The organism is Micromonospora sp. NPDC049275, assembly GCF_043197115.1.
Classification (GTDB): Bacteria; Actinomycetota; Actinomycetes; order Mycobacteriales; family Micromonosporaceae; genus Micromonospora.
The window spans coordinates 1-51,442 of record NZ_JBICSN010000025.1 but is presented as its reverse complement, the minus strand read 5'-3'; the positions used below and the strand labels follow the sequence as shown (position 1 = coordinate 51,442).

Genomic DNA, 51,442 nt, shown 5'->3' with positions numbered 1-51,442 from the left:
TCGTGTTCATGGGGGTAGCTCCTTCGGGGGTAGGAACACCCGCATCACCAGGGGGGCGGTGACGGGGGTGTGAGCACCTCGTCCGGCGCTGCACAAGAAGGGGGAAAGTCTGGGGGGCGGCGGCCTGCGAGCGGGGGGCTCGTGGCGCCGGGACCGTGTGTAACGACCGTCGAGCCGGGGTGATTCCCGGGGCCGGCCTGCCGCGGGATACCGGATCTAGCCGGTACGCTCGGCGGGCCTGCGATCGTTCGGGGATCTGCAACGACCCGGCCGGGCTGGCCATTCCCACCCTCACGACGGGGGCGGGGGTGGCCGTGGTCCTGCGATCGTCAGGGTGTGTAACGACCCCCGGCCCGCCACGATTCCAGCCCACGGATGCCGCCGGTCACACCCCAGGACGCCGACAACCGGACATCCCACTCATCCGGCAGGGAGCACACCGGTCACCGCGCCCAACTGGCCCGCCGGGACGCGGGCCGGACAGTGGGCTCGGACGGTGATCCATTCGGGTTCGGTGATGTCGGGGTATCCGACGTGGGTTGATACCGCGACATCGGCGAAGTCGAGTGGATCAAGGGAGGGGCTGGTGTCACCCCTCCAGGCGAGAGCGGACCTTTCCGGCACAGGCCCCCACCACGGCCTGCGCGTCGAGTCCCAGACTCTCGATGGCCACCAGCGCGGTGAACACCACGTCGGCCAACTCGGCTGCCACGTCCTCGCGGGTGTGGGTGACACCCTTGCGCGGATTCTGCCCGAGTAGACCGATCCAGGCGGCCGACGCCTCCCCCGCCTCCTCGGTGAGTTTGAGGATGCGGCAGGTCAGTTCCGTCTGCCCGGTGCCGTTCGCCGCGTCCAGCCAGCTCCGCGCAGCCCGGGCCGCCGCCCAGATCGAGTCGTCCACGGCGACCAGTCAACCCGACGGTCCCGACCGACCACACACCCGGCCCGCACAATCGAGGGGCGCACCGCGTCGCCGGGCATCCCCCAGGTCACACGGCCGCCCACGGACGACTCGGGGCTGGTCTGATCGGCCGGACAGGCGACTCTGACCGGTCCGTCAGCTCAGGCATTGACTCCTGTCGACGGCAGTCCTAGGTTCAGGACGCTACCGGCCGGTAGGCAACCGTCCCGCCTGGTCGCCCCGCAGGCGACATCCGTCCGATGGGGAGCATCGATGCTGTCCGTACCCATTCGCACCCTGCGCCGTCTGGTCGCCACCACCGCGACACTGACCCTGACCGTCGGGCTGCTCGGCGCCGCGCCCAGCACCGCCGCCACATCCACCGCCGCCGCATCCACCGCCGCCGCGGCCAGCAGCGCCGGCCACGACCCCTCCGACGACCAGCCGCTGCCCGGCTACACCTTCCAGAATCCGCCGCTGGCGCCGCTGGTGGTGGCCGGCAAACCCACGACGGTACGCCAGGGCGTGCACCGGCACGCCGCGTACATCATCGAAGTTCCCGCCCGATGGAACGGTGACCTCGTCGTGTGGGCGCACGGCTACCGTGGCCAGGGCACGGTGCTCTCGCCGGAGCCGCCGGCCTTCGAGCTACGCCAGCGACTGCTGACGCAGGGGTACGCGTGGGCGTCGTCGTCGTACGACCGCAACGGCTTCGACATCCGCTCCGGGGTGCTGAGCACGAAGGACCTCGCCGACCACTTCGGGCGGATGGTGCGCAGACCCCACCGCACCTACCTGGCCGGGGTGTCGATGGGCGGATACGTCATCGGGCGCTCGCTGGAGCAGTACCCCGGCTACTACGACGGAGCGCTGCCCATGTGCGGCGTGCTCGGTGACCAGACGCTGCTGGACTTCTATCTCGACTACAACCTGGTCGCGCAGGCCCTCGCGGGAGTGCGGGCCTACCCGACGCCTGCCGACTACCTGAGCAACGCCGTGCCGCGCATCCAGGTGGCGCTCGGTCTGGCGGGGCTCACGCCCACCGGTCCGGACACCACGACCGACCGGGGCAAGCAGCTGCGGGCCATCACCGTGAACCGGTCGGGCGGGCCACGGCCCGGCGCCGAGGCGGCCTTCGCGGTCTGGAAGGACTTCCTCTTCTCCATCGCGGTGACCGACGGCGGCGACTCCCCCGCCCAGCGGCCCAGCCAGATCTCCACAAACCTGCTGACCCGCTACACCCCGAACAGCCCGATCACCGTCAACTCGTCCGTGCAGCGGGTGGCCCCGGAGAACATCGTGCAGCGGCTCCTGCCGACGCTGACCGAGGTGCCGAAGATCGCCGGGCGGCCGAGCGCGCCCGTGGTCAGCCTGCACGACCTGGGCGACATGTTCGTTCCGTTCAGCATGGAGCAGGCGTACGCCACAGACGTGGCACGCAACGGTCGCAGCCGGCTGGTGGTGCAGCGGGCCATCCGGGCCGCGCAGCACTGCGAGTTCAGCCCGGCCGAGGCCGGCGCCGCCTGGGACGACCTGGTGACCTGGGTACGCACCGGCAGGCGACCGGCCGGCGACACGGTGACCGATCCGGCGGTGGTGGCCCGACCCGAGTACGGCTGCCGGTTCAGCGACCGGGCCGCGTACGCCGCCGGGGTGGGCACCCGCCGCCTGTACGCGGCCTGCTGACCTGCCGGAACCAGAAAAGCCGGCCGGCTCCCGTAGAAGGGGGCCGGCCGGCGTGTGTGTGCGTGTGGTGTCACCAGAGCTGCTGGACGACGTCCGCCGCCTGCTCCTCCCACTGCGCGTACGCGTAGGGGAAGGCGGAGACCTGCACGGTCTGCGCGGCGGCGGTCAGTGGCAGGTCCTGCCAGCCGCCCACGTTCTTGAGGGCGCTGAAGAACGCCGTGGCGGCGTACTCCGGGTCGGTGACCTGCTCGGGCGTGCCCCAACCGGACGACGGACGCTGCTGGAACAGGCCCTGCGAGTCGTGGTCGTTGTACGCGCCGAGGTGGCCGAGGTTGTAGAGCTTCGACTCCTGCAACGACGTGGCGACGCCGATCACCGCGCCACGGTCGCCGACGCCTGTCTTCTTGGCCGCGTCCACGATCTTGCGGGCGTTGTCGAGCTGCGCGTCGTCGAGCGGGATGCGCGACTGGGCGCCCTCGATGCCGTGCGGGATCAGCTCGTCGCGGCTCGGCTTGCCGGCCGGCGGCTTGCCGGTGGCGGAGCCGGTGGTCAGCCCGGACTCGACGGGCTGCTCCTCGTGGTGAACCGCGGTGGCGGCCTTGCCCGTGGTGGCCTTGCCGGTGGCGAGGTCGATGGCGGCGACGGCACCCTGGTGCGGGCCGGAGGTGACCGGCGCGGCGGCCGCGGTCGGCGCGAGGGCCAGACCGCCGAGGGCAGCCACACCCACCACGCTCAACGCGGTCTTGCGGTACGAGTCCTTAGCGATGGCGGGGAGCCATCGAGTGAAGTCGGGCTTCACGATGGTTCCTTTCGATCGTGCGGAGCGCTCCGGGGTGAACACTCCTCGGGAGATGACCGCGGAAAGGGGTTTGGGCTCCGGCGGTACGGGGGACACAACCGGGTTGACGTGTCGGTCATTCCGGAAATGCCGGGCGGCCGCGAAGTGCGGTCCCGGTCACCTCCGGGAAACGGGACACACAGGCCTTTCGGCGACGAGGCGGACTGTCAGTGAGAAGGCTCGCCGAACCGGACCAGAACGTGCCAGAGCTGCTTGAGGTGCTGCAGGGTGTCCGCGATCGGACCCCGATCCGCCCACCGCTCCGGTTCGGTCACCACCGACACCGCGCCCCGACCGATCAGCGCCGCGTCCACCGGGGCGCCCGGCCGGGCGAACTCGCGGTGCAGCCGAGCGGCCAGCACCGGGATCGCGGGGCCCCGGAACTCGGCGTCGACACGGTCGACGGCCAGCGCGAAGCCGGGGTGCCAGCGCAGCGGAAACCCGTGACGCTGGGCGATCGATTCCAGCGTCGCCCCGGTCGGGGTGCCGGCGAACGACGGGTCCACCACCAGTTCCTCGACGTCGTGCGCGAGGTCGAGGGGGCCGTGGATCTGGGCCTCCACGTAGTCGTCGAGTGCGCGCCCGACCGTGGCCCGCGCGCTCGACGCCTCCAGCAACGTCCGCGCCAGGGTGGCGACGTCCGTCCCGGACCGGCCCAGGCACTCGCCCGTGCCGGCGACGCCGGCCAGCAGTCCGGCGAGGACCGCCTCGAACGCATCGGTCGTGCCCACCACGGTGGGGTCCAGGTGGCTGTCGCCGAGGCAGTAGGTCGCCCGGGCCAGCACCTCCGGGCGTAGCCGCAGGTGACAGGAGCCGAAGCGGGGACAGGCGCCGTCCGCGTGGTCGAGCAGGTTCAGTCCGCCGTACGTGGGCCGATCCGTCGGTGCCACCCCGGGCCGCTGGTACGCGCCGCCGAACATCCGGTGTTCCCACCGGTCGCGGTCGCCACCCGGGTACGCGGTCAGGCCACCGTTGGAGATCCCCGTGACGAACTGACTGCGGTACACCCCGTCCTCGGCCAGCGCGGACGCGACGGCCCGCCCGTCGGTGCACAGGCGATCGGGGTGGAAGTTGACGGTGAGCCGGCCACTGTCGGCTGCCGCGGCGAGCAGTAGTTCCGGCCGGTGGCCGACGTCGGCGGCGACGAGTTCCCGTTCGATGGCGGCGAGCGCCGCGCGACGCTCGGCCACGGCCGACGACCGCACGTACGCGAGGGCAGCCACCTGCGCCGAGGTGGGGGCGGCGGCGCGGAGCCCACCCCGCTCAGACGTCGCCGTCATGTCCGGGGTCCTCGGCTGCCGGCGTACCCAACTCCTCGAAGACGGTGATCTGCAGGTCCGCCGGGGCGTCCAGGCGGGAGTTCAGCGACTGCCACGGTGTACGCGTCGGCGGCGCGATCTCGCTCGCCCCGGCGGCGACCAGCCGGGCCGTGGTCGCCCGCGCGTCGCCCACCTCGAAGGCCACCCGGAGTCGCGGCGCGACCTGCCGGCCCACCTCGACCTCGTCGATCATGCGCTTCTGCGCGGGGTTGGCGATCTCCAGGGTGGCCCGGCCGGCATCCAGGATCACCACCCGGGCATCCCCGTCACCGGTGAACGCCGCCTCCTCGGGCAGGCCCAGGGCGTCCCGGTAGAACGCCACCGCTGCCTCGTGGTCCGCTGCCTCCACGACGAGGCGCAGCTGACGGACGACGGGGACGGGGTGCTCGGCGACCATGCGCCGGATCCTAGCAACGCCCTAGGCTGACACATTGTCCCGAAGGGAGCGACGATGGTCGAGACGTACGGCGACGACGCGTACCTGCTGCGCCCGGTCGGTCGGGTCGCCTCGCCGCTGACCGACGCGGCGAGCGCACCCCGGCAGGGCGACGAGGGCGCGCCGACCGCGTGGCTGATCTTCGACCCGCGGGTCGAGCGGGCCCTGAGCGACCTGTCGGCCGGCGCGGAGCTGCTGGTGCTGACCTGGTTGGACCGCGCCCGGCGCGACGTGCTGGCCGTGCACCCGCGCGGAGACGAGACCCGCCCCCGCACGGGCGTGTTCAGCACCCGCTCCCCGCACCGGCCCAACCCGATCGGCCTGCACCGGGTGCGGGTGCTGGCGGTGGACGGACTGCGGGTCGAGGTGGCCGACCTGGAGGCCCTGGACGGCACACCCGTCCTGGACGTCAAACCGGTGCTGGGCGCCGCCGACGAACGCTGACGTCAGTGCCCGCGTGCCAGCCACTCCGGTAGGCGGGGGGCCTCCGCGCCGATCGTGGTGTCGTCGCCGTGCCCGGTGTGCACGACCGTGTCCGGGGGCAGGGTCAGCAGCCGGGTCCGGATCGACTGCACGATGGTGTCGAAGTCGCTGTACGAGCGCCCGGTCGCGCCCGGCCCACCCTGGAACAGGGTGTCGCCGGTGAACACCGCCGAAAGGTCCGGGGCGTGGAAGCTGCACGCGCCGGGACTGTGCCCGGGGGTGTGCAGCACCCGCAGCGCGGTGCCGGCCACCTCGATGCTCTGCCCGTCCCACAACTCGCCGTGTGGCGGCAGGTGGGGGTGGACCAGGTCCCACAGCACCCGGTCGGCGGCGTGCAGCAGCACCGGAGCGCCGGTGGCCTCGGCCAGTTCGGGGGCCACCCGTACGTGGTCGTCGTGGGCGTGGGTGGCCAGGATGGCCCGGACCCGACGGTCGCCCACCAGCGCGAGGATCGCGGCCACGTCGTGTGGGGCGTCGAGGATGACGCACTCCTCGTCGTCGCCGATCACCCAGACGTTGTTGTCGACCTCGAACGTCTGCCCGTCCAGGGAGAACGTGCCGGAGGTGACCGCGTGGTCGACCCGGGCGGTCATCAGAACACCACCACCGAGCGGAGCACGTCGCCGTGGTGCATCCGGTCGAAGGCGTTCTCGACCTGGTCGAGGGCGATCTCCTCGGTGACGAAGGCGTCCAGGTCGAGACGACCCTGCAGGTACAGCTCGGTGAGCATCGGGAAGTCCCGGCTGGGCAGGCAGTCGCCGTACCAGCTGGACTTGAGGGCCCCGCCACGCCCGAAGACGTCCAGCAGCGGCAACTCGATCTGCATCTGCGGCGTCGGCACGCCGACAAGCACCACGGTGCCGGCGAGGTCCCGGGCGTAGAACGCCTGCTTCCAGGTCTCCGGTCGACCCACCGCGTCGATCACCACGTCGGCGCCGAAGCCGCCGGTGGCGGCACGGATCGCCTCGACCGGATCGGTCTCGGAGGCGTTCACGGTGTGGGTGGCGCCGAACTTCCGGGCCCAGTCCAGCTTGCGGCTGTCGGTGTCCACCGCGACGATCGTGGTGGCGCCGGCGAGGGCCGCGCCGACGACCGCCGCGTCCCCGACACCGCCGCAGCCGATCACCGCGACCGAGTCGCCGCGGGTCACGTTGCCGGTGTTCATCGCCGCGCCCAGCCCGGCCATCACGCCGCAGCCGAGCAGGCCCACGGCCGCCGGCCGGGCGGCCGGGTTCACCTTCGTGCACTGGCCGGCGTGCACGAGCGTCTTCTCGGCGAACGCGCCGATGCCCAGCGCCGGGGCGAGTTCCGTGCCGTCGGTGAGGGTCATCCGCTGCGCGGCGTTGTGGGTGTTGAAGCAGTACCAGGGCCGACCACGGCGGCAGGCCCGGCAGACCCCACAGACCGCCCGCCAGTTGAGCACCACGAAGTCGCCCGGGGCGACGTCGGTGACGCCGTCGCCCACCTGCTCGACGACCCCCGCCGCCTCGTGCCCGAGCAGGAACGGGTAGTCGTCGTTGATGCCACCCTCGCGGTAGTGCAGGTCGGTGTGGCAGACCCCGCAGGACTGGATCCGGACGATCGCCTCACCGGGGCCGGGATCGGGCACCACGATGGTGGTGACCTCGACCGGCGCGCCCTTGCTGCGGGAGATGACTCCCCGGACTTCCTGGCTCACTTCGCCTCCTGCTGGTGGTGTGCGGCGGGGACCGGACGCCGGGCAGGCGGGTGAACCGGGCTCGGCGGTGGGCCCCCGGCGAACCTACCGCGATCATCACGGCCGGCCCAGTCGGCCGGGCGGCGGGTTATCGGCTGTCACGCGGGGTACGCGGGCCACAATTCGGACCACGGCCACCAGGAGTGATCATGAAATTCGCGCACCTGCCGCTGCGGGTCAGCATCGGCGCGTACTTCCTCAACTCGGGTCTGGGCAAGCGGAACCTGGAGGGCGAGGCCGCGCAGGCCATGCACGGGATGGCGGTGGCGGCCATGCCGCAGCTCGCTCAGTTCGAGCCGCCCCGGTTCGCCAAGCTGCTGTCGTACTCGGAGATCGCCCTGGGGGCCGCGCTGCTCGCGCCGTTCGTCCCGGCGCCCCTGGTGGGGCTCGGCCTGACCGCGTTCGGCGCGGGCCTCGTGCAGCTGTACCTGAAGACGCCGGGGATGCGCGAGCCGGGCAGCATCCGCCCGACCCAGCAGGGCGCCGGGCTGGCCAAGGACGTCTGGTTGGTGGGCGCCGGCCTGACCCTGGTGCTGGAGGGGTTGACTCACGGCCGTCGGCGCGGCTGAGATAGCTGCGGTGAGCCACACTCGTTCGGTACGGCCGTTCTACCGGCCGATGAGGCCCCGCCGCCGCGACGAGCCGCACCGCGCGGCCACCCCGCTGGAGCTCTTCTTCGACCTGTGTTTCGTGGTCGCCGTGGCGCAGGCGGCGACCAGCCTGCACCACGACGTCGCCGAGGGTCACCTCGCCCACGCGCTGCCCAGCTACCTGATGGTGTTCTTCGCGATCTGGTGGTCGTGGATGAACTTCACCTGGTTCGCCTCGGCGTACGACACCGACGACGACGTCTACCGGATCACCACGCTGGTGCAGATCACCGGGGCGCTGATCCTGGCGGCCGGGGTGCCACGCGCCTTCACCGACGGTGACTTCACTGTCATCACCTACGGGTACGTGGTGATGCGGCTGGCCGCCGTCGCGCAGTGGATCCGGGCGGCCGCCGGTGATCCGGCGCACCGCGCGGCGGCACGCCGCTACGCGATAGGCGTGACAGTGGTGCAGCTCGGCTGGCTGCTGCGGCTGGCGCTGCCCGACGGCTGGGGCGTCGCGGCGTTCGTGCTGCTGGCGCTCGCCGATCTGCTGGTGCCGGCGGTGGCCGAGCGTCCCGGGATGACGCCGTGGCACCCCGGGCACATCGGCGAGCGGTACGGACTGTTCACGCTTATCGTGCTCGGCGAGGCGGTGCTGGCGATCTCGGTGGCGATCCAGACCGGGCTCGACGCGGGCGACCATGGTCTCTGGGCACTCGCGGCGGCCGGCGCGGTCATCGTGTTCGCGCTCTGGTGGCTCTACTTCGACCGTCCGGTCGAGGCGCCGGACCGGTTGCCGTACTCGCTCATCTGGGGCTACGGCCACTACCTGATCTTCGGGGCGATCGCCGCGCTCGGGGCCGGCCTGCCCGTGGCGGTGGACCACGAGCGGCACCTGGCGCACGTCTCCGCGACGACAGCCGCCTACGCGGTGGCCGTGCCGATCGCCGTCTACCTGCTGACGGTCTGGGTGCTGCTCGTCCGCCGCCAGCAGCACGGCGCGGTGGTCGTCGCCTACCCGGTCGTCGCCGGGTTGGCGCTGCTCGTACCGCTGGGTCCGGCCCCGGTGCAGGTGCTCGCGCTGCTGCTTGTCGCGCTCGTCACGCTGACTGTGCTGCTGCGCGAACGCGACGGCGGGGCGTCCGCGACGCCTGCGGCCTGACCCCGATCCGGATCAGGCATCGACCACCCGGCCAGCCGACGCGCGGTACGGCCCGGAATTCGGCAGAATCGCGGCATGCCTCGCCGCCGATGGTTGCTGGCCGACCAACTCGGGCCACATTTCCTCGACGACCCCGATCAGCCGGTCCTGCTGGTGGAGATCCGGGAGCTGTTTCGCCGTCGGCCGCTGCACCGGCAGAAGGCGCATCTGATCCTCTCCGCCCTGCGCCACCGCGCCGCCGAGTTGGGCGACCGGGCGCTGCTGCTGCGTACCGACACGTTCCGCGAGGCCCTCGCGCAGGTCGCCGAGCCGGTGGAGGTGTGCCACCCGCACTCCCGGGCCGCGCTGGGCTTCGCCCGCTCGGTGCCCGGGTTGACAGTGCTGCCGCCGCGCGGCTTCATCACCAACCAGGCCGACTTCGTCGCCTGGGCGGACCGCATCCGTCGCGGGCCGTTGCGGATGGCCGACTTCTACCGGCAGGCCCGTCGCTGGCACGACGTGCTGAGCGGGCCGGCCCGGGGAACCGGTGGGGCCCCGACGCCACGTCGTCCCCGGGCGGAGGCCCCGGCCGCGTCGGCGACGCCACCGCCTCCGCCGCCGATCGTCGAGGACGACATCGACGCGCAGGTCCGCCACGACCTGGACCGGTGGGAGGCCGACGGGGTCCGGTTCGTCGGCCGCGACGGCCCCCGGCAGTACCCTGCCACGCACGCCGAGGCGCAGGCCCGGCTGGCGCACTTCCTGACGTACCGGCTGCCCGGGTACGGCCGCTACGCCGACGTGATGAGCGCCGACGACCCGCTGTTCGCGCACTCGACGCTGTCGTCGTCGTTCAACCTGGGGTTGCTGCACCCCGAGCCGGCAGTACGCGCCGCCGAGCAGGCGTGGCGGTCCGGCGCCGCGCCCCGTACGGCGGTGGAGCCGTTCATCCGGGGGCTGCTCGGCTGGCGGGAGTTCCTCTGGCAGTTGTACTGGTACCACGAGCCCGAGTTCCGGGGCGCGAACTGGCTGGCCGCTACCGAGCCGATGCCGCAGTGGTTCGCCGAGTTGGACGCCGACGCGGTGGAGGCGCGCTGCCTGGCCGACGTGCTCGCCGCCGTCCGGGACCGGGCGTGGACGCACCACAGCCCCCGGCTGCTGGTGCTGGGCAACTACGCGTTGCAGCGTGGCTGGCGTCCCACCGAGGTCGCGGACTGGTTCCGGCGCTGCTTCGTCGACGGCACCGACTGGGTGATGAACGCGACGGTCATCGGCATGAGCCAGTACGCCGATCTGGCCAGGGTGGACACCCGCCCGTACGCGGTGGACGGCACGGACATCGACGAGATCAGCGACTACTGCGGCGGCTGCCGCTACACCCCGGAACGGGCGCTCGGCGAGCTGGCCTGCCCGTACACCGGGGGTTTCGAGAGCTTCCTGCACCGCAGCCGGGAGCGGCTGGTGGCCGACCCGCGGCTCGCCGCGGAGTTGGCCCGCCGCGACGAGCCGGAGCGTCGCGACGCGGTGGTGGCGCAGGAGGAGAAGCGGGGCAGTACCGCACCCTGATCAGGCGGTGTCGGCAGCCGGTGCCGGGGGCTGCGCGGCGGGCCGGGCGACGCCGGCGTTGAGGCCGACGACCAGCAGCCGGTTGTACGAGGCCGGCAGGAGCCGGGCCAGCAGGTCGGGCAGCTTCGCCGACCAGCCGATCAGCACCCGGCCCCGCCGCCGCTCGACGCCTTTCAGGATCACCTCGGCGGCCCGCTCCGGCGCGATGGTGAGCAGCTTCTCGAACTGGGCCCGACCGGCGGTGTACTCCTCGATCGACACGCCGCTGCCGACCCGGGCGTTCTCGGTGATCCGGGTGCGGATCCCGCCGGGGTGCACCGACGTCACGCCGATGCCGTCGTCGACGAGTTCGTGGCGCAGCGCCTCGGTGAGGCCGCGGACGGCGAACTTGCTCGCGGCGTACGCGGTCTGCCCGGCGGGCGCGATCAGCCCGAACAGGCTGGAGATGTTGACCAGGTGCGCGCCCGGCTCGGCCTTGAGGGTGGGCAGCAGCGCGTGGGTCAGCTGCGCCACGGCCCGGAAGTTGATGTCGATCACCCAGCTGAACTCGTCGAACGTGACCTGGTCGAACCGGCCGCCGAGGCCGACGCCTGCGTTGTTGACGAGCAACCGGACGCGCGGATGCCGCTGGCGGATCTCCACCGCGACGCGGGCGGTGGCCGGCGCGTCGGCGAGGTCCACGAGGTACGTGTGCAACTGTCGATCGGGGTGGTCGGCGCGGATCGTGGCGGCGACTGCGGCCAGCCGCTCGGCGTCACGGTCCAGCAGGACCAGATCGCTGCCCCGGCGGGCGAGCGCGTGGGCCAGCGCCGCGCCGATGCCACTGGCCGCTCCGGTGACCACGGCTGTCGCGCCGGCGAAGTCGAACCTCTGCATGATCGGTGCTCCTCTGCTGGCGGTTACCGACGCTCGGACTCGACGGGACGTCTGGTGCTGCCGGGCGCGGTCACCTCGCCACCGCGCGAGAACCGCACCCCCTCGTCGGTGAGCCGGCCGTGCCGCATCAGCAGCACGTCACGGGCGTAGTTCTGGTGCAGCCGCCACGGTGCCCGCGCGCCCTGCCTGGGCAGCGCGTCGACCCCGCGCAACACGTAGGACGAACGCAGGTCGATGAGCGGCTCCCGCCGCGCGTCGGGCGGCGGGAGGGGGGTCACGACCTGCTGGCCGGTGCGGTCCAGGTGACGTAGCAGCCGGCAGACGTAGCCGGCGACCAGGTCGGCCTTGAGGGTCCACGACGCGTTCGTGTAGCCGATGGTCAGCGCGAAGTTCGGCACACCGGAGAGCATCATGCCCCGGTAGGCCACGGTGTCGGACAGGTCGACGTCGACGCCGTCCACGCGCAGCGTCAGGCCACCGAGGGCGAGCAGGTTCAGCCCGGTCGCGGTGACCACGATGTCGGCGGGCAGCTCGTCGCCGGAGGTCAGCCGGACGCCGTGCGCGGTGAACGTGTCGATGGTGTCGGTCACCACCGAGGCCCGGCCCTCCCGCACGGCGGCGAACAGGTCGCCGTCGGGCGCCACGCAGAGCCGCTGGTCCCACGGGTCGTAGCGGGGCGAGAAGTGCCTGTCCACGTCGTACCCGACCGGCAGCCGACGCTTCGCGCCCCGCCGCAGCAGCCGCCTGACCAGGCCGGGCACGCGTCGGCTGAGCTGGAAGTTGACAGTGGAGAGCAGCACGTTCTTGCACCGCACCACCCGATACGCGGCCTTCGCCGGCAGCCAGCGCCGCAGCGCGCCGGCCAGCCGGTCGCGCGAGGGCAGGGCGATGACGTACGTGGGTGAGCGTTGCAGCATCGTCACGTGCGCGGCTCGCTGCGCCATGGCCGGCACCAGTGTCACGGCTGTGGCGCCGCTGCCGATGACCACCACCCGCCTGCCGGTGTGGTCGAGGTCGTCGGGCCAGTGCTGCGGGTGCACCAGCCGCCCGGCGTACGCGTCCACGCCGGGCAGCGCCGGCGTGTAGCCCTCGTCGTAGCGGTAGTAGCCGGTGCAGGCGAACAGGAACGAGCAGGTCAACACCACGGTCGCGGCGGTGTCGGTGCGCTGGGCGTGCACCGTCCAGCGGGCGGTGCCGCTGTCCCACTCGGCGCGTACCACCCGGTGGGAGAAGCGGATGTGCCGCTGCACGTCGTACTCGCTGGCGGTTTCCCGGACGTAGGCGCGGATGGCCGCGCCGTCGGCGATGGCCGTGGCGTCGGTCCACGGCTTGAAGGAGTAGCCGAGGGTGAACATGTCCGAGTCCGACCGGATGCCCGGGTAGCGGAACAGGTCCCAGGTGCCGCCGACGGCGTCGCGGGCCTCCAGCACCGCGTACGTCTTGTCGGGGCAGTCGCGGCGCAGGTGGCAGGCGGCGCCGATGCCGGACAGGCCGGCGCCGATGATGAGCACGTCGACGTGGTCGGAGGGCATGGCGAACCTCGGTTCCGGGGCGGTGGACGGACACTAACACCGCCCCGGACACCCGGCAGCTAGCGCGCGGCGACCTGGTCGGGCACCCGGGTGGACTCCATGATCCAGTTGGTCTCCCAGGTGCGTTCGCCGTCGACCGAGAACGCCTGCTCCCACCGAGCCGTGGTCGCGGTGATGCCCGACCAGATGAACCGGCACCGCACCGGACGCCCCTCGTGCTGGTCGTCGGCGTAGAAGCGCCCCACCCCGTCGACGAAACGGCCCACCATCGGCGGCTGCTCCAATTCGCCGCGCCCGCTGTTCATCCAGTAGATCGACCACAGCTCGCGCGCCGGGTCGAAGATCCTGATCGTGGCGCCGGTGAAACCCTTGGTCGGAAAGGTGATCTCGTCGAAGTTGCCGCCCCCGCCGAAGAAGCTGTGCGCGACCGACACCCCGGGAAACTCCTCCCACTCGTCGCAGCCGGTCAGCCGCTCGCGCAGCCGCCGGTTGACCACGTTCCAGGTGCCCACGTAGAAGTCGAAGTCACCCATCAGCGGCCCACCGGCCCTTCCGCTCGCGTGTCACACAGATAACCGGTCAGGTCGGGAGCCTCCGGCGCCAGCATGTGCCGGACCCAGGCGGCCCGCTCGTGCTCCAGCACCGCCAGCTCCCAGACGCAGCCGACGGCGGGCCGACGTACCTCGACGAAGTGGGTCGGGTCGTCGTCCGGGCAGTCCAGCGCCGGCTGCCCGGCCGCGGCGACACGAACCTCCACCGCGTTGTCCCACACCCAGGTGTACGCCAGCAGGTAGGCGCCGGTGTCCGCGCCCCGGTGCAGCACCACCCACCCGGCGGCCGGGGTGCCGTCGTCGACGATGTCGACCAACAGTAGGGGCACCTGGTCGTACGCGGCCTTCTCCACCTCCGGTTCGATAGGCCGCTCCGGCTGGTCGATGTGGTAACGCTTGAGCTGCCAACCATCCACCGTGACCGGTCCCGGCGTTCGTAGATCCTTGTCGTGAAATGCCATGCCGGGACGGTAGAACCGCTCCCCTGACAGCTAGTGTCAGTGAAGTGCGGGCCAGCCGACTTCTCTCCGTCCTGCTGCTGCTCCAGTCGCACGGCCGGCTGACCGCCGCGCAGCTCGCCGAGCGGCTGTCGGTCTCCCCGCGCACCATCTACCGGGACGTGGAGTCGCTGCACGCCGCCGGCATCCCGCTCTACGGGGAGGCCGGGCACGCCGGCGGCTACCAACTCGTCGACGGCTGGCGGACCCGGCTGACCGGCCTGACCGCCGACGAGGCCGACCGGCTCTTCCTCGCCGGACTGCCCGGCCCGGCCGGGGAGCTGGGCGACGGCGACGTGGTGGCCGCGCTGCAACGCAAGCTGCACGCCGCGCTCCCCGAGCCGCTGCGCGACCGGGCGACCCAACTGTCGCAGCGCTTCCACCTGGACACACCCGGTTGGTACGCCGACGGCGACGCCTCCCCCGAGCTGGCCCGCACCGCCGAGGCCGTCTGGCGGCAGCAGCGCGTCGAGGTGCGCTACCGCGGCTGGCGCGGCGAGGTGACCCGGGTGCTGGAGCCGTACGGCCTCGTGCTCAAGGGCGGCCGGTGGTACGTGGTGGCCACCCGACCGGGCCGGGTCGAGCCGGCGACGTACCGCGTCAATCAGATCCTCGCGCTGACCCCGCTGGCGCAGGAGTTCGACCGGCCGGCCGACTTCGACCTGCCGGCCTGGTGGCGGGAGCACGTGGTGCGGTTCCGGGCCCGGCTGCACCGCGACGAGGCCACCGTACGGCTGTCTCCCGCCGGCCGGGAGCGACTACGGGAGATCGGCGCCGACCCGGTGGTGTCCGCGGTGGACGCCAGCGCCGGGCCGCCCGACGCGCGCGGCTGGGTGACCGCGGTCCTGCCGATCGAGTCGCTCACCCACGCCCACGGCGAGCTGCTGCGCCTCGGCGCCGACGTGGAGGTCCTGACCCCTGTCGCGCTGCGCGATCGCCTGGCCGCCACCGCCGCCGGACTGGCAGCCCTCTACGCCCCCACCGGCCAGTAGCCCCCTTCTTCCACAGTGGAAGACCGGCGGGACATCGACTGTCGGCAGGGTGTGCCACCCTGTGACGGGCACCAGCGGCCACCGGAGGTGAGGGCCACGTTAGGACTACGCGCACTGGTCGCCGTCCCCGGCACCGGGCCGGTGACCCTCGACGTCCCGTCCGGCGCGACGCTCGCCCTGGTCGCGCCGCCCCGGGTCGGCACGGCCGTGGCGCGGGTCCTCGCTGGGCTCGCCGCACCCGTCACCGGGCGGATCATGGTCGGCGACCGGGACGTCACGGCGCTCCCGCCGCCGCGCCGGCAGATCGGCTACGTACCCGCCGGCGGCGCGCTGCTGCCGCAGCTCACCGTGCGCCGCAACATCGAGTACGGCCAGCGCAAACGCGAACGGGTGCACGAGGTGGCCGACGACTGGACGGCGACTGTGGTGGACCGGCTGGAGCTCGCGCCGACACTGGATCTGCTGCCACACCTGCTCTCCGACGCCCAGCGGTTCCGGGTGGCGCTGGCCCGCGCCGCGGTCTGCCTGCCCGAGGTGCTCGTCGTCGACCTGCCCGTCGACCCGTCCGGCGGCAGTCGCCTCGGTGACCTGCTGCCCCGACTCGCGCCGCCGGACGCGCCGGGGGTGGCCGTGCTCGTCTGCACCGCCGACCCGGCCACGCTCGCCGAGATCCCCCGCCACCACGAGCTGGTCACCGAGCCCGACGAGGCGCTGCGGTGACGCCGTCCGGCCGGCTCACCCGGCGTACGCTCCTGCGGGCCGCCGCGGCCGGCGCGGCGGCGACCGCCGCCGGGTGTGCCGGCGGCGGCCGCTCGGTGCAGGTCGCGGTGGTGTGGAGCGGCAGCGAGCTGGACCGCTTCCGGGAGGTCGTGGCCACCTATCCCGACCCGGTGCGCGTGGTCAGCGCCGGCAACGACATCGACGCGTTCCTCCGCGCCCGGCACCTCGCGGGCACCTCGCCGGACGTGGCGATCCTGTCGCGCCCCGGCCTGGTGACGGAGTACGCCGCTCGGGGTTGGCTGCGCCCGGTGCGCCCCTCGACCGAGTACGCGGTGCCCATCGGGCTCAGCGACCTGCTGCTGACCGGCGGGCAGCGCTACGGCGTCTGGGTGAAGGCCGCGCACAAGTCCCTGGTCTGGCACCTGCCCTCGATGCTGCCCGAGCAGCCGACCAGCTGGGACGAGCTGGTCTCGTTGACCCGCCGCCTCGGCGCGCTCGCCCGGCGCGACGGCGGCCCGGCGCCGCTGGCGATCGGCGCGGCCGACGGGTGGGTGCTCACCGACTGGTTCGAGAACGTGCTGGCCGACCTCGCGCCGAGCGCCTACGACGCCCTCGCCGGGCCGGACGCCGACTGGCAGGGCCGGCCGGTGCGCGACACCCTGGACCGGCTCGCCGAGCTGTGGAGCATCGACGGGGCCTTCCCCGGCGGCGGCAGGCGTGCCCTGCTCACCCAGTACGAGGAGTCGGTGATCCAGGTGGTGCGTTCCCGACGGGCGGTGATGATCTTCGAGGCCGACTTCACCGCGGAGGTGGTCGGCCGGTTCCGGCGCGGCCCGGAGGAGCCCGTCACCTTCCGGTTCCCGAGCGCCGGCACGGGAGGCGGCGCCCTGATCGTGGGCGGGGACGTGGCGGTGGTGTTCGCCGACGCCCGGGGCGGGGTGGAGCTGGTCGAGTGGCTGACCCGGGCCGACTCGTTCCGGCCGTGGCTGCGCGCCGGCGGCTACCTGTCGCCGAACACCACAATCGCGCTCACCGACTACGCCGACCCGGTCCGTCGCCAACTGGCCCGCGAGATGCGCGGCCCGGACACCCTGCACTTCGACCTCTCCGACCAACTGCCCGGGGCGTTCACCGGCTCCGACGGGGTGGGCATCTGGCGGATCATGCAGGACTTCTTCTCCGACGTCACCGACGGTGTCTCCGCCGGTGCGGCGGTTCGCCGGGCCACCGGGCAACTCGCGGCGGCGGCCCGCGACGCGGGCGGCGGCCGATGAGCCAGGTCAAGGTGCTCGGCGAGCTGGCGGTGCTCGACGACGTGGGCCCGCCCCGGCGCGGACGGGCCTATCCGGCGGCCGGGGCGACGTCCGCGCTGCTGCTGCCGGCGGCGCTGCTGCTCGGCGCGCTGGTGCTGTGGCCGGTGCTGCGTACGCTGCACGCCAGCGTCACCACCGACGGTCGCTGGGTCGGCGCGCAGCACTTCCGCGCCGCGCTCGCCGCGCCCGGCACCGGCGCGGTGGTCGGCCGCACGGTGCTGTGGGCGATCCTGGTGCCGGCGGTGGTGACGGCGCTGGGCTACCTGTTCGCCGTGGCGTCCCGCCGCTCCGGCGAGGGTGGGCTGGTCCGCCTGATCCTGCTGGTGCCGGTGGCGTTGCCGCTTGTCGTCACCGGGGTGACCTTCCGCCTCATGTACGACCCCGACCCGACCCGGGGCCTGGCCACCCTGCTCGCGGCACGGCTGACCGGCCGCTCGGCCGACGACGCGCCGCAACTGCTCGGGCCGGGCCTGGTCACGGTGGCGCTGATGTCGGCGTTCGTCTGGGCGTGGGTGGGTCTGGCGGTGCTTGTCTTCCGGGCCGCGCTGGACCGGCTGCCGCCGAGCCTGGCCGACGCGGTCCGCGCCTACGGCGGCGGTCGACGGCACGTCCTGTGGGACGCGCAGTGGCGGCCACTGCTGCTGCGCACCGTCGCGGTGGTCTTCGCGCTGGTGGCGCTCGGCACCAGCCGGACCTTCGACCTGATCCTCGTCATGACGCCCGGGTCGGTCCGCGACGACGCGGCGGTGCTGGCGCTGCGGGTCTGGCAGACCTCGGGCGGCACCACCACCGGCCAGGGGGCCGCGCTCGGCGTCGTCTGGCTGGTCGCGGTGGTCGCCGGAATGCTGGTGGCGGCGTTCTTCGTCCGTCAGGCGTGGCCGCCGCCCCGCGTCGAGGCGACACCCGGGCCCGCACCGACGACGCCGCCGCCGCGACGGCTGTTCCGACTGCTCGCCGCGGGCGGCGCGGTGGTCTGGCTGATCCCGCTCGTCGTGCTCGTGGCGACCTCCGCGCACGGGCAGGTGGACGCCGCCGCGCGCGGCTGGTGGTCTGCCCCGCCCGGGACGGGCTCCTACGCGGCGCTGCTCCGCGGTGACGAGCTGTGGCGGGCGCTGGGCTTCACGCTGCTGTTGGCGACACTCGTCACCGCCACGGTGCTGGTGATCGCGCTGCTGGCCGCGTACCCGCTGGCGTGGCTGACCGGGCCGGCCGCGCAGGCGACCGGGCTGCTGCTGATGGCCGCCACCGTCGTGCCGGTGCAGGTGATCGCCGGGCCGGTCAACGAGGTGCTCGGCGTCGTGCTCTCCTCCGGCACCTCCCGCGGGCTTGCCATCGTGCACGTGGCGTTGGGGGTGCCGTTCGCGGTGCTGGTGCTGCGCAACGCGTTCGCCGACCTGCCCGCCAAGCAGGTGCGCGGCGCCCGACTGGGTGGTCGGCGCTGGTGGGGCACCCTGCACCGGCTGGCCCGGCACAACCTGCCGGCAGTGATCGCCGTCTCGGTGCTGGAGTTCGTCCAGGTCTGGAACGACCTGGCGGTGGGTCTGCTGTTCAGCGGGCCGGAAGCCACCCCGGTCGGGCTGTTCCTGGCCGGCCAGAGCCGCGGCTTCGTGTCCAACAGCGGGTTTCTGGCCGCCGGGTCGGTGCTCGCCTCGGTGCTTCCGGTGGTGCTGATGGTGCTGGCGCGGCGGCAGCTCGTCGCCGGGCTGGTCTCCGGGGGCGTCCGGTGACCGGCCCCACCGGTAACGGCCGGGTGCCGCGCTGGCCGGTGCTCGTGACGATCGGCACGCTGCTCAGCGGGGTGTTCGGCAACCTGGCCAGCAACCTGCTCTCGGAGTTCGCGGCGAGCGTGCTCGGCCCGGCCAGCATCGTGGTGGCGGTCCTCGGCGGCCTCGGTTTCGTGGTGTTCGAGCTACGCCGACGTCGTGCCATCCGGGAGACCGGCCCGGAGCCCACCGACGTCGTCACCACACCGCAGACCGACGTGCCCACCCTTCCGTACACGGCCGGGTTCGCCGGCCGCGAGGAGCACGTCCAGGCGGTGCTCGACCTGCTCGCGAGCGAGCACGCGGTGGCGGTGCTGGGCCGGCGGGCGGTCGGCACGTCCGCCTGCGCCGTCCAGGCGGCGAACCTGCTCCGCGACGACTTCCCGGACGGGCAATACCATTTCGACCTGCGCCGCGGCGGTCATCCCCGCTCCCCGCGGCAGGTGCTCACCGCGCTGGCGGGCGTCCTGGGCACCACGCCACCGACGTCGGGCCGCCCGGACGCCCTCGCGGCCGCCGCCGCCGCGCTGCGCCGCAAGCTCGACGGTCGCAAGATCCTGCTGGTGCTGGACAACGTCGACCGGCCCGAGCAGGTCCGCGCGCTGCTGCCGCCGACCGCCCGCACCTGCCGACTGCTGCTGGCCGGCGGCCCCGCGCTCAGCGGTCTGGGCGGGGTCGTGGAGCACTGGCTCGCCGAGCCCGGCCCGGACGAGGCCGTCGAGCTGTTCGCGGCGGCCGGTGGGGCCGCGCCCGCCTCCCGGATCCGCCGCGCCGACCCGCGCACCGACCCGGCGGTACGCGAGATCGTCGACCTGTGCGGGCGGCAACCCCGCACCGTCCGGGCGCTCGGTTACCGCACCGCCCAGCACGGCTGGCGGCACTCCGACGTGCTGGACGCGCTGCGCCGCGCGGCGCGTACCCCGCCGCACCAGCGGGTCGCCGTCTCGCCGGCGGCCCAGCTCGTCACCGAACGTGACACCGCGTACCGGGCGTTGACCCGCGAGGCCCGCCGGCTGTACCGCCTGATGTCGCTGGCCCCCGCCCCGGTGGACCGGCCGACAATCGCCGCGCTGGCCCGCCGCCACCCCGAGCGGGTGACCGCGCTCCTCGACCAGTTGGCCGCCGCCGCGTTCGTGATCGGGGCGCCCGGCGACAGGTACGAGGTCCGCCCGCTGCTCGCCGCGAACGCCCGGCTGCACCTGCGCGACGCCGAACCGGCCCGCTCCCGGGTCGCCGCGCAGGCCCGGCTGACCCGGCACCTGGCCCGCCGGGCCGAACGACACGCGGCCAACCTGGCCGTGCTCGGCTCCCCGCCGGACCGGGAGTGGTCGCTGCCGCTCGACGACGACCCGTACGGCTGGTTCGACCTGCACCAGGAGCTGCTGCTGGCGGTGGTCCGGGTGCCGGCCGGGGCGGCCGAGACGCTGCCCCGGCGAGTCCGCCGGTGGTGGTTCCGGTTGGCCGTGGCGCTGTGCGGGTGGCTCGCGCACGTCGAGCGGCTCGACGAGTGGGAGCAGGTCTGCCGTACGGTCCTGGCCACCCCGACTGCCGACGACCGGCCGGAGATCGCCGGATGGGCGCACAACGAGCTGGGCGTGCTACGGCGACGCCGGCACGACCCGCAGGGCGCGGCGGCGGCGCTCACCCTCGCGGTGGCCGAACGAGGCCGGCGGGGCACCGCCCAGGCGCGGATGAATCTCGGGCTGGCGCTGCTCGACCTCGGGCAGCTCGACGACGCGGTGGAGCACCTGGAGCTGTCCCGCCGGCACCGCTCGTCCGCCGACCGGTCCGGTCACGCGCTCACCGACCTGGGCCTGGGCGCGGCGCAGCTCGCCCGAGGAGAGCTGGACACCGCGCACCACCACCTGGTGCGGGCGGCGAACACGTTCCGGTCGGTGGGTGACGCGCGCGGCTACGCGGCGGCGCTGACCAACCTGGTGCTGGTGCACGCCACGCTCGGCGAGCACCTGGACGCGGCGCAGGCGTGGCGGGCCGCGCTGCGCGAGTACGAGTCGGTGAACGACCCGGCCAGCCGCGCCGCGGCGCTGCTCAACGCCGGCGCGACGCTGCTGACCAGCACGCCGGGGCAGGCGCGGGCGGCGTACGAGCTGCTGGCCGAGAGCCGGCGGCTGCGGGCGGAGACCCCGCCCACGGCGGGGCTGGGCCGCACCCTGCTGTACCTGGGCGACGCCGCCGCCGCGCTGGGCGACGGGGCCGAGGCGCGGCGGCTCTGGGCGGACGCGGCGACGGTGGCCGAGGAGGTCGACGACGACCGGGCGCTGGCCGCCGCGGACGAGCGCCTGGAGCGCGACGCCGACCCTCCGCCGGCCGGCACCTGAGCTGTGGGTCCCGCCGGGCGGCGTGATGTCCATCGCTCACGTTGGCCGGTGGCGCGGGTCTGGGAGAGTGTGTGACCGTGGACGCTCTCTCGGTGCGGGGACTCAGCCGCAACTTCGGCAACCTGGTCGTGCTCGACGACGTGAGCTTCACGTTGGCGGCCGGCCGGATCGCGGTGGTACTGGGCCCCAACGGCAGCGGCAAGACCACCCTGCTGCGGTGCGTGGTCGGCGCGGACCGTCCGGACGCCGGTGAGGTGCTGGTGCAGGGCCGCCGGGCCGACGAGACCGATCCGCAGGTGCGGGCGCTGGTCGCGGCCGCCCTGGACGACATCGACTTCTTCCCCGACCTGTCGGTTGTCGAGCACCTGGAGCTGGTCGCGTACGCCCACGGGGGCGACGCCGAGCCGGTCGAGGAGGTGCTCGCCGAGTTGGGCCTGGAGCCGGCCCGTGACCAGCTGCCGGTGACCCTGTCCAGTGGGCAGCGCCGCCGGCTGGCGCTGGCGTCGTGCTTCGTGCGCCCACGACGGGTGCTGATCCTGGACGAGCCCGAGCAGCGGTTGGACGTCCGCGGCCGGCAGTGGCTGGCCGACCGGCTGCGCCGGGAACGGGACGCCGGCACCGCCGTGCTGCTGGCCTCGCACGACCCGGAGCTGATCGACGCGGTGGTCGACGAGCGGATCGAGATCGGTCGGTGAGCGCCCCGCCGGCCACGATCGCCGAGGTGCCCGCCGGGCTGCCCAGCGCCCGCCAGGTACGCACACACCTGCGCCGGGCCCGCCGCCGCCACCACGAGCACTCCCTCGGCGACGTGCTGGGCGACGCGTACGTCGTCGTGCTCTTCGTGGGCATGTACGGCTGGTTCGCGGTCAGCGCCAGCCGCGACGTGCTGGTCTCCCCCACCGTCGGCCGGGCCGATGAGGGGGTGCGCTGGTGGCTGGCGGTGGCCGCGCTGCTGGCCGGCGCGGGGCTCGCCTGGCGAGGTCTGCGCGCGCTCGGTCCGCTGCTGGTGACCCCGGCCACCCAGAGCTGGGTGACAAGCGCCCCGGTCGACAGGCGGGCCTGGCTGGCGCCGCGTCTCGGCGTCCTGCTGGCCGGCGCGGCGGCCGGCACCGCGCTGCTCGCGGTGGCCGTGGCCGTGCTGGGCGGCGTCACCGACCTGGGCGCCGTGGGCTGGGCTGCCGCGGCCGGCGCCGGGTGGGGCGCCGCCGCGCTCGCCCTGAGCGTCGTCGCCCAGAGCAGCCGGGCCGGTCGCCGCTGGCCGACGGTGGTCGGGGCGGCGCCGATGGTGGCGGCCGCCGTCGTCGCGACGGTGGTGGTGATCGCCGGTCGCCTCGGCGACGCGCTGCCCCGGCCGGCGGCGTTGCCGACCGGCGCGCTGGTCGCCGTCGGGGTGCCCCTCGCGGTCCTCGGCACGGCCCTCGCGGTGAGGGCGCTGCCCCGGGTGGACCGGGCCACGCTGACGACAGGCGCGCAGTTCGCCAACGCCGCCGCGACGGCAACGATCCTGCTCGACCCGAGCATGCTCACCAGCCTGGTGGAGAGCCGGCGGTGGCGGCGCATCGGCCGGGTCCGCAGCCGCCGCTTCCTGCCCGGGCCCGCGTGGTGGGCGCTGCTGCAGGCCGACGTACGCCGGCTGCGCCGCCACCCCAGCGCCCTGCTGATCTGGGCGGGGCTGATCGGCGTCCAGTACGCCGCCGCGCTCGCCCTGCCGGGGCTCGCCGGCGCCACGCAGGTGGTGTTCGCGTACGTCGCCACCGACCGGCTCACCGGTGGCCTGCGCGCGGTCAGCCGGTCACCGGGGCTGCGCCGGGCCCTCGGCGGCAGCGACGCGGCGCTGAGAGGAATCCACGTGGCGGTGCCGGCGGTCGGCGCGGTCCTGTGGTGGCTGCTGACCCTGCCGAGCCTGCCGACCCTCGACGCCGGGCCGGCCTGGCTGGTGCCGACGCTGGCGGTCGGGGTGGTGGCCGCCGCCTGGCGGGCGGGCACCCGTCCGCCGATCAACTACGGCGGCGCGACTGTCAACACGCCGTTCGGAATGATTCCTGTCGACCTGCTGCGCCAGGGCTCACGCGGGCCGGCGCTGCTGGCCGTGCTGGTGCTCGTCCAGCTCTTCCTGGGCTGACTCCGCTTCCCCGGCGGTGTGGCTCGCCCCGGAAGTCCGCCGCCGGCCCTGTCGACCTGCCCCAGCTGTGGGGCATCGGAGCGCGGAGGGCGCGACCGTCATCCTTGCAGCACCGCCGTACGGACGGCGTCGGCGAACCGGCGGTTGCGGACCATCTGCCCGAGGGGCACCCCACTCTGCTGTTCCGCGTCGATGATGCGGCCGAGGGTGGGCAGGAGTTTGAGGACAGCCTGCTCCGAGGCACCGGGATCCCACACCAGATCGAGCAGCCGCCGGCACTGTTCACTGCCACGGCGGGGATTGCTGGTGAGGCGTTCGGCTCCGAGAACCTGCCACCGCATCGCCGCCATGAGGTGATAGCGCGCGGGCCGCAGCGTCGCTCGAATCCGCCTGGTTCGCAGCAGCCATTCGAGGCGGTAATGGGCGGCAGCCGCCACATAGTACGCGTCCGGGAGGTGGTCCTCCTGAAACAGCGCATCGCGGTGGCGCTGGGTCAGATCGCGATAGTGACCGGCGGCCGCCGGCTCTCCGAGGAACATCGCGGCGTAGGCACGGGTGAGCTGGGCACGGTTGACCACTCGCGTCTTCTCCACCTCGTTCCGGGTGGCGTACTGCTTGGATCGGCGCTCATACCACAGTCGGCGCGGCGCCGGTTGCGCCGAGAACCAGTCCTCCAACCGTCGGTGAAAGTCCTCCCGGGTGGAAAGCTCCTCCTCGCTCACCGCGGTCTGCCGGTTGGTGGCGGCGATGATGCCAGCGATGACCTTCTCGTCCTCGCTGTGCACGATCCGTACGCTGACCTGCACGTCGTCGGTGAGTCGATCCCGCTCGTCGAACAACACGTGACAGGTCTGGCACCCGTTGACGACCTGGAAGTCTCGGATGTGCACCTCGTCGCCGACCACGTTGAGCCCTCGGGTGACGATGGTGACGCCGTTGTTCAGCACGGCGAAGCGACGGTGCTGCAGCGGATCTCGGATGGCGTCACGGATCTGGCCGTTGACCCCGTTGTAGCCCTGGAAGTCCCGCACGTTCTCGTGAAACAGGGCCTTGCGAATGTTGCCGGCCGGATCGGTGAGCACCCGGGACACCAGTTCTCGAGCGGGCAGCAGGCCGAACAGTGACTGGACGACACCGGGCATGGTCGGTGGGGAGAGCTTCTTGAGCATCTCGAAGGTGGCCGGTACCGCCTGCGTGGCGCGCTGGTACAACTCACGCAACTCGTCGCGCGTCACGCAGCGCACGTCGACCATGTCGAAGCGGCCGGAGCGCATGAGCCCCCGCTCGGCCGATGCCGCCTTCTTACGCAGCATGTCCGCCACCTGGCCACCCGTGGTGACGTACCGGACGTGCAGCTTGGGCCGACCACCGGAGAACTTTGCGATGTTCGCATAGACCGCCCGGAGGCACCCGCGAAGGTTCTCCACGTCCTGGGACGCCGGATACGGCAGGTCAGCCTTGTCGACGACGTGCGCGAGGTTGTCGGCCAGGTCAGCGATGACCTTCGACTCGAACTTGGGACTGGTCTTCGCCTGCACGACGATGATCCGTACGTCCAACTGGCGTGCCTGCTCGGTCGCCGCCCGGACGTCGGCCTCGTCGTGCAGGAGCTCGCCGTTGACCAGGATGCCGAAAACATCGATGCCGAGGTCGTTGCCGCCACCCATCCGGAAGACATCCGGGCTGAAGTCGCTCTCGTAGAACGAGCTGAGCACGCAGAAGCCCGCGAAGGCTTCGAACGCCTCGTCCTGTGGCAGCCCGACGAGGTCGCGGTCGGTCTGAAACTTGCGAACCAGGCTGTCGATGACGATGTCCATGCTGTTCCCCCTGCCGGTCTGTCAACTCCGGGCCCGGATCAGTACTTCTTCCACGGTGAGCGCGCTCGTCGGGTGGTGGCTGAGGCACATCGGTGTTGCCAGCTTCTGGAAGCCGAGGCCTTCGCCCACCGCATAGAACTGGCCGGCAGTCAGTCGAGAGATGTCCAGGACGGCACTCGCCTTGGCCTGCGCCACCTCCTTCGCCGCCGCGATCTGGATCGGACTGTTGAGGAAGCCGAAGAACTGGGTTGCGGCATTGCCGACGATCCGGTTGTGGATGCCCTTGGGCGCCTGCGTCGCGAAGATCAGACCGAGGCCGTACTTGCGGGCCTGGCTGGCCAGGGCGAGGGTGCTCTCCGTGCAGGCCGTCAGCGCGCCCGACGGCGCGAGGGTCTGCGCCTCGTCCATGACGAAGAGCCCGCCGAGCGGGCGATCACCGGCGGGATGTTGTTTGATCCACGCAAACAACGCCATCTGCAATTGGTTCACGAAGCCCTGTCGTTGCTCATTGCTGGCGAGCCCAACGAGGCTGATCACCGATATCCGAGCTCGCTTACCGGCCGAAGGCGTCAGGAGGACGCCCGGGTCCAGGGGCACGCCGGTGCCGCCGAACAGCGGATCAAGAATCATCGCCGCCTTGAGGGTCTCGGCCATGTCATGCGCCAGTTCACCCGCCCGGGTCAGCGTGGTGGCGCTGTCAGGCAACTCCGCGAGCAACTCGACGAAATCACGCAGACCGGTGCCTCCGCTGTGGGCGAAGTACGCCAGCGCCTCGCGCAGCACCGCCCGGCCACGGTCCATCTTCGCCGTCTTGCCGCCCATGCGTGCCCGGGGTGCGAGCCCTGCCACGGCGGTGTCCAACGCGAGGGCGAGTTCGTCGGGTTCGTCGAGCACGGCGGCGAAGTCCGGAAGGGGCTGAAGACTGAGCGGCCGGCCGGCTTCCCGGCGGGGCGTCCACACCACCACGTCCGTGCCGTGCAGGTAAGCTGCGGCCCGCTCGGCATCGCCCGGCTGCCATGACGGTGGCGCCTCCGGCCACGGATCACCGAGCCGCGCCAGGTCGTTGTTGGGGTCGAGCACGATCGTGGAAACCCCCTGCAGGGCACACTCCTCGATCAGCCGCCGGATCAGCACGGTCTTGCCCGATCCCGAGCCGGCGAAGATGACTGTGTGTTTGCGTAACGACTCCAGCGGCACCCGAATCGCCGCGCCTGTCTCGACCACCGTCCCCAGCAGGAGGCCAGCGCCACCGGTTGTCTCATCGAGCCGCGCCTCGCGGGTCGTGTCGTCGGGCGCCGTCCAGCGAGCGTCGCCGGGTTCGATCCACTCCTTCGTAGGCGATTCCGGCCGATCCGGCGGTCCACCGGGTCGCCCAGGGCCGGGAGACTGCGCCTCCGCGGTGTCCGGCGGCAGGCCGAAGACCTGCCGGAACAGCGTGGTGTTGCCAGCGGGGCGACGCAGGCGAAGCCAGTCGCCGAGCGCCGGATCCTTTTCGTCGAGCAACACCGCGAGCCCGGCGAAGGTGCGCAGGTCGTCGGTGGACACCTCGGTGATCAGCCCGCCCGCAACCTCGAACTCGTCCAGCAGACGTCGGGTCACCGGCCCCTTGGGCCAGCGAGTGTTGCGAAGCAGAACCGCACGCCGCTTGTCGATGCGGGGATCCAGCCCGACGAGCTGTCGAAGCCGCTCGATCCGCGCCTGCACAGCCCGATGGTGCGTGTGCGACAGCGCCCGGAACGACCAGTGCGCCTCATCCTCGGTCGTCTCATCCAGGCTTTCCCGGAGCCAGGCATGCATCGACGGATTGCCCTCCTCGCCGAGCACGACCTTGTACCGCCCGTTCAGATCTCCCTGCTCGATTGCCCATGCCCGCAGGCCGGCCCCCAGCAGGCGGGGCATCTCGACGTCCTCGGAGGCGGGATCCATGGCGTGGTCGACGTCGAGCGATCCGCGCAACTCGGCGAACCGCCGCTGCACCGACTCCACGTCCTGCGGCTGAGCCGCCGGCTGCGGCTCCCGTGGTGCGACCCGTTGGTCCAGTTCGTGCAGCGGCTCGACACTGCCGGTCGTGAGGCAGGCGCGAAGGTGCTCATCCACCCGTTCCAGCAGGGATCGCGGGGTGTAGTCAGGCGCGGCGACGAACGCCGACGGCAACACCGGCCAGGTCGCGTACGGCGGCGCAAACCCGACCGACTCGAAGAAGGGCCCGAAGCGCGCGGCAACCAGCTCCGCACCCACCTCGGGTGACGGCAGCCGACTCAGCCGCGTCTCCCGACGGAACCGGTCGCGCACCGAGTCAACGGTGTGGTTGCTGATCAGCTGCCAGGAGGTGGGCAGGCATGCCACAACGGTCACGGTGCGCCGCAGCGCTTCCCGCAACTGCATCAGCCCGTGCCCGAGTTCCTCGGCCAGGGCGACAGACTCGGAAGGCACGGCATCCGGCTGGCCGTGATTGACGACGGAGGTACGGGCCTGCGCGATGACGGTGTCGATCTGATCGACCGCGAACATACTGGCACCGGTGCTGGCCAGCAGACGCGAGATCTCTTCCGCGACCTCCTGTGCCGTCTTCGCTCGGCTCGGCAGGCCCCACCGGGCCTGCTCACCACGGTCCTCATCGGGCAACGACGTAAGGAACGCCTCACCGATGTCCTGAGCCGCATCGTCCTTGGTGGCCAGGAGCACCAGGGCCCGCAGGGTGTGCCGGCACTCACGCCCCAGATCGGGGTCCACTCCCCGGAGCGCAGTCACGAAGGCGTCGAGCGATTCCGTTGTCAGTGGATGTCGTCCAAGAATTCGGTCACGCAACTCCCTTCCCACGGCGGCGCGCTCACACAGCCGATCGAGAAGCACCGCAAGTTGAGGATGCCGGTACGAACCGGAGCGCCGCAGACCGCGCAGGAGCGTGTGCACGACGTTCGGCCAGAAGGCTCTTGCGTCGGAGATCCCGAGGAGAAAGAAATAGCCGCCACTGCGTTGCACCTGCTCACGCGCCCAGCGCAGCAGATGGGTCTTGCCGGCGCCGTGCTGGCCTTCCAGGATCAGTCCGAGCGGGCTTCGCCCCTTGCTCGCGACCGCTTCCCGGTACACGCGCAGAAGAGCGGCACCGGCCTCACCGTTGAGTGCGTCGATGTGGATGTCCAGCGGGGACCAGACGTCCTCCTGGGTGGGTGCCCAGTCGAGCCGCCGCAATTCCAGCAGCGCCTGACGCTGGATCTGGTCGATCATGAGTGGTCGATCGTGATCAGATGCTTGTCTTCACCACCGATGGTGACCGCGGCGTCCCGGACCGCCTGCGTCAGCGCCTTCCGGTTGGGGTCCGGCTCAAGGTGGATCTCCCGCCGCCGGTCCATTGCCCGAAGCACACGATCGAGGTCGTCGCGAGCTACGTCCTCCAGACTCCCCCGGAGGCGTGCCAGGCTCACCAGCCTGCCCGGCGCGTCGGCGAGACGCTGGTACGCGTCGCGCACCCGATCCTCGACACCGTCCGGCTCGCTGCCCGCCCGCTCCCCTTCCGATGGGGCGGCGCCCTCCGGCGGCGTCGGTACGTCGTCGGAGGACTCGGTCTCCGCGCCGGGAATGCCCAGAGGGCCGACGTACAGGTCGGCCAACTGCAGGTTGCGGGTCGCCAGCAGTCGGTCCAGGTGCATCAGCGTCCCGTAATGCAGCAGCCATGCCGACGAGACCCGCTCGGGGGCGGCTGCGCCGACCTCGCGGCGAGCCCGCTTCCAGCCATCCTCGGTCAACTCGTGAAAGATCGCTCCGCGCAGGCCCTTGCGCCAGACGATGTACCCGGCGGATTCAAGTTCCTGCCGGATGTTCTTGTCGATCCGCATCCGGAATTGCTCGTACAACTCCGAATTGGATGCCTCCGAGACATGGGTCATCAACGCCACGAGCGCCTGTCTGGCCGACGTACCGAGGGGTTTGTTCGACATGGGGCAGTTCTCCGGGTGTGCGAGGGGAACGGACGACGGCATGCCTGAGGGACCGGCCATGGATGGGAACCACGCCGCCCGAGAAGAGCATCATTGCGGCACGATCGTGGCGAGCGCGAGCCCACCAAGGCGCCAAGCGGGCGTGAACCGCTGTCATATTCCAGACTTTCGACCGAGACTGAAAAGCATTGATTCTGCCGCCTCGTCCGGAATAGATCAGCGAACAGCCGGCCTGCCCGGCACAGCGCGGCGGCACTCGTGATGACATCGAGCCTGACCAGACGTACCGACACACGTCCTGCGAGCCCGCCGCAACTTCCCGGGCCGGTGCGACGACGACCGATGGCGACCTCGGTCAGGCGGTGTCGCCGGGGGTGAGGTGGCGGTAGCCGGGGATGGTCTCGGCGAACCAACCGGCGACGCTGGCCAGGCCGCGCTCGTTGAGCTGCGCGTCGTGGATGGGGTACGCGGCGGCGGCGCCCACCGCGCGGGCGAATCCGATCGCCTCCTTCAGGCGCAGCCACGACCCCTGGGCGGGAACGAGCAGGGTGTGCACCGGCTCGTCCGGCACGTGCACCGAGTCGCCCGGGTGGTAGAGCTCGTCGCCGATCAGGTAGCCGAGGTTGGGGCAGTCCGGCTGGCCCTCGTGGATGGCGGCGTGCCGGCCACCGTGCGCGCTGACGGTGATACCGGCGGCGGTGAAGCGCTGCCCCGCGCGCACAGGCGTCACCGGCAGCGGGGCGAGGTCGGGTAGCCGGGCGCCCTCCGGGGCGTACACCGGGACGCCCAGCCCGGCCAGGCGCAGCACGTCCACGTGGTCGGTGTGTTCGTGGGTGACCAGGACGGCGTCCGCGCCGACCAGGGCCCGCGGCTCGCTCCAGGTGCCCGGGTCGACCACCAGCACCCCACCGTCGTGCTCGACGCGGACGCAGGAGTGGGTGAATCGGGTGATCCGCATCCGGCGACGGTACGCCGCGCCGGGTCGGGGTACTGCGCACCGCATGCCCCAGCGATACGACACCTACCCGAGGATCGCCGTGGTCACCGGCGCGGACTCCGGGATCGGCAAGGCCAGCGCGGTCGCCCTGGCCGAGGCCGGCTTCGACATCGGCATCACCTGGTACGGCGACCCCGACGGCGCCGAGCGGACCGCGACCGAGGTCCGCGCCACCGGGCGGCGCTGCGAGATCGCGGAGGCGGATTTCACCGGCCTGCCGGACGCGGCGGCGGTGATCGACGAGTTGGCCGACCGGCTCGGCGGGATCGGGGTGCTCGTCAACAACGCCGGCACCGGCGCCTCGACGCCGTTCGTCGACACCGGCTGGGACCAGTGGCGCGAGGTGCTGGCCGTGGACCTCGACGCGCCCTTCCTGTGCGCGCAGCGGGCCGCCCGACGGATGCGGGCCGCCGGCGCCGGCGGACGGATCATCAACATCACCAGCGTCCACGAGCACGCGCCCAGGGTGGGTTCCGCCGCGTACTGCGCCGCTAAGGGTGGCCTGGGCCTGTTGACCCGGGTGATGGCCCAGGAGTTGGCCGCCGACGGGATCACCGTCAACGCCGTCGCTCCGGGCGAGATCGCCACACCGATGACGGGTCAGGAGGACGTCGACCCGTTCACCCAGGAGCGGCCCGGCGTGCCGGTGGGGCGGCCCGGCGACGCCCGCGAGGTGGCGGCAGTGGTCGCGCTGCTGGCCTCTCCTGCCGCCAGCTACGTCACCGGGGTGTCCTGGCCCGTGGACGGCGGCATGCTGCTGATGGGCCCGCAGGCCTCCGCGTTGACGAGCGACGACTGGCGACGGGTCTGAGAAATCGTCAGCCCAGTCGCCCGCTGGACGTGCGGACGATGTACGCGAACTGCACGGCGAACGCCACCACGGCGACCAGCGCTCCGACCAGGATCGCGAGGCCACGCCCGAGACCGACGGTTCCCGTCACCAGGGCGACGCCGACCCCGAGCAGCAGCGCGTTCACCGCTCCCACCAGTGCGGCGGTGGTGAGCAGGAACTCCCAGCGGCCCGGCTGGGTGCCGACAAGCGTCCAGGCCGTCCGCATGCTGCCCTCGTCGACCACGGCGTCGGCGAAGAAGTCGTGCTCACTGGCGAACCGGTGTTGGTAGTACGCGCGGATGCGTTGGATCCGCCGCAGGTCCAGGGAGTTCTCGACGGTGGTCTCCACCAGCCGCAGGAAGGTCAACACGCCGATGATCACCAGGGTCGGCAGCACCGCGCCCAGGTAGGGCCGGACCACGGCGTCGTTGCCGGACACGAAGCCGAGCCCGATCAGGGAGGCCGACAGCACCGACAGGAAGATCGTGGCGCGGCCCGTCGCCTCGGCGATCGTGCCGGAGCGCGACGTCTGCAACGCGTAGTGCTCGGTGGTCAGGGCGGCGAGCAGGGCCTTCTCGCGTTCGTCGTCGTCCATCCACCGCCACCCTCCGCAGTCGCACGGCCCCTTTACCGTCACCTTAGAAGCGGTGGGGACGGTCCGGTCGGCGAACGCGTCGGTCGCGAACGGGACAGCGAGCGGCAAAGCCGGCACGTATCCTCCGCATCCTGGTGATCACAGGCCTGACGGAAGGGGACACCGGATGCCCGAGTGGGCGGGTCGGGGCGACCGTGGCGGCCGACAACGACGTGCCTTCGGCGTCGGTGGGGCGCTGCTCGGGATCGCCCTCGTGATGCTGTTGGCCGCCTGGCGCAGCAGCGGCTTCCTCAGCGACCTGCTGCTCAACATCGGCTCCAGCGTGGTGCTCGCCGCCATCTCGTACGTCATCTTCGACCCGCTGTTCGAGGAGGCCCGCAGGGCGCGGGTGCAGGAGCACCTGAGCTTCGACCAGCACGCGTTCGTGACCCGGCTGCACCGCTCAGGACGCCGGGTGCGGATCCTCGACACCTGGACGATCCTGCTGGAGGACACGCAACGCGAGGAGGCGCTACGGGGGATGCGGGCGGCGCTCGCCAACGGGGCGCAGGTGCAGTTGCTCCTGCTGGACCCGGACTGCACGGCCGCGCAGCAGCGCTCGGAGGAGTTGGAGCGGCAGCGGGTGGACGTGCCGCGCCAGATCCGCACCAACCTGCGGCACCTGGCGCTGTTCCAGGACAGCCTCGACGCCCGACTGCGGCACCGGTTGCAGGTCCGGCTCTACGACGCGTCCCCGTCGATCCAGCTCTACCAGTGGGACAGCCGGGCGCTGATCTCGTTCTTCCCGATCGGCAAGCTGTCGTTCAACGTGCCCCAGCTCGAGGTGGACATGGACAGCCCGTGGGGCGGATTCGTGCACGCCCGTTTCGAGGAGCTGTGGGAGCACGAGCAGGCCACCGTGAACCTGGAGCGGTACTGGTCGGTCGCCGTCATGCTGCGCCACGACGACTCCGACGTGATCGAGATGCAGGTGCCCTACGTGAGCGTGGAGGGGCAGCACTACGTCGACTGCGGCGGGTTCAAGGCGACGGGGCCGCTTACCGTACGGGCCGTGCTGCCACCGCGCGCGCCGGGCGGTGCCCCCGGGGTGTTCGCCCTGGCGGAGCCGGTCGACGGGGACCGCACGCCGGTAGCGACAGTCCGCAGGCACTTCGACCAGAAATACGGCGGCGGCGACGGGCTGCGGGAGATCCGTCGGCTGGTGCCGCCACCGGAGGAATGACGTACCCCCTCCGGGAGGCGACGCGCACGGACGGTGAGCCCCGGCCCGGTGGGTCGGGACGCGGCGCGGGACAATGGGGTCGTCGCCTCGATCGCCAGGAGGACCGTTCCCCGTGTCGACCCATCCCCCGCCGCCGGCGCGGTCGGCGCAGTTGCGCGCCGACTGCGGGCGCTGTTTCGGGTTGTGCTGCGTGGTTCCCGCCTTCGCGGCGTCGGCCGACTTCGCCATCGACAAGCCGGCCGGGCGGGCCTGCCCGAACCTGCGCCCGGACCACCGCTGCGGCATCCACACCGAGCTACGGGAGCGGGGGTTCGCCGGCTGCACGGTCTTCGACTGCTTCGGGGCCGGCCAGCAGGTCGCCCAGGTCACCTTCGGTGGGCGGGACTGGCGGGACGCCCCGGAGACGCTGCCCGCGATGGCCGAGGCGTTCACGGTGCTGCGCCCGCTGCACGAACTGCTCTGGTATCTCACCGAGGCGCTGTCGCTGCGCCCACCGGCCGCGCTGCGCGCCGAGCTGGATCGCGCCCGTGCCGAGATCGCCGCGCTCGCCGAGGGCGATCCGACGCGGCTGCGCGCCGTGGACGTGGACGCGCACCGGGCCCGCGTCAACCCGCTGCTGTCGCGCGCCAGCGACGCGGCCCGATCCCCGGGCGGGATCGATCGGCGCGGAGCACAGCTCCTCGGGGCGGACCTACGCCGGACGGACCTGCGCCGGGCCAACCTGCGCGGCGCGCTGCTCGTCGGGGCCGACCTGCGCGGCGTCGACCTGACACTGGCCGACGTCACGGGCGCCGACCTGCGCGGGGCCGACCTGCGCGGCGCGGACCTGGGCGCCACCCTGTTCCTGCACCAGGCGCAGGTGGACGCCGCCCGGGGTGACGTCCGCACCGGCCTGCCGGCGACGCTGACCCGGCCGGCGCACTGGACGGCACTGACGCTCACACCGGTGCGCCGCCCCGCGCGCGCCGCCGCCCCGACCCGCCGGGGCCGCCGCCGCTGACGGCGGCACGACAAGCCGGTGTACGCGGCACACTCCCGCCGGCACCGCAGGTGCCCCGCCGGCCGGAGGGCCCTGCTCCTGCCGAGCGGAACGGGGACGCCGGCCGGCGGACCCTGCGCCTGTCGAGCGGCCCGCCGGAGACGGCCCCCCGCAGCGAACGGGTGCCTGACTGCCGACGGGCGAGGTTTCGTGGGTGACGACGCCGGGTAGCCACGGCCGACGCGGACCGGCATCGACGGGGGGCACGGCGTGGGCTACCGAAATCGCCAAGGTGAGCAGCCGGGCGACCCGCAGCAGAGCGAGGACGAGGCCGGTCAGGTGCCGCTGGTGCAGGTCGAGGCGGACACCGAGGTCCCGCCGCCGGCCGACACCGACGAACGGCCGGAGATCGTGACCGAGGGCGACAACTCGGGAGTCGCCGGGGGCTCGTCGGGCAGCAGCGGTGGCGGATCGAGCATGCCGGGGCACCCCGACGCGACCCGCTGACCCGGACGGACCTGGACTAGCGGCTCGCCAGCGCCGCCCGCGCCTCGGTCATGCCCTTGTTGGCCAGACCGTCGGCACGCTCGTTCTCCGGGTGACCGTTGTGCCCCTTCACCCACAGCCAGGTGACCTCGTGGCGTTCGCAGGCCGCCTCCAGCCGCTGCCACAGGTCGGCGTTCTTGACCGGCTGCTTCGCGGCGGTCCGCCAGCCGTTGCGCTTCCACGACGCCAGCCAGCTCGTGATGCCGTTGCGCACGTAGGTGCTGTCGGTGTGCAACTCGACGGTGACCGGCCGGTTCAGGCTCTCCAGGGCCTGGATGGCCGCCATCAGCTCCATCCGGTTGTTGGTCGTCGGCGTGGCCTCCCCGCCGCACAGCTCCCGCTCGTGGTCGCCGTAGCGCAGCAGGACGCCCCAGCCGCCCGGCCCGGGGTTGCCGCTGCACGCCCCGTCGGTCCAGATCTGTACGCCCCTGCCGGCCGCCGCATCCACCATGGCAGGCAACCTACCGGGCGCTGACGTCGGCCTCCCCGGTCGGGGGCAGCCACGCCGGGCTGGAACCACTAGGGTCGGCCGGATGGATCGGCACGTCGCGTTCGACCGCCTGCACAACTTCCGCGACCTCGGTGGTTACCGCGCCGCCGACGGACGCACGCTGCGCTGGGGCCTGCTCTACCGGTCGGATTCCCTCGGCAAGCTGTCCGGCGCCGACCTGGACCGCTTCCAGGCGCTCGGCGTCCGTACGGTGATCGACCTGCGCTACCCGTGGGAGATCGCCGCGCGCGGCCGGGCACCGGAGATCGACGGGCTGGCCTGGCACAACCTGAGCATCGAGCACCGCCCCTACGACCAGGCGGTCATCGACCCGGCGGTGGACCCGTGGCGCCACCTGGCCGATCGGTACGCCGAGGTCGCCGAGGACGGCGTCGCCGAGCTGCGCGAGGCCCTCGACGTGATCGCCGCCGCCGGTGCTCCGCTGGTCTTTCACTGCGCATCGGGCAAGGACCGCACCGGGCTGCTCGCCGCGCTGCTGCTGGCCCTGCTCGGTGTGGACGAGGAGCAGATCGCCGCCGACTTCGCGCTCACCGAACTGGCCACCGCACGCCTGATCGCGGACTGGCAGGCCCTGAACCCGGACCGTGCGCTGGTGTGGCCCGGGTACGGGCGTGCCCCGGAAGCGATCATCCGCCACTTCCTGGCTGACCTGACGGCCACCTACGGGTCGGTGGTCGGCTATGCCACCGAACGGCTCGGCGTGGACGACGCGCTGACCGCCCGGTTGCGCGAACGGCTGCTCACCGACTGAGGCGGCACGATTCCCGCCGGGCCTGGCCCATAATCGGGCGCGCGAACGGGGACCGGTCTGTCAGAGTCGACCGTCGTGAACGGGAACTGGGACGGCCTGCGGGCCGACGTACGTAAGACGATCGACGAGCTGATCGCCGGCGGACGGGAGTCCGGGGTGCAGGTCGCCGCGTACCTCGACGGCGAGCCGATCCTTCAGGTGCACGCCGGCAGCGCCGATCGGGCCACCGGCCGGGCGTTGACCGCCGACACGCCGATCTGGAGCGTCTCCACCGGCAAGGTCCTCACCACGACCGTGGTGCACGTGCTGGCCGAGCGCGGCGAGCTGGACTACGACCTGCGGATCGCCGAGGTGTGGCCGGAGTTCGGCCGGCACGGCAAGGACACCGTCACGCTGCGGCACGCGCTCACCCACACCGCCGGCGTGCCCGCCCTGCCTGCGGACGTGACGCCGGAGGACTTCACTGACTGGGACCGGATGTGCGCCATCGTGGCCGACGCCGAGCCCATCGCCCCGCCGGGCGAGGTGAAGGCGTACCACGCGTGGACCTTCGGCTGGCTCATCGGTGAGGTGGTCCGCCGGGTGACCGGCCGACGCGTCTCGGCGGTGCTCGCCGAGGACGTGGCCGGGCCGCTCGGGGTGGCCGACGAGCTGTACCTCGCGGTGCCGGCCGCCGACCTGGCCCGGCTGGCCCGGGTCGAGGACCGCAACATGGCCGCGCTGTTCGACTTCGCGAGCGTCAACCTGCCGAACTTCGATCGGGTCGCCCCGCCCGGCGTCCGCCCGGGGGCGGAGGTCGGCAGCCGGGCGGACGTCCTCGCCGCCGAGGTGCCGGCGACCGGCACCATGACCGCCCGCGCGGCGGCGCGGATGCTCGCCGCGCTGATCGGCGAGGTGGACGGCGTCCGGCTGATCTCGCCGGCCCGGCTGCGTACCGCCACGACGCCCGCCGGGGCGGGCCCGGAGTGGGTCTTCGGGCAGGAGGCGACCTGGGGTCTCGGGTACGCGGTGGACGCCGACGGTTCGTTCGGCGCGGCCGGCAGCGGCGGCAGCCTCGCGTACGCGTACCCGGAGCTGGGGTTGACCGTCGCGGCGACGAAGACGCTGCTCGGCGCCGGCGACGGCGACCCGATGGAGGACCTGCGGGTGCTGATCCGCGACGCGGTGGCGGCCCGGCGCTGACCGGCCCGGCTCAGGTTTCCGGGTCGGCGACGCCCGCGACGGGCCGCCCACCACGGCCGCGCGGACCGGCCCGGCTCAGGTTTCCGCGTCGGCGACTCGCCGCTGCGGTCCGCCCACCACGGCCGCCGGGATGGCCGGTACGGGCCGGGCGGGCCGCAGCCGGTCACGGACGCGGTGCGCCGCGTCGCCTGCGGTGGCGGCGATCATCGGCAGCAGTCGGGTGGAGTTCATGATCGCGATCTCCTCGGCCGGGCTGGTGAGGCCGTCGAGGAAGCGCAGGACCCGCTCGGGCGGGTTGCGGTCGAAGAGCCTGTCGAAGAACTCGGGGCCGCCGACCCCGCCGCGGTCCAGCGCGCGCAGCGCCACCGCGTCCATCCAGCGGTGCCGCGCCGGGTACGCGGGCGCCGGCACCGGCGGGCGGCCGGCGGCGAGCGCGCTTGCCACCTGGTCGGCCTGCCGGTACATGGCGGAGAAGGTGAAGCCGGTGGAGGGGCGGGTCGCGCCGCCGGCCGTGCCGAGGCGTACGACGCGGGGCGAGGGCCGGGCCGGGAACGGCGCGTCGGTCATCGGGATCACCCCGTTCTCCACCTCCCGGACGCGCAGCCCGGCCGGGTCCAGCCCGAGCAGGTCGCGGTAGCCGGCAAGCGCCGTGTCGTACCCGGCGTCGGTGCACAGGCCGGGCGAGAACTCGGTGTACTCCACCAGGGCGTAGCGGTCGCTGACCGGCAGCACGTACCCGAAGGAGACGCCCCGGGCCGGCTGGGGGGTGCGGAAGTCCATGAGCACCGCCCGTGCCGGGTCGAACGCCGGCCGGTCGGCCTCCAGCCACCAGCCGCGGAAGTGCTGCAACCAGGTCGTCCGGCCCGCTCGCGCCGGTGGCCGGGGGCGGGAGTCGAGCACCCAGCCGGCCCGCACGGTCGGCCCACCGCCGGTGCGGACGAGCACCCGGGCGCCGTCGTCGGTCACCGCCTCGGCCGGAGCGACGATCCGGATGGCGTCCAGCCGACGCTCGGCCTCGGCAGCCCGGTCGTAGACCGGGCCGGAGCGCAGCATGGCGTACCGCAGCGGGGTCAGGTCGAGGACGCGACGCCGCGCGGGCGTCGCCACCTCGACCTGCCGCCAGCTCGCGCTCAGCAGCGGGTCCAGGTCGGCGCTCGGGTGGCCCCAGAACGCCCAGGTGCGGTCCTGGCCGCGCCGGCGGACCGGGTCGACGACGGCGATCCGCAGGTCGCGGACGCCGTGCCGGTCCAGCGCGGCGAGCAGCAGCGAGGCGGCGCCACCGCCGCCGAGCAGCGCGAGATCGACGTCGAGCGGCGCGGTATCGGTCACCCGCACCACGCTGCCACACCGTCCGGCCGGGCCGCGCGCCGCGCCCTCAGGACACCGGGGCGGGTCGCTGCTCGACCGGAGGCTCGTCGGCGTAGGCGCGCGCCACCGCGTCGCGGTTGAAGACCCGCCAGGTGGCGGCGGAGACGCCGATCGCCACGACCAGCCCCACCCAGTACGGGGCGGTGATGCCGTACTCGGCGGCCAGCAGCCCGCCGAGCAGCGCTCCCACGCAGTTGCCGCCCGCGGCCACGAACATGGTGGTGCTGGCCACGCGCCCCTGCAGATTGGGTGGGGTGAGTCGTTGGCGCAGCGAGTTCGCCACGAGGTTCCACAGGCCGCCGTGCACGCCGAAGGCGAAGAGCGCGATCCCCACCACGACGGTGCTGCGGGACGCGGCCAACGCCAGGTGCAACCCCGCCTCGATCAGCAGGCCGATCCGCACCGTCCAGGTGGCGCTGATCAAGGCGACGAGTCGGTCGCCGAGCAGCGCGCCGAGCACTCCGCCGCAGGCCATGCAGGTGAAGAGCAGCCCGTAGCCGACGGAGCCGAGGCCGAGCCGCTCGTCGGCCAGCAGCACCAGCACCGCGAGGGCCGCCGTGAGGGTCACGTTGAGCAGGCCGATCAGCACGGCCATCGTGCGCAGCAACCGCTGGTGGGCCAGCCAGCGCAGCCCTTCGACGATCTCCCCGCGCATCGAGCGGGTCCGGGGCGCGCTCGGGTCGCTGCCGGCGGCCCGGAAGTCGCCGCCGATCAACGCCACCAGCACCGCGCTGAGGGCGTAGGTGACGGCGTTGACGAGGAACGGGCTGCCCGCCGCCAGCGCGAAGAGGAAGCCGCCGAGCGGGCCGGCGAGCATGCTGTTCATGAGTGTGGCGCCGCCGCCGAGCCAGCCGTTGGCGCGCTCCAGGCGGTGGCGGGGCACCACTGTCGGCAGCATGGCCTGGCTTGCCGCGCGGAACACGATCTCGCCGGTGTTGATCACGAACAGCACCACGTACAGGAGCGCGACCCCGGCCCGGCCGGTCATGATCGCCGTGGCCAGGACGGCCAGCGCGACCACCCGGACCAGGTCGATGACGATCATCAGGCGGCGGCGGTCCATCCGGTCCGCCAGCACCCCGCCGGGCAGGGCGAAGAGCAGCCAGGGCAGCCAGGCCACGGCGGAGGCCGCGGCCACCACGAGCGGGTCGTCGGTACGCGAGGCGACGAACAACGGGGCGGCCACCGTGGCCAGCCCGCTGCCCAGAGCCGACAAGGTGCTGGCTGCCCATAGCCGGGCGAACCCCGTTCCCATGCCGCCGTCCATGTCCCGTGCCACGGCCAGGGAACATACCAGCGCGTCTCCCGCCGCCACCTGTGCTTTTCCGCTCGACAGAAGGCCGGTCGACACCGCAATCGAGTCGTGGTCACCCGATACCTCGCCATCGACCCACGGGTGACAGCCGGACCGGAGCGGACATCGACCGGAGCACCGACGCCGGTCGGGCCGTCCGGGCCTAACGGCTGCTCACCCCCGTCTTCGGGTGGACACGTGACGGCAACGAAGGTTTCTCATTTTCACCTGATCGGGGTGCCAACCCACCTAGTGTTGGGCACACCGGTGCTAGTCACGGAGTTGGCCACCCGAACGACGTCCCACGCAGTCAGCGGACGAAAAGTGAGGGAAGACGCGTATGAAGCTCTCAACAGCACTCTGCACGGCGGCGCTCGGCGTGGGCCTCGGCACGCTCCTGCTGCCGGGCGCCGCACTGGCCGACACCGTCGTGTCACCGGCCACCACCCCGGTCGGAGGAACCGTCGTACTCACCGCGACGACCTGCAACCCGAAGTCCGGTGACGTCATCTTCCGGGTCACCGGACCCAACCGCGACGAGAACGTCCGATCCACCACGGCCGCCGCCGGCGGCGGGCTCAGCGCCGAACTGTTCACCGCCGGGTTCACCCTCGGCACGTACACGGTGGCCGCGACCTGCGGCGACGGCAGCTCGGCGGGCAGCGCCACGTTCACCGTCACCCCGATCGGTGGCGCGCCGGCCGGCTCGGGCGGCGACAACCGCGACGGTCGTGACGCGGGCGCCCTCGCCGCCGGTGGCACCCTGCTCGGCACCGCCGCCGCGGGCGCGGTGGTCCTGTTCCGCCGGCGTCGTCCGGTGTCCACCGTCGCCTGACCGGCGACGCGCTCCATCCCTGAGAACGGGTGCCCGTGCCGGTGACACCGGCACGGGCACCCGACGATCCCCACGGAGGTCAGCACGTGTGGTGGCGGCGGACCCTGCCGGCGGTAGTCGCCCTGCTCGCCGTGTCCGGGCTGGGGCTGATCACCGTCGGTCTCACCGCCGAGCCGGCCCGCCCCCCACGGCCGCCTGCCGACGCGCCGACACGCTCCCGGCCCGCGCCCGACCTGGCGCCGCTGCCCCGCGCCGCGCCCGTCCGGGTGCGGATTCCCGCCATCGGCGTACGCGCCGAGATCGTCGCCGTCGGCGTGGACGCCGCCGGGGTGCTGGAGGTCCCCCCGCTGGACAAGCCGACACTGGCCGGTTGGTACCGGCACGGGGTCAGCCCCGGCGAGATCGGCAACGCCGTCCTGGTGGGCCACGTCGACTCCCCGGCCGGCCCGGCGGTCTTCTTCGACCTGGGACGACTGCGCGCCGGCCAGGAGATCCAGGTCACCCGCGCCGACGCACGGGTCACCACGTTCACAGTGGACGGCGTTCACGCGTACCCCAAGGATGCCTTTCCCAGCGGCCTGGTCTACGGGCCGGCGGACGCCGCCGGGCTGCGCCTGATCACCTGCGGCGGCCCGTTCGACGACGCGACAGGCAACTACGTGGACAACATCGTCGTCTTCGCCACCCGCACCGCCTGAGCCGGCGGCCCCCTGTCGGAAGCTGGCCCCCGCTCGGCAGAATGGCGCCATCCCTGATCGGGGGCGCCGGCGGCGGGGAGGCATGCGTGGATCAGCGAGCGGTACGGGACCGGGCCGGCCGTGGCGTACGCGCACTGGCCCGACGGCTGCTCGGCCGCCCCGACGCCGACTCCCCGACCCCCCGCCGGTCCAATCCGGACGCCGTCGTCGACTGCGCCGTCTACGTCAACGGTCGACGGGAGCCGGACCGGCCGCACTACGCCGACGCGTACGCCCGAGCCCGGCGCGGTCGCGACTCCTTCGTCTGGCTGGGTCTGCACGAGCCCGGCCCGGCGGTGCTCGCCGCCGTGGGCCGCACCTTCGGCCTCGACGAGCTGACCGTCGAGCAGGCGCTCGCCGACGGGCACCGGCCCACGATGCAGCGGAACGGACCGGTCACCCTCCTGGTGCTGCGCACCGCGGGGTACGTGGAGCACGCCGAGCTGACCGACACCTCGGAGGTGATCGACACCGGCGACGTGATGGTCCTGCTCGGCGACCGGTTCGCCATCACCGTGCGGCACGGCGCCGCCGGGGCGCTGCGCGACGTCCGCGCCGACATCGAGCGCCGCCCCGCGCTGCTGGCCGCCGGCCCCTGGGCGGTGGCGTACGCGGTCTGCGCCCGGATGGTCGACACGTACCTGGAGGTGGCCGGGCACGTGGAGCGGGACCTGGAGCGGGTCGAGGAGGCGGTGTTCGCCCGCGACCGCTCGGCCGACATCCAGCACATCTACCAGCTCAAACGGGAGGTGGTGGAGTTCAAGCGGGCCGTGCTCCCCCTCCAGGCGCCCGTACGGATGCTCCTCGACCCGGGCACCGACGGACCGCCGCGTGCCCTGCACCGCTGGTTCGTGGACGTGGACGGCCGGTTGGCGCGGGCGGTGGACCGGGTGGCCGCGTACGACGACCTGCTCACCTCGATCGTGCAGTCCCGGTTGGCGCAGCTCGCCGTCGAGCAGAACAACGACATGCGCAAGATCGCCGCGTGGGCGGCCATCGCGGCCACCCAGACCGGCATCGCCGGCCTCTACGGCATGAACTTCGAGCACATGCCCGAGCTGGCCTGGCGCTACGGCTACGCCGGCGCCCTGACCCTGATGGCGGCGATCGCCCTCGCCCTGTACCGCCTGTTCCGCCGCTCCGGCTGGCTCTGACCCCTCCCCGCGATCGTGTACGGAGGTCTGCCGGGTCAGCGGTCGGCACGTGTCGGGCGGGGGCTAACCTCGCCCGGGTGATGTGGCAGCGGTACGTGGCGATCGGTGACAGCACCACCGAAGGGCTCGACGATCCGGACGGCGCCGGCGGCTACCGGGGCTGGGCCGACCGGTTCGCCCTGGCCGTGGCGCGCTCCCAGGGCGGCCTGGAGTACGCGAACCTGGCCATCCGCGGCCGGACCACCGCGCTGATCCGCGCCGAGCAGCTCCAGCCGGCCCTCGATCTCGCCCCCGACCTGGCCACCGTGGTCGCCGGCATGAACGACGTGCTGCGCCCCTCCTTCGACGCGGCCCAGGTCGCCGAGGACGTCGCGGCGATGCAGCGGGCGCTCGTCGGGCAGGGCGCCACCGTCCTGACGTTCACCATGCCGGACCCGGCGCCGGTGATGCCGCTGGCCCGGCCGCTGCGGGGCCGGATGCTGGCGCTCAACGAGGCCCTGCGGGCGGCCACCGCGCAGACCGGGGCCACGCTGCTCGACCTGGGGGCGCATCCCGTCGCCTCCGATCCGCGGCTGTGGAGCGACGACCGGCTGCACGCCAACAGCGCCGGGCACGCGCGGATCGCCGCCGCCCTGGCGTACACCGCGGGTCTGCCCGGGTTCGACGACTCCTGGACGGCGCCGCTGCCGCCGGCGCCGCTGCGGCGTCGCGCCGAGGTGCTCGGCGCCGAGCTGGCCTGGGCCCGCCGGCACCTGCTGCCCTGGGTGGCCCGGCACCTGCGGGGCCGGTCCTCCGGGGACGACCGGGTCGCGAAACGACCGGTTCCGCTGCCGGTGCCGCTGGAGGGCTGACGGCCGGGACCGCTCGGCGGTGCGGCAGGATGGCGGGATGGGCAGGGGTACGGGTGGCCGGCGGGCGAACGCGACGGCCGGACGGGTCTGCCCGTGCGGCTCCGGCCAGGCGTACGCCGACTGCTGCTTTCCGGTACACGGCGGCGCTGCCCAGGCGCCGACAGCCGAGGCACTGATGCGCTCCCGGTTCAGCGCCTTCGCCCTCGGCGACGCCGACTACCTGCTGCGCAGTTGGCACTCGTCGACCCGGCCCGCGCGGCTGGAACTGACCCCGGGGCAGCGGTGGACCCGGCTGGAGATCGCCGAGACCGAGCGCGGCGGTCTGCTCGACGCCACCGGCACTGTGACGTTCCACGCCCACTACCGGGAGGCGGGCCGGCCGGGCGCGCTCACCGAACGCAGCCGGTTCATCCGCGAGGACGGCCGCTGGGTCTACCTCGACGGCGACCAACTCTGACTCCTGCGCGGCCGCGTCCCACCCTGCTGGTCGTCGGCTTCGACGCGGTCGGCGAGTCGAAGGCCCGGGTCAGCGTCCGTAGACGGGTGTGCCCGCCACGGACCCGGCGACCAGCCGGGAGGTCATCGTGGGGTTGTCGGCCGAGAGCCGCGAGCGGGTCGACGAGGCCCGCCGCCGGGGCCCCGCCGTCACACGCCTGACTCGTCCGCCAGGTCGGCCGCCACACGGCCGAGCGCGGGCACGATCTTGTCACGCCAACCCGGCCCCATCCGGGCGAAGGCATCGCGACTCCGCGGGTCGTCGAGGTCGAATCCCGAATGGTCCAGGAACAGGCGGGTGCCGGTGCCCTCGGGGACCAGCCGCCAGGTCAGCGTCCAGTTCTCGTTGAAGGTGTAGACGAGGCGCCGCTCGGGCTCGACCTCGACGACCTCGCAGGCGACCGCGCCCCAGCCGGGCATCTGCAGGTGGAAGCGGTGGCCGACCACGGCGGCCACGTCCCCGGGCACCCACCACCGGGCGAGCAAGTCGGGCTCGGTGAGGCTGCGCCAGACCTTCGACGGCGCGGCGGCGATGAACTGGTCCACGGCGATGGTGGCGGTGTCGGTCACGGGTTCCTCCTGAAGCAGATTGGCAAGGGTGCGGAGGCGATGACGCCAGAACCGCTCGAATGGATGGAGCCAGTCGCCCACCTGGGCGAGTGGCTCGGCGGTCAGGTGGTAGTGCCGTTGTCGTCCGGCGGGCTGGTCGTGAACCAGCCCGGCCCGCCGCAGGATCTGCAGGTGCTCGGCGACGGCCGGTCGGCTCAGCTCGAAGCTGGCGGCGAGGTCGCCGGCCGTCCGGGGACCGTCGGTGAGGATTTCCAGCAGCCGTCGGCGGACCGGGTTCGCCAGGGCGAGGAAGAGATCGTCGTCGGGCACGTCGGCAATGATGCGTCGGGACTTCCCGACGCGTCAACAATTTCCGACGTAACTCTCCGCACAGGTGGCCCAGATCGCCGGCGGGTCAGCAGCACCAGCGCCACGACGAGGTACGCCGCGGCCGCCACCGCGAACGCCACCGCGTTGCCGGCCGCCGTGGCGACGAGACCGTAGCCGGCGTACGTCCCGATGATCAGCAGGTCGGTGGCCATGCCGGCCAGCGAGGTGACGGTGGCCCGACTGTTGCCGGTGATCCGGGCCTGCAACCGCGCGTCGGCCAGCACGGTGGCCAGTTGCGCGGCACCGAACGCCACCGCGAGCAGCACGAAACCGGCCGGGTGCCGGACGAGAGCGCCCCCGGCCAGCGCGACGGCGACCAGGCCGAGCAGCGCGGCGTAACCCCGGCGGCCCAGTCGCTCCCCCGCCGGGGCGAGCAGCCCACCGATGGTCACGCCGGCCCACAGGAGCAGGAGCAGCAGCGGCACGGCCCGCGCGCCGACGCCGGTGTCCACGGCCAGCAGCGGCGTGTACTCGTCAAGCGCGCCCCAGTCGGCCGCCACCACCGCGACTAGCAGCACGGCAGCCCGCACGGGGGGCCGTGTGCGGACCTGCGTCACGCCTTCCCGCAGCGTGTCCCACCAGGTCAGATCGATGTCGTCGTCCGACGTACCGGAGGTGTCAGGTGGGGCCTGTGGGGCCTGCTCGGGGAAGCGGGTCGCGACGACGGCGGCGAGCAGGCAGGCGAGCACGCTGGCCGCGCCGACCGCCGAGTATCCGCCGACGGCGAGCACCGGACCGGCCAGCACCCCGGCGACCACCACGCCCAGCACACCCGCCGTCCGGGCACGACCGAGCACCCGGGCGTACCGTCCGACGGCGCCGAGCCGGTCCAGCTCGGTCCAGACAAGCGCCTCGAGAGCGCCGGAGACCAGGGCCCCGCCCGCGCCCCACAACAGGAACCCCACCGCGAAGGCCGGGTACGACGGCACCAGCACCCAGAGCGCGTAGCCGCCGGCCGTCACCAGCGGGGCGAGGCACAGCAGCAGCCGGCGCGACACCACGTCGGCCCACGCGCCGGACGGCACCTCGAACAGGATGCCGGCCACCGACCAGATGACGAACAGCGACGAGATCTGCCCCACCGACAGGCCGGTGTCGGCGAAGAGGACGACGTACAGCGGATAGAGCAGGACGAGGTCACTGAGGAACGCGTACCCGTAGAGGGTCGTCGACAGCCGGCGGACCGCCGGGTCGGGCGCGCGCGAGGCGAGGTGGGTCATGGGGCCTTCCCGTGGGAGTGGAGACGGACACCGGACGTGCGGTGCCCGTGGCGGCCCACGGGTGCGGCCTACGGCGTCGGATCAATGTCGCCAGGTCATGTCGGCGATGCTAGACCGGCGTCATCGCGCCGGCCAGCGCTTTCGGCGTGCCGGAAGCGCACACGGCGTGCCGGGTGCGACGGGAACGGGGCGGGATCCGCCTGGATCCCGCCCCGCTGTCGCGCCGCGGCTCAGCGTCGGTTCGGGTCCACCGGCGGGATGACAGTCGTCGTCTCGCTGTCGTCGCTGGTGCGCTGCCCGGGAACGGTGCCACCGCCGATCACCTGGGTCGTGTCGGCCTCCCGACCGGGACCCACCACCTGCGTCGCGTCCGGGTCGGCCGGACGGGCGACCACCTGCGTGGTGTCGTCGGCGCTCTCCCGGGCCGGGACGCCGACGGCGGGCCTGTTCCCGGCGACCACCTGGGTCGTGTCGTCGGTCGACGACCGCACCACCTGCGTGGCGTCCGGGTCGGTCGGGCGGGTCACCACCTGCGTGGCCTCCGGGTCGGACGAACGGGCCGTGACCTGCGTGGCGTCCGGGTCGACTGGGCGGGCCGTCACCTGCGTGGCGTCCGGGTCGGTCGGGCGAGTCACCACCTGCGTGGCCTCGGGGTCCGTCGAGCGGGCCGGCGCCGGGGTGGCCACTGGGGCGGGGCGGGTGGCCGCCGACCGGTCCAGTTCGGCCTCGGCCTCGCGTCGGCTGGCGCGATACGCGCGGGTGTGCGTGGCGATCAGCGCCGACTCCTGCTCGGCGCGGGTCAGCCACGCCTCCCAGCGACTCTGCATCGGACGGATGAGGCCACCACCCACCCCGACGACGAGGATCCCGCCCACGGTGGCCAGCACGGCGATCAGCACCGGGGTGGTGACCGCGGTCGCCACGCCGATCTGGTTCAGCGCCGCGATGACACCCAGGCCGAGGATGAACACCGAGGCGATACCGGCCAGCACCCGACCGTACGACAGCCCGCCGAGCGCGCCGCTGATGATGTCCTTGACGGCGTTGGCGATAGCGGCGGCGACCACGACGATGACGATCGCGACGAAGGCGCGGGGCAACCACGCGACCACAGCCGTGATCAGGTCGGAGATCGGGTTGGGCCCCCAGATACCGAAGGCGAGTTGCAGGGTGAGCAGCAGCACCCCGTAGTAGACGAGCTTCGCGACGATGTCGCTGGCGTCGTACCGGGAGCGGCTCAGGGCACGGCGGATGCCGCCGCGCTCGACGGCGCGGTCGAAGCCCACGCGTTCGAGGACCTTCTCCACGATCTTCAGTACGGCCTTGGCGATCAGCCAACCGGCCACCAGGATCGCCAGGAAGGCGACGGCCTTGGGCAGGAAGAGCATCACCGAGCGAAGGGCGTCGCCCACCGCGTCGCTGACGTTGTCACTCATATGGTCGTTCCTCCACGCGGAGCAGCCGGGATGATAGGCCACCCACCTACCCCCACCAGCTCACGCGGAAACGCCGACCGGTTCGCGACTGTCCCGTCGATCAGGCGACCGTGCGACAACCCAAGTGATCGCAACGATGTGGAGTGCCCCGAGCCCGCCCTCGCCGCCGTGGATCTGTACGTGGTGGTGTGTCGTGCGTGATGCACCGTTACCTGTCCTCGGTGCTGGGCTGCATCGTGCTCGGGGAGTCGAACCCCCACGCTGCCCACCGCGCGCCAAGAAGTGCCGGGATTGCAGCCCGGCCCTGGGTGTACACGCCTCCACGACGGCTACCTGCTCCACATCGTTCCTGGAACCGGTCAGTCCAGCAGTTCCGCCTCCCAGTTCGTCCGCTGGATCTGCACGTCGAGTTCGCGCAGGTCCCGGGCCAGCTCGTCGGCACGGCCGCGCAGCTCGGCGACCGGCAGCGCGGCGAGCATCTTCAGTTCGGAGCGGAGCTGGCGGGCCGCATGGCCACGCCCACCGCCCGCAGCGGCGTCGGCGGCCGCCGTGATCGCGGAGTGCCGCAGGCGCAGAACGTCGCGTCGAGCGAGCGCGTCGGTGAGCGTGCCGAGGTCGCCGACGGGCACGGCGGCGTTGGTCCGGTTGATCCTGCGGATCAGCGTCTCCAGGTCGTCGAGAACCCGATCCAGCTCTGCCAGCAGCTCCGCGGCGTCCTCCGGAGGAACCTCGCCCTCCTGGTAGCGGGCGCTGCCGGTGATGCGAGCCCGCAACTGCTCGACTCGCCGTACCGCCTCGGCGCGCTCTGTCAGCGCCTCACCAAGCCTCATCATCCACCCCCGAGTGAGCGGCCAGACTAGCCGATCGCCGATCTTCCAGCCGACCGGTTTATCCGGCTGCCACTCAGGCCGGAGCAGGTCTAGCGCGCGGGCGAGCTTGGCAATATTCTCCGGAGTGCGTGCGGCCACTGGAGCTACTTTTCATCCCCCGCCGTCGGCCGCAGGAGGAGATGTCATGCACGTCGACCATTCCGAAGTGGACCGCCGAACGCTGCTGCGGGCCGGTCTCGGCGCGGCCACGGTCGCCGTCGTCGGAAGCGAACTCGCCTTTTCGAGCGCGGCGCAGGCCGCTCCCGGCACCGACCTGGATTGGATCATCAGCTGCGACGAGTGGGCCGCCCGCCCGCCGAAGGACCCGCTGTCGGTGAGCGCCATCGCCACCAACAAGATCATCGTGCATCACATGGCGTTCCCGAACGTCACCGACTACTCCCGTGAGCAGGCGGTCAAGCTGGCCCACGACTGCCAGGACCTGCACATCGACGGCAACGGCTGGTCGGACACCGGCCAGCACTTCACTGTGAGCCGTGGCGGCTACGTGCTGGAGGGCCGCCGGGGCAGCCTGGAACGCCTCGAAGCGGGCGACCGCCAGATGATCTCGGCGCACTGTCCGGGCGAGAACGGCCGGGCCATCGGCATCGAGAACGAGGGCACCTACGTCACCGAGACGCCGCCGGAGGCGCTGACCGACTCGCTGGTCAAGCTCTGTGTGACGATCTGCCGGCAGTACGGGCTGCACGCTTACGACATCTTCGGCCACTGGGACTTCCGGACCACCGACTGCCCGGGAGCGGCCTTCTATCGGCAGTTCCCGGCTCTGCGACGGCGGGTCCACGCGGCCCTCGGCACCAAGCTGGGTGACGTGCCGGCACGCCGCTGGCCGGACCTGTGGCGGTTCGTCAACTCACCGTCGGTCCGGGTGGTGCAGCACCTGCTGGCCTACCGTGGCTACGCCGTGACGGTCAGCGGCACGTTCGACGCCGCGACCGTGGCCGCCGTACAGGACTGGCAGGCCCGCAACGGCATCGCCGTGGACGTGGACGCCACGCTCACCACGCCCACCTGGGAGACTCTGGCGCCGGAGCTGGACCAGCACGCCGTGGGCGCGCCGGTCACGGCCGTCCAGGAGATCCTCGCGACCAAGGGGTACGCGGTCACCGTCACCGGGGCGTACGACCACGCCACCCGCAGGGCCGTGCAGGACCTGCAGGCGCTGCACGGGCTGCCCCGCAACGGCAAGCTCAGCACGAGCACGTGGTGCACGATCGTCGGCGGCACGGTCCGCCAGTCGTTCACGCACCACTGACCCTCGGTCGGCGGCGGCGCGGGGTGATCCCCGTGCCGCCTCCGCCGTGGGCGAACGCCTGACACCAGCACGCGCCCCACGCCTGAGCAGCACGATGTCGAAGCGTCGGCGGTTTGGGCGACGGCGCGGGCGGAAAGGTTGCCGGCATGACATGGGCCCGTCGAGCCGTACCCGCAGTCGCCGCCGCCGTCGCGGCACTCGCCGCGCGGGATCTGATCCAGCGCGACCACGCGCTGCTGCGCAACTTCCCGGTGCTGGGCCGCGCCCGGTACCTGCTGGAGGCCGTCGGGCCGGAGCTGCGGCAGTACATCGTGGCCGGCAACAACGAGGAACGCCCGTTCACCCGCGACCAGCGCCGCTGGGTGTACGCGTCGGCGAAGCAGGAGAACAACTACTTCGGCTTCGGTACGGACAACGACATCGAGTTCACGCCCGGCTACCCGATCATCAAGCACCGCACGTTCGGTCGAGCAGTGCCGCCGTCCTCCCCGACCGCCGGGCACGACGTGCGGCTGCCGTGCGCGAAGGTGCTCGGCGCGGCGCGGGGGCGGGCACGCGCGTTCCGTCCGGAGTCGGTGGTCAACATCTCCGGGATGAGCTTCGGTTCGCTCTCCGGCAATGCCATCACCGCCCTCAACAAGGGAGCCGCGCTCGCCGGGTGCCTGCAGAACACCGGCGAGGGTGGCCTGTCGCCGTACCACCGCAACGGCGGTGACCTGGTCTTCCAGCTCGGCACGGCGTACTTCGGCTGCCGCGACGAGCACGGCCGGTTCAGCCTCGACCGGCTGAAGGACCTGGTCGCCGGCGCACCGGTCAGGGCGTTGGAGATCAAGCTGAGCCAGGGCGCCAAGCCGAGCCTCGGCGGGCTGCTGCCCGGGGCGAAGGTGTCCGCCGAGATCGCCGCCACCCGGGGCATCCCGGCCGGTCAGGACTGCGTCAGCCCGTCGCGGCACGCCGAGTTCTCCGACTGTGACAGCCTGCTCGACTGGGTGGAGCTGCTGGCCGCCGAGACCGGCCTGCCCGTCGGCATCAAGTCGGCTGTCGGCGACCTGAGCTTCTGGCAGGAACTGGCCAGCCTGATGCGGGACAGCGGCCGGGGAGTCGACTTCGTCACCGTCGACGGCGGCGAGGGCGGCACCGGGGCCGCGCCGCTCATCTTCACCGACTCGGTGTCGCTGCCGTTCCAGCAGGGCTTCTCCCGGGTCTACAAGGTCTTCGCCGAACACGACCTGCACGAGCAGGTGGTGTTCGTCGGCAGCGGCAAGCTGGGCCTTCCGGACAACGCCATCGTGGCGTTCGCGCTCGGCTGCGACATGGTCAACGTGGGCCGGGAGGCGATGCTGTCGATCGGCTGCATCCAGGCGCAGAAGTGCCACACCGACACCTGCCCCACCGGGGTGGCGACGCAGAACGCGTGGCTGGCCCGGGGCCTCGACCCGACGCTCAAGTCCGTCCGGGCCGCCAACTACCTGCAGACGCTGCGCCGGGACCTGACCAAGGTCGCCGAGGCGTGCGGCGTGGAACACCCCGGCCTGATCGGCACGGACGCCGTGGAGATCCTGGACGGCCGCACCGGCTCCACCCCACTGCACGAGGTGTACGGCTACCGTCCGCACTGGGGTCTGCCCTCGCCGACCGACCAGAAGGAGATCATCCGGTTGATGACCCCGGGGGTGCCCCGGGGCAGCAGCGCCCCTCCGTCGGCCACCGCCATCGGCTGAGCCCCAGCGCGACGTGCCGCCCCGGGTAACGGCCGCTACCTTGCCGGCCTGATCTGAGAGGTGGCCCGGCCCTGACGTGGCCTCGCCGTGACGTGGCCCGGCGGTCGATCCGGCCCAGCTCGGCCCGGCCCGGTGCAGCGCTCGACCCCCATCTCGGCTTGGCCCGGCGCGGCGCCGGCGCCGGCGCGGCACTCGGCCCGGCGGTCGACGTGGGCGGCCCGGCACTCGGCGCGGCCCGCCACTCGGCGCGGCCCGCCACTCGGCGCGGCCCGCCACTCAGCGCGGCCCGCCACTCAGCGCGGCGCTAGACGTTGGGGCCCGGCACTCGGCCCGGCGGTCGACGTGGGCCGATCCCGGGGCCATCGACCCGACGAGCGATATACCTGTGAGTCATAACTACTTGCGTTTTAACGTGTGTGGGGTTTTTTGATCACGGGGTGTCGTGGTGCGGGGCCTCGTGGTGTGCCTTTGGGGCGGCCGGGGCCGGGGTGG

Annotated in this window: 46 protein-coding genes and 1 pseudogene; 25 read left to right on the top strand and 22 right to left on the bottom strand. The window is 72.9% G+C overall.

Going from position 1 to position 51,442, the window contains the following annotated elements; genetic code table 11:
• Positions 1–589: 589 nt before the first annotated feature.
• On the bottom strand, positions 590–901 hold the full coding sequence (locus ACGFIE_RS33465; RefSeq protein ID WP_393302570.1) for a MazG-like family protein: 312 nt from the start codon (positions 899–901) through the stop codon (positions 590–592).
• 273 nt (positions 902–1,174) lie between these two features.
• Here ACGFIE_RS33465 and ACGFIE_RS33460 point away from each other — a divergent pair, with 273 nt between their 5' ends.
• Positions 1,175–2,587, top strand: coding sequence for a hypothetical protein (locus ACGFIE_RS33460; protein ID WP_393302567.1), 1,413 nt, complete (start codon positions 1,175–1,177; stop codon positions 2,585–2,587).
• Between the two features lie 70 nt (positions 2,588–2,657).
• Here ACGFIE_RS33460 and ACGFIE_RS33455 read toward each other — a convergent pair whose 3' ends face one another.
• From ACGFIE_RS33455 to ACGFIE_RS33445, 3 genes are all read right to left on the bottom strand, one after another.
• A complete protein-coding gene (locus tag ACGFIE_RS33455) occupies positions 2,658–3,386 on the bottom strand; it encodes a hypothetical protein (RefSeq protein WP_393302565.1) in 729 nt (242 codons plus the stop codon).
• Positions 3,387–3,592: 206 nt separating this feature from the next.
• Complete coding sequence (locus ACGFIE_RS33450; protein WP_393302562.1) at positions 3,593–4,705, bottom strand: DUF3626 domain-containing protein; 1,113 nt, start codon at positions 4,703–4,705, stop codon at positions 3,593–3,595.
• Positions 4,689–5,141, bottom strand: a complete 453-nt coding sequence (locus ACGFIE_RS33445; RefSeq protein ID WP_393302560.1) for a VOC family protein — start codon at positions 5,139–5,141, stop codon at positions 4,689–4,691. The genes ACGFIE_RS33450 and ACGFIE_RS33445 overlap by 17 nt, the downstream gene beginning before the upstream one ends.
• Before the next feature lie 54 nt (positions 5,142–5,195).
• Between ACGFIE_RS33445 and tsaA the strand changes: the two genes are divergently transcribed.
• Positions 5,196–5,624, top strand: coding sequence for a tRNA (N6-threonylcarbamoyladenosine(37)-N6)-methyltransferase TrmO (tsaA, locus tag ACGFIE_RS33440; protein WP_393302557.1), 429 nt, complete (start codon positions 5,196–5,198; stop codon positions 5,622–5,624).
• A gap of 2 nt (positions 5,625–5,626) precedes the next feature.
• Here tsaA and ACGFIE_RS33435 read toward each other — a convergent pair whose 3' ends face one another.
• Both ACGFIE_RS33435 and ACGFIE_RS33430 read right to left on the bottom strand, forming a co-directional pair.
• On the bottom strand, positions 5,627–6,256 hold the full coding sequence (locus ACGFIE_RS33435; protein WP_393302555.1) for an MBL fold metallo-hydrolase: 630 nt from the start codon (positions 6,254–6,256) through the stop codon (positions 5,627–5,629).
• Complete coding sequence (locus ACGFIE_RS33430; RefSeq protein WP_393302552.1) at positions 6,256–7,341, bottom strand: S-(hydroxymethyl)mycothiol dehydrogenase; 1,086 nt, start codon at positions 7,339–7,341, stop codon at positions 6,256–6,258. The genes ACGFIE_RS33435 and ACGFIE_RS33430 overlap by 1 nt, the downstream gene beginning before the upstream one ends.
• 188 nt (positions 7,342–7,529) lie before the next feature.
• Between ACGFIE_RS33430 and ACGFIE_RS33425 the strand changes: the two genes are divergently transcribed.
• The 3 genes from ACGFIE_RS33425 to ACGFIE_RS33415 all read left to right on the top strand — a co-directional run bounded on the left by ACGFIE_RS33425 (position 7,530) and on the right by ACGFIE_RS33415 (position 10,680).
• The gene (locus tag ACGFIE_RS33425; protein WP_393302549.1) at positions 7,530–7,949 is read left to right on the top strand and encodes a hypothetical protein; all 420 of its coding nucleotides are present in this window, start codon (positions 7,530–7,532) and stop codon (positions 7,947–7,949) included.
• A gap of 10 nt (positions 7,950–7,959) precedes the next feature.
• Positions 7,960–9,135 carry a low temperature requirement protein A gene (locus ACGFIE_RS33420; RefSeq protein WP_393302546.1) on the top strand — a complete coding sequence of 392 codons (1,176 nt, stop codon included), beginning with the start codon at positions 7,960–7,962 and terminating at the stop codon, positions 9,133–9,135.
• A 75-nt stretch (positions 9,136–9,210) separates the two neighbouring features.
• Positions 9,211–10,680 carry a cryptochrome/photolyase family protein gene (locus ACGFIE_RS33415; protein WP_393302543.1) on the top strand — a complete coding sequence of 490 codons (1,470 nt, stop codon included), beginning with the start codon at positions 9,211–9,213 and terminating at the stop codon, positions 10,678–10,680.
• On the opposite strand, the gene ACGFIE_RS33410 is transcribed toward ACGFIE_RS33415, so the two are convergent.
• From ACGFIE_RS33410 to ACGFIE_RS33395, 4 genes are read right to left on the bottom strand one after another with little or no spacing between them, the layout of a single operon-like run.
• Positions 10,681–11,556, bottom strand: a complete 876-nt coding sequence (locus ACGFIE_RS33410) for an SDR family NAD(P)-dependent oxidoreductase (RefSeq protein WP_393302540.1) — start codon at positions 11,554–11,556, stop codon at positions 10,681–10,683.
• A 23-nt stretch (positions 11,557–11,579) separates the two neighbouring features.
• Complete coding sequence (locus ACGFIE_RS33405; RefSeq protein ID WP_393302537.1) at positions 11,580–13,088, bottom strand: flavin-containing monooxygenase; 1,509 nt, start codon at positions 13,086–13,088, stop codon at positions 11,580–11,582.
• A gap of 59 nt (positions 13,089–13,147) precedes the next feature.
• Entirely contained in the window at positions 13,148–13,621 is a 474-nt protein-coding gene (locus tag ACGFIE_RS33400) for a hypothetical protein (RefSeq protein WP_393302534.1), read from the bottom strand.
• Positions 13,621–14,100 (bottom strand): hypothetical protein, encoded by a 480-nt coding sequence (locus tag ACGFIE_RS33395; protein WP_393302531.1) that lies wholly within the window; start codon positions 14,098–14,100, stop codon positions 13,621–13,623. The genes ACGFIE_RS33400 and ACGFIE_RS33395 overlap by 1 nt, the downstream gene beginning before the upstream one ends.
• A 44-nt stretch (positions 14,101–14,144) precedes the next feature.
• Between ACGFIE_RS33395 and ACGFIE_RS33390 the strand changes: the two genes are divergently transcribed.
• The 7 genes from ACGFIE_RS33390 to ACGFIE_RS33360 all read left to right on the top strand — a co-directional run bounded on the left by ACGFIE_RS33390 (position 14,145) and on the right by ACGFIE_RS33360 (position 23,385).
• On the top strand, positions 14,145–15,128 hold the full coding sequence (locus tag ACGFIE_RS33390) for a helix-turn-helix transcriptional regulator (protein WP_393302528.1): 984 nt from the start codon (positions 14,145–14,147) through the stop codon (positions 15,126–15,128).
• A gap of 87 nt (positions 15,129–15,215) precedes the next feature.
• Positions 15,216–15,848, top strand: a complete 633-nt coding sequence (locus ACGFIE_RS33385; RefSeq protein ID WP_393302525.1) for an ATP-binding cassette domain-containing protein — start codon at positions 15,216–15,218, stop codon at positions 15,846–15,848.
• Entirely contained in the window at positions 15,845–17,122 is a 1,278-nt protein-coding gene (locus ACGFIE_RS33380) for a hypothetical protein (RefSeq protein ID WP_393302522.1), read from the top strand. The genes ACGFIE_RS33385 and ACGFIE_RS33380 overlap by 4 nt, the downstream gene beginning before the upstream one ends.
• Complete coding sequence (locus ACGFIE_RS33375) at positions 17,119–18,888, top strand: hypothetical protein (RefSeq protein ID WP_393302520.1); 1,770 nt, start codon at positions 17,119–17,121, stop codon at positions 18,886–18,888. The genes ACGFIE_RS33380 and ACGFIE_RS33375 overlap by 4 nt, the downstream gene beginning before the upstream one ends.
• Positions 18,885–21,263: a tetratricopeptide repeat protein gene (locus ACGFIE_RS33370; protein WP_393302517.1), complete on the top strand. Its 2,379-nt coding sequence runs from the start codon at positions 18,885–18,887 to the stop codon at positions 21,261–21,263. The genes ACGFIE_RS33375 and ACGFIE_RS33370 overlap by 4 nt, the downstream gene beginning before the upstream one ends.
• Positions 21,264–21,334: 71 nt before the next feature.
• Positions 21,335–21,958, top strand: coding sequence for an ABC transporter ATP-binding protein (locus tag ACGFIE_RS33365; RefSeq protein ID WP_007459467.1), 624 nt, complete (start codon positions 21,335–21,337; stop codon positions 21,956–21,958).
• A complete protein-coding gene (locus tag ACGFIE_RS33360) occupies positions 21,955–23,385 on the top strand; it encodes a DUF6297 family protein (RefSeq protein WP_393302513.1) in 1,431 nt (476 codons plus the stop codon). Before ACGFIE_RS33365 ends, ACGFIE_RS33360 begins: the two co-directional genes overlap by 4 nt.
• A 98-nt stretch (positions 23,386–23,483) precedes the next feature.
• Here the strand turns inward: ACGFIE_RS33360 and ACGFIE_RS33355 are convergent, their stop codons facing one another.
• The 4 genes from ACGFIE_RS33355 to ACGFIE_RS33340 form a co-directional block, all read right to left on the bottom strand.
• Positions 23,484–25,202, bottom strand: a complete 1,719-nt coding sequence (locus ACGFIE_RS33355) for an AIPR family protein (RefSeq protein WP_393302511.1) — start codon at positions 25,200–25,202, stop codon at positions 23,484–23,486.
• 21 nt (positions 25,203–25,223) lie between these two features.
• Positions 25,224–28,430, bottom strand: a complete 3,207-nt coding sequence (locus ACGFIE_RS33350) for a helicase HerA domain-containing protein (RefSeq protein WP_393302508.1) — start codon at positions 28,428–28,430, stop codon at positions 25,224–25,226.
• Positions 28,427–29,098, bottom strand: coding sequence for a hypothetical protein (locus ACGFIE_RS33345; protein WP_393302505.1), 672 nt, complete (start codon positions 29,096–29,098; stop codon positions 28,427–28,429). The genes ACGFIE_RS33350 and ACGFIE_RS33345 overlap by 4 nt, the downstream gene beginning before the upstream one ends.
• Before the next feature lie 397 nt (positions 29,099–29,495).
• Positions 29,496–30,098, bottom strand: coding sequence for an MBL fold metallo-hydrolase (locus tag ACGFIE_RS33340; RefSeq protein ID WP_393302503.1), 603 nt, complete (start codon positions 30,096–30,098; stop codon positions 29,496–29,498).
• Between the two features lie 43 nt (positions 30,099–30,141).
• On the opposite strand from ACGFIE_RS33340, the gene ACGFIE_RS33335 reads away from it, so the two are divergent.
• Positions 30,142–30,948 carry an SDR family oxidoreductase gene (locus ACGFIE_RS33335; RefSeq protein WP_393302500.1) on the top strand — a complete coding sequence of 269 codons (807 nt, stop codon included), beginning with the start codon at positions 30,142–30,144 and terminating at the stop codon, positions 30,946–30,948.
• A gap of 7 nt (positions 30,949–30,955) precedes the next feature.
• Here the strand turns inward: ACGFIE_RS33335 and ACGFIE_RS33330 are convergent, their stop codons facing one another.
• Positions 30,956–31,564 (bottom strand): hypothetical protein, encoded by a 609-nt coding sequence (locus ACGFIE_RS33330; RefSeq protein WP_393302498.1) that lies wholly within the window; start codon positions 31,562–31,564, stop codon positions 30,956–30,958.
• A 166-nt stretch (positions 31,565–31,730) separates the two neighbouring features.
• Between ACGFIE_RS33330 and ACGFIE_RS33325 the strand changes: the two genes are divergently transcribed.
• The 3 genes from ACGFIE_RS33325 to ACGFIE_RS33315 all read left to right on the top strand — a co-directional run bounded on the left by ACGFIE_RS33325 (position 31,731) and on the right by ACGFIE_RS33315 (position 34,272).
• Positions 31,731–32,786, top strand: coding sequence for a DUF5919 domain-containing protein (locus ACGFIE_RS33325; protein WP_393302496.1), 1,056 nt, complete (start codon positions 31,731–31,733; stop codon positions 32,784–32,786).
• Positions 32,787–32,898: 112 nt separating this feature from the next.
• Positions 32,899–33,786 (top strand): pentapeptide repeat-containing protein, encoded by an 888-nt coding sequence (locus ACGFIE_RS33320; RefSeq protein ID WP_393302493.1) that lies wholly within the window; start codon positions 32,899–32,901, stop codon positions 33,784–33,786.
• 249 nt (positions 33,787–34,035) lie between these two features.
• Positions 34,036–34,272 carry a preprotein translocase YidC gene (locus ACGFIE_RS33315; RefSeq protein WP_393302490.1) on the top strand — a complete coding sequence of 79 codons (237 nt, stop codon included), beginning with the start codon at positions 34,036–34,038 and terminating at the stop codon, positions 34,270–34,272.
• Positions 34,273–34,288: 16 nt separating this feature from the next.
• Here the strand turns inward: ACGFIE_RS33315 and rnhA are convergent, their stop codons facing one another.
• Positions 34,289–34,762 (bottom strand): ribonuclease HI, encoded by a 474-nt coding sequence (gene rnhA / locus ACGFIE_RS33310; protein WP_387182648.1) that lies wholly within the window; start codon positions 34,760–34,762, stop codon positions 34,289–34,291.
• A gap of 82 nt (positions 34,763–34,844) precedes the next feature.
• Here rnhA and ACGFIE_RS33305 point away from each other — a divergent pair, with 82 nt between their 5' ends.
• Together ACGFIE_RS33305 and ACGFIE_RS33300 are read left to right on the top strand one after the other, a co-directional pair.
• The gene (locus tag ACGFIE_RS33305; protein ID WP_393302487.1) at positions 34,845–35,573 is read left to right on the top strand and encodes a tyrosine-protein phosphatase; all 729 of its coding nucleotides are present in this window, start codon (positions 34,845–34,847) and stop codon (positions 35,571–35,573) included.
• Between the two features lie 75 nt (positions 35,574–35,648).
• Positions 35,649–36,755: a serine hydrolase domain-containing protein gene (locus ACGFIE_RS33300; RefSeq protein WP_393302484.1), complete on the top strand. Its 1,107-nt coding sequence runs from the start codon at positions 35,649–35,651 to the stop codon at positions 36,753–36,755.
• 75 nt (positions 36,756–36,830) lie between these two features.
• On the opposite strand, the gene ACGFIE_RS33295 is transcribed toward ACGFIE_RS33300, so the two are convergent.
• Positions 36,831–38,084, bottom strand: coding sequence for a lycopene cyclase family protein (locus ACGFIE_RS33295; RefSeq protein WP_393302481.1), 1,254 nt, complete (start codon positions 38,082–38,084; stop codon positions 36,831–36,833).
• A gap of 46 nt (positions 38,085–38,130) precedes the next feature.
• Complete coding sequence (locus ACGFIE_RS33290; RefSeq protein WP_393302478.1) at positions 38,131–39,402, bottom strand: MFS transporter; 1,272 nt, start codon at positions 39,400–39,402, stop codon at positions 38,131–38,133.
• A gap of 355 nt (positions 39,403–39,757) precedes the next feature.
• On the opposite strand from ACGFIE_RS33290, the gene ACGFIE_RS33285 reads away from it, so the two are divergent.
• The 5 genes from ACGFIE_RS33285 to ACGFIE_RS33265 all read left to right on the top strand — a co-directional run bounded on the left by ACGFIE_RS33285 (position 39,758) and on the right by ACGFIE_RS33265 (position 43,451).
• Positions 39,758–40,252, top strand: coding sequence for a hypothetical protein (locus ACGFIE_RS33285; protein WP_393302476.1), 495 nt, complete (start codon positions 39,758–39,760; stop codon positions 40,250–40,252).
• Between the two features lie 86 nt (positions 40,253–40,338).
• Complete coding sequence (locus tag ACGFIE_RS33280; protein WP_393302474.1) at positions 40,339–40,950, top strand: class F sortase; 612 nt, start codon at positions 40,339–40,341, stop codon at positions 40,948–40,950.
• Between the two features lie 41 nt (positions 40,951–40,991).
• Positions 40,992–42,143 (top strand): magnesium and cobalt transport protein CorA, encoded by a 1,152-nt coding sequence (locus ACGFIE_RS33275; protein WP_393302472.1) that lies wholly within the window; start codon positions 40,992–40,994, stop codon positions 42,141–42,143.
• Between the two features lie 80 nt (positions 42,144–42,223).
• Positions 42,224–42,994, top strand: a complete 771-nt coding sequence (locus tag ACGFIE_RS33270; RefSeq protein WP_393302573.1) for an SGNH/GDSL hydrolase family protein — start codon at positions 42,224–42,226, stop codon at positions 42,992–42,994.
• A 37-nt stretch (positions 42,995–43,031) separates the two neighbouring features.
• Positions 43,032–43,451, top strand: coding sequence for a YchJ family protein (locus ACGFIE_RS33265; RefSeq protein ID WP_393302469.1), 420 nt, complete (start codon positions 43,032–43,034; stop codon positions 43,449–43,451).
• Between the two features lie 188 nt (positions 43,452–43,639).
• Here the strand turns inward: ACGFIE_RS33265 and ACGFIE_RS33260 are convergent, their stop codons facing one another.
• From ACGFIE_RS33260 to ACGFIE_RS33245, 4 genes and pseudogenes are all read right to left on the bottom strand, one after another.
• On the bottom strand, positions 43,640–44,368 hold the full coding sequence (locus tag ACGFIE_RS33260) for a metalloregulator ArsR/SmtB family transcription factor (protein ID WP_393302466.1): 729 nt from the start codon (positions 44,366–44,368) through the stop codon (positions 43,640–43,642).
• The gene (locus ACGFIE_RS33255; RefSeq protein WP_393302463.1) at positions 44,254–45,648 is read right to left on the bottom strand and encodes an MFS transporter; all 1,395 of its coding nucleotides are present in this window, start codon (positions 45,646–45,648) and stop codon (positions 44,254–44,256) included. The genes ACGFIE_RS33260 and ACGFIE_RS33255 overlap by 115 nt, the downstream gene beginning before the upstream one ends.
• Positions 45,649–46,438: 790 nt before the next feature.
• Positions 46,439–47,084: pseudogene (locus ACGFIE_RS33250) on the bottom strand (hypothetical protein); the annotation flags it as partial.
• A gap of 359 nt (positions 47,085–47,443) precedes the next feature.
• Positions 47,444–47,914, bottom strand: a complete 471-nt coding sequence (locus tag ACGFIE_RS33245) for a DIP1984 family protein (RefSeq protein ID WP_393302460.1) — start codon at positions 47,912–47,914, stop codon at positions 47,444–47,446.
• 184 nt (positions 47,915–48,098) lie between these two features.
• On the opposite strand from ACGFIE_RS33245, the gene ACGFIE_RS33240 reads away from it, so the two are divergent.
• Positions 48,099–49,229, top strand: coding sequence for a peptidoglycan-binding protein (locus tag ACGFIE_RS33240; protein WP_393302457.1), 1,131 nt, complete (start codon positions 48,099–48,101; stop codon positions 49,227–49,229).
• Positions 49,230–49,375: 146 nt separating this feature from the next.
• Positions 49,376–50,950: an FMN-binding glutamate synthase family protein gene (locus tag ACGFIE_RS33235; RefSeq protein WP_393302454.1), complete on the top strand. Its 1,575-nt coding sequence runs from the start codon at positions 49,376–49,378 to the stop codon at positions 50,948–50,950.
• The last annotated feature ends 492 nt before the right edge of the window (positions 50,951–51,442 follow it).

Bases quoted from the DNA above. Each gene is read 5' to 3' on its own strand.
- ACGFIE_RS33240 (WP_393302457.1), top strand. From the start codon at position 48,099: ATGCACGTCGACCATTCCGAAGTGGACCGCCGAACGCTGCTGCGGGCC.
- ACGFIE_RS33400 (WP_393302534.1), bottom strand. From the start codon at position 13,621: ATGGGTGACTTCGACTTCTACGTGGGCACCTGGAACGTGGTCAACCGG.
- ACGFIE_RS33235 (WP_393302454.1), top strand. From the start codon at position 49,376: ATGACATGGGCCCGTCGAGCCGTACCCGCAGTCGCCGCCGCCGTCGCG.
- ACGFIE_RS33450 (WP_393302562.1), bottom strand. From the start codon at position 4,705: ATGACGGCGACGTCTGAGCGGGGTGGGCTCCGCGCCGCCGCCCCCACC.
- ACGFIE_RS33395 (WP_393302531.1), bottom strand. From the start codon at position 14,100: ATGGCATTTCACGACAAGGATCTACGAACGCCGGGACCGGTCACGGTG.
- ACGFIE_RS33355 (WP_393302511.1), bottom strand. From the start codon at position 25,202: ATGGACATCGTCATCGACAGCCTGGTTCGCAAGTTTCAGACCGACCGC.
- ACGFIE_RS33335 (WP_393302500.1), top strand. From the start codon at position 30,142: ATGCCCCAGCGATACGACACCTACCCGAGGATCGCCGTGGTCACCGGC.
- ACGFIE_RS33330 (WP_393302498.1), bottom strand. From the start codon at position 31,564: ATGGACGACGACGAACGCGAGAAGGCCCTGCTCGCCGCCCTGACCACC.
- ACGFIE_RS33445 (WP_393302560.1), bottom strand. From the start codon at position 5,141: ATGGTCGCCGAGCACCCCGTCCCCGTCGTCCGTCAGCTGCGCCTCGTC.
- ACGFIE_RS33245 (WP_393302460.1), bottom strand. From the start codon at position 47,914: ATGAGGCTTGGTGAGGCGCTGACAGAGCGCGCCGAGGCGGTACGGCGA.
- ACGFIE_RS33305 (WP_393302487.1), top strand. From the start codon at position 34,845: ATGGATCGGCACGTCGCGTTCGACCGCCTGCACAACTTCCGCGACCTC.
- ACGFIE_RS33460 (WP_393302567.1), top strand. From the start codon at position 1,175: ATGCTGTCCGTACCCATTCGCACCCTGCGCCGTCTGGTCGCCACCACC.
- tsaA (WP_393302557.1), top strand. From the start codon at position 5,196: ATGGTCGAGACGTACGGCGACGACGCGTACCTGCTGCGCCCGGTCGGT.
- ACGFIE_RS33415 (WP_393302543.1), top strand. From the start codon at position 9,211: ATGCCTCGCCGCCGATGGTTGCTGGCCGACCAACTCGGGCCACATTTC.
- ACGFIE_RS33340 (WP_393302503.1), bottom strand. From the start codon at position 30,098: ATGCGGATCACCCGATTCACCCACTCCTGCGTCCGCGTCGAGCACGAC.
- ACGFIE_RS33265 (WP_393302469.1), top strand. From the start codon at position 43,032: ATGGGCAGGGGTACGGGTGGCCGGCGGGCGAACGCGACGGCCGGACGG.
- ACGFIE_RS33435 (WP_393302555.1), bottom strand. From the start codon at position 6,256: ATGACCGCCCGGGTCGACCACGCGGTCACCTCCGGCACGTTCTCCCTG.
- rnhA (WP_387182648.1), bottom strand. From the start codon at position 34,762: ATGGTGGATGCGGCGGCCGGCAGGGGCGTACAGATCTGGACCGACGGG.
- ACGFIE_RS33285 (WP_393302476.1), top strand. From the start codon at position 39,758: ATGAAGCTCTCAACAGCACTCTGCACGGCGGCGCTCGGCGTGGGCCTC.
- ACGFIE_RS33425 (WP_393302549.1), top strand. From the start codon at position 7,530: ATGAAATTCGCGCACCTGCCGCTGCGGGTCAGCATCGGCGCGTACTTC.
- ACGFIE_RS33410 (WP_393302540.1), bottom strand. From the start codon at position 11,556: ATGCAGAGGTTCGACTTCGCCGGCGCGACAGCCGTGGTCACCGGAGCG.
- ACGFIE_RS33350 (WP_393302508.1), bottom strand. From the start codon at position 28,430: ATGATCGACCAGATCCAGCGTCAGGCGCTGCTGGAATTGCGGCGGCTC.
- ACGFIE_RS33270 (WP_393302573.1), top strand. From the start codon at position 42,224: ATGTGGCAGCGGTACGTGGCGATCGGTGACAGCACCACCGAAGGGCTC.
- ACGFIE_RS33275 (WP_393302472.1), top strand. From the start codon at position 40,992: ATGGCGCCATCCCTGATCGGGGGCGCCGGCGGCGGGGAGGCATGCGTG.
- ACGFIE_RS33325 (WP_393302496.1), top strand. From the start codon at position 31,731: ATGCCCGAGTGGGCGGGTCGGGGCGACCGTGGCGGCCGACAACGACGT.
- ACGFIE_RS33405 (WP_393302537.1), bottom strand. From the start codon at position 13,088: ATGCCCTCCGACCACGTCGACGTGCTCATCATCGGCGCCGGCCTGTCC.
- ACGFIE_RS33375 (WP_393302520.1), top strand. From the start codon at position 17,119: ATGAGCCAGGTCAAGGTGCTCGGCGAGCTGGCGGTGCTCGACGACGTG.
- ACGFIE_RS33255 (WP_393302463.1), bottom strand. From the start codon at position 45,648: ATGACCCACCTCGCCTCGCGCGCGCCCGACCCGGCGGTCCGCCGGCTG.